The sequence below is a fragment of the Reichenbachiella sp. genome, from assembly GCF_965223055.1.
Classification (GTDB): Bacteria; Bacteroidota; Bacteroidia; order Cytophagales; family Cyclobacteriaceae; genus Reichenbachiella.
Genome location: NZ_CBDCVM010000011.1, coordinates 115,344 through 171,165 on the forward strand (window position 1 = coordinate 115,344; position 55,822 = coordinate 171,165).

64 protein-coding genes and 4 tRNA genes (1 of these 68 running past the window's edge) are annotated in these 55,822 nt (G+C 40.1%); 8 read left to right on the plus strand and 60 right to left on the minus strand.

Translation table 11 applies throughout. The features are described 5' to 3' along the window. A protein-coding gene (locus ACOQO5_RS11460; RefSeq protein WP_420581833.1) for a VRR-NUC domain-containing protein crosses the window boundary here: on the plus strand, positions 1-350 show its 3' end. 1,303 nt of this gene lie to the left of the window's left edge; only the last 350 of its 1,653 coding nucleotides appear in the window; the start codon falls outside the window, past its left edge; it ends in the stop codon at positions 348-350. Here the strand turns inward: ACOQO5_RS11460 and ACOQO5_RS11465 are convergent. Beyond that, positions 347-889 carry a DUF1697 domain-containing protein gene (locus ACOQO5_RS11465; RefSeq protein ID WP_420581834.1) on the minus strand — a complete coding sequence of 181 codons (543 nt, stop codon included), beginning with the start codon at positions 887-889 and terminating at the stop codon, positions 347-349. The genes ACOQO5_RS11460 and ACOQO5_RS11465 overlap by 4 nt on opposite strands. 82 nt (positions 890-971) lie before the next feature. On the opposite strand from ACOQO5_RS11465, the gene ACOQO5_RS11470 reads away from it, so the two are divergent. Then, complete coding sequence (locus tag ACOQO5_RS11470; protein ID WP_420581835.1) at positions 972-1,502, plus strand: DinB family protein; 531 nt, start codon at positions 972-974, stop codon at positions 1,500-1,502. A gap of 35 nt (positions 1,503-1,537) precedes the next feature. Here the strand turns inward: ACOQO5_RS11470 and ACOQO5_RS11475 are convergent, their stop codons facing one another. Further along, a complete protein-coding gene (locus ACOQO5_RS11475; RefSeq protein ID WP_420581836.1) occupies positions 1,538-2,020 on the minus strand; it encodes a DUF962 domain-containing protein in 483 nt (160 codons plus the stop codon). A 112-nt stretch (positions 2,021-2,132) separates the two neighbouring features. Between ACOQO5_RS11475 and lysS the strand changes: the two genes are divergently transcribed. Then, on the plus strand, positions 2,133-3,872 hold the full coding sequence (gene lysS, locus ACOQO5_RS11480) for a lysine--tRNA ligase (protein ID WP_420581837.1): 1,740 nt from the start codon (positions 2,133-2,135) through the stop codon (positions 3,870-3,872). 352 nt (positions 3,873-4,224) lie between these two features. Then, on the plus strand, positions 4,225-5,232 hold the full coding sequence (locus ACOQO5_RS11485) for a lipase/acyltransferase domain-containing protein (RefSeq protein WP_420581838.1): 1,008 nt from the start codon (positions 4,225-4,227) through the stop codon (positions 5,230-5,232). A gap of 123 nt (positions 5,233-5,355) precedes the next feature. Here ACOQO5_RS11485 and ACOQO5_RS11490 read toward each other — a convergent pair whose 3' ends face one another. From ACOQO5_RS11490 to ACOQO5_RS11735, 50 genes are all read right to left on the minus strand, one after another. Then, positions 5,356-5,736, minus strand: coding sequence for a hypothetical protein (locus tag ACOQO5_RS11490; RefSeq protein ID WP_420581839.1), 381 nt, complete (start codon positions 5,734-5,736; stop codon positions 5,356-5,358). 25 nt (positions 5,737-5,761) lie between these two features. Further along, a complete protein-coding gene (locus ACOQO5_RS11495; RefSeq protein ID WP_420581840.1) occupies positions 5,762-6,004 on the minus strand; it encodes a hypothetical protein in 243 nt (80 codons plus the stop codon). Positions 6,005-6,259: 255 nt separating this feature from the next. Next, positions 6,260-7,540: a phosphopyruvate hydratase gene (eno, locus tag ACOQO5_RS11500; protein ID WP_420581841.1), complete on the minus strand. Its 1,281-nt coding sequence runs from the start codon at positions 7,538-7,540 to the stop codon at positions 6,260-6,262. Further along, positions 7,537-8,649, minus strand: a complete 1,113-nt coding sequence (gene carA, locus ACOQO5_RS11505) for a glutamine-hydrolyzing carbamoyl-phosphate synthase small subunit (protein WP_420581842.1) — start codon at positions 8,647-8,649, stop codon at positions 7,537-7,539. Before carA ends, eno begins: the two co-directional genes overlap by 4 nt. Before the next feature lie 118 nt (positions 8,650-8,767). Further along, positions 8,768-9,376 (minus strand): 50S ribosomal protein L17, encoded by a 609-nt coding sequence (gene rplQ / locus ACOQO5_RS11510; protein ID WP_420581843.1) that lies wholly within the window; start codon positions 9,374-9,376, stop codon positions 8,768-8,770. 2 nt (positions 9,377-9,378) lie between these two features. Further along, the gene (locus tag ACOQO5_RS11515) at positions 9,379-10,368 is read right to left on the minus strand and encodes a DNA-directed RNA polymerase subunit alpha (RefSeq protein WP_318172851.1); all 990 of its coding nucleotides are present in this window, start codon (positions 10,366-10,368) and stop codon (positions 9,379-9,381) included. A gap of 35 nt (positions 10,369-10,403) precedes the next feature. Further along, positions 10,404-11,009, minus strand: coding sequence for a 30S ribosomal protein S4 (rpsD, locus tag ACOQO5_RS11520; RefSeq protein ID WP_420581844.1), 606 nt, complete (start codon positions 11,007-11,009; stop codon positions 10,404-10,406). A gap of 23 nt (positions 11,010-11,032) precedes the next feature. Then, entirely contained in the window at positions 11,033-11,425 is a 393-nt protein-coding gene (rpsK, locus tag ACOQO5_RS11525) for a 30S ribosomal protein S11 (protein WP_084373637.1), read from the minus strand. 9 nt (positions 11,426-11,434) lie between these two features. Further along, positions 11,435-11,812, minus strand: a complete 378-nt coding sequence (gene rpsM, locus ACOQO5_RS11530) for a 30S ribosomal protein S13 (RefSeq protein WP_084373636.1) — start codon at positions 11,810-11,812, stop codon at positions 11,435-11,437. 2 nt (positions 11,813-11,814) lie between these two features. After that, the gene (gene ykgO / locus ACOQO5_RS11535) at positions 11,815-11,931 is read right to left on the minus strand and encodes a type B 50S ribosomal protein L36 (protein ID WP_073122828.1); all 117 of its coding nucleotides are present in this window, start codon (positions 11,929-11,931) and stop codon (positions 11,815-11,817) included. 66 nt (positions 11,932-11,997) lie between these two features. Next, positions 11,998-12,216: a translation initiation factor IF-1 gene (gene infA / locus ACOQO5_RS11540; protein ID WP_073122829.1), complete on the minus strand. Its 219-nt coding sequence runs from the start codon at positions 12,214-12,216 to the stop codon at positions 11,998-12,000. A 12-nt stretch (positions 12,217-12,228) separates the two neighbouring features. After that, a complete protein-coding gene (gene secY / locus ACOQO5_RS11545) occupies positions 12,229-13,548 on the minus strand; it encodes a preprotein translocase subunit SecY (RefSeq protein WP_420581845.1) in 1,320 nt (439 codons plus the stop codon). A gap of 3 nt (positions 13,549-13,551) precedes the next feature. Continuing rightward, on the minus strand, positions 13,552-13,998 hold the full coding sequence (rplO, locus tag ACOQO5_RS11550) for a 50S ribosomal protein L15 (RefSeq protein WP_420581846.1): 447 nt from the start codon (positions 13,996-13,998) through the stop codon (positions 13,552-13,554). A gap of 28 nt (positions 13,999-14,026) precedes the next feature. Further along, a complete protein-coding gene (rpmD, locus tag ACOQO5_RS11555; RefSeq protein WP_420581847.1) occupies positions 14,027-14,206 on the minus strand; it encodes a 50S ribosomal protein L30 in 180 nt (59 codons plus the stop codon). A 4-nt stretch (positions 14,207-14,210) separates the two neighbouring features. After that, positions 14,211-14,729 carry a 30S ribosomal protein S5 gene (rpsE, locus tag ACOQO5_RS11560; protein ID WP_318172855.1) on the minus strand — a complete coding sequence of 173 codons (519 nt, stop codon included), beginning with the start codon at positions 14,727-14,729 and terminating at the stop codon, positions 14,211-14,213. 7 nt (positions 14,730-14,736) lie between these two features. After that, positions 14,737-15,084, minus strand: coding sequence for a 50S ribosomal protein L18 (gene rplR, locus ACOQO5_RS11565; RefSeq protein ID WP_420581848.1), 348 nt, complete (start codon positions 15,082-15,084; stop codon positions 14,737-14,739). Between the two features lie 8 nt (positions 15,085-15,092). Then, the gene (gene rplF, locus ACOQO5_RS11570; RefSeq protein ID WP_420581849.1) at positions 15,093-15,644 is read right to left on the minus strand and encodes a 50S ribosomal protein L6; all 552 of its coding nucleotides are present in this window, start codon (positions 15,642-15,644) and stop codon (positions 15,093-15,095) included. Between the two features lie 10 nt (positions 15,645-15,654). Next, positions 15,655-16,050 (minus strand): 30S ribosomal protein S8, encoded by a 396-nt coding sequence (gene rpsH, locus ACOQO5_RS11575; RefSeq protein WP_420581850.1) that lies wholly within the window; start codon positions 16,048-16,050, stop codon positions 15,655-15,657. 75 nt (positions 16,051-16,125) lie between these two features. Next, on the minus strand, positions 16,126-16,395 hold the full coding sequence (gene rpsN / locus ACOQO5_RS11580) for a 30S ribosomal protein S14 (RefSeq protein ID WP_318172859.1): 270 nt from the start codon (positions 16,393-16,395) through the stop codon (positions 16,126-16,128). Position 16,396: 1 nt separating this feature from the next. Continuing rightward, entirely contained in the window at positions 16,397-16,954 is a 558-nt protein-coding gene (gene rplE, locus ACOQO5_RS11585) for a 50S ribosomal protein L5 (RefSeq protein ID WP_420581851.1), read from the minus strand. Beyond that, positions 16,947-17,270 (minus strand): 50S ribosomal protein L24, encoded by a 324-nt coding sequence (gene rplX / locus ACOQO5_RS11590; RefSeq protein WP_420581852.1) that lies wholly within the window; start codon positions 17,268-17,270, stop codon positions 16,947-16,949. Before rplX ends, rplE begins: the two co-directional genes overlap by 8 nt. Before the next feature lie 29 nt (positions 17,271-17,299). Then, entirely contained in the window at positions 17,300-17,668 is a 369-nt protein-coding gene (gene rplN, locus ACOQO5_RS11595; protein ID WP_318172862.1) for a 50S ribosomal protein L14, read from the minus strand. A 3-nt stretch (positions 17,669-17,671) separates the two neighbouring features. Next, complete coding sequence (gene rpsQ, locus ACOQO5_RS11600; RefSeq protein WP_084373624.1) at positions 17,672-17,929, minus strand: 30S ribosomal protein S17; 258 nt, start codon at positions 17,927-17,929, stop codon at positions 17,672-17,674. An 11-nt stretch (positions 17,930-17,940) separates the two neighbouring features. Then, the gene (gene rpmC, locus ACOQO5_RS11605; RefSeq protein WP_084374008.1) at positions 17,941-18,138 is read right to left on the minus strand and encodes a 50S ribosomal protein L29; all 198 of its coding nucleotides are present in this window, start codon (positions 18,136-18,138) and stop codon (positions 17,941-17,943) included. Between the two features lie 21 nt (positions 18,139-18,159). Further along, complete coding sequence (gene rplP / locus ACOQO5_RS11610; RefSeq protein WP_420581853.1) at positions 18,160-18,585, minus strand: 50S ribosomal protein L16; 426 nt, start codon at positions 18,583-18,585, stop codon at positions 18,160-18,162. A gap of 32 nt (positions 18,586-18,617) precedes the next feature. Then, entirely contained in the window at positions 18,618-19,346 is a 729-nt protein-coding gene (gene rpsC / locus ACOQO5_RS11615; RefSeq protein WP_420581854.1) for a 30S ribosomal protein S3, read from the minus strand. Between the two features lies 1 nt (position 19,347). After that, positions 19,348-19,734, minus strand: coding sequence for a 50S ribosomal protein L22 (gene rplV / locus ACOQO5_RS11620; RefSeq protein WP_420581855.1), 387 nt, complete (start codon positions 19,732-19,734; stop codon positions 19,348-19,350). A gap of 11 nt (positions 19,735-19,745) precedes the next feature. Then, on the minus strand, positions 19,746-20,021 hold the full coding sequence (rpsS, locus tag ACOQO5_RS11625) for a 30S ribosomal protein S19 (protein ID WP_084373620.1): 276 nt from the start codon (positions 20,019-20,021) through the stop codon (positions 19,746-19,748). A 3-nt stretch (positions 20,022-20,024) separates the two neighbouring features. After that, positions 20,025-20,846: a 50S ribosomal protein L2 gene (gene rplB / locus ACOQO5_RS11630; protein ID WP_420581856.1), complete on the minus strand. Its 822-nt coding sequence runs from the start codon at positions 20,844-20,846 to the stop codon at positions 20,025-20,027. 11 nt (positions 20,847-20,857) lie between these two features. Continuing rightward, on the minus strand, positions 20,858-21,145 hold the full coding sequence (gene rplW / locus ACOQO5_RS11635) for a 50S ribosomal protein L23 (protein ID WP_084373618.1): 288 nt from the start codon (positions 21,143-21,145) through the stop codon (positions 20,858-20,860). A 4-nt stretch (positions 21,146-21,149) separates the two neighbouring features. Then, the gene (rplD, locus tag ACOQO5_RS11640) at positions 21,150-21,779 is read right to left on the minus strand and encodes a 50S ribosomal protein L4 (RefSeq protein WP_420581857.1); all 630 of its coding nucleotides are present in this window, start codon (positions 21,777-21,779) and stop codon (positions 21,150-21,152) included. Positions 21,780-21,781: 2 nt separating this feature from the next. Then, positions 21,782-22,414: a 50S ribosomal protein L3 gene (rplC, locus tag ACOQO5_RS11645; RefSeq protein WP_420581858.1), complete on the minus strand. Its 633-nt coding sequence runs from the start codon at positions 22,412-22,414 to the stop codon at positions 21,782-21,784. A 181-nt stretch (positions 22,415-22,595) separates the two neighbouring features. Further along, on the minus strand, positions 22,596-22,901 hold the full coding sequence (gene rpsJ, locus ACOQO5_RS11650) for a 30S ribosomal protein S10 (protein ID WP_318172870.1): 306 nt from the start codon (positions 22,899-22,901) through the stop codon (positions 22,596-22,598). Positions 22,902-22,913: 12 nt separating this feature from the next. Next, positions 22,914-25,019, minus strand: a complete 2,106-nt coding sequence (fusA, locus tag ACOQO5_RS11655; RefSeq protein ID WP_420581859.1) for an elongation factor G — start codon at positions 25,017-25,019, stop codon at positions 22,914-22,916. Positions 25,020-25,031: 12 nt separating this feature from the next. Next, a complete protein-coding gene (gene rpsG, locus ACOQO5_RS11660; RefSeq protein WP_420581860.1) occupies positions 25,032-25,499 on the minus strand; it encodes a 30S ribosomal protein S7 in 468 nt (155 codons plus the stop codon). Positions 25,500-25,519: 20 nt separating this feature from the next. After that, positions 25,520-25,900, minus strand: a complete 381-nt coding sequence (rpsL, locus tag ACOQO5_RS11665) for a 30S ribosomal protein S12 (protein ID WP_084373612.1) — start codon at positions 25,898-25,900, stop codon at positions 25,520-25,522. 119 nt (positions 25,901-26,019) lie between these two features. Continuing rightward, complete coding sequence (locus tag ACOQO5_RS11670) at positions 26,020-26,358, minus strand: DUF3467 domain-containing protein (RefSeq protein ID WP_420581861.1); 339 nt, start codon at positions 26,356-26,358, stop codon at positions 26,020-26,022. Continuing rightward, on the minus strand, positions 26,348-30,661 hold the full coding sequence (rpoC, locus tag ACOQO5_RS11675) for a DNA-directed RNA polymerase subunit beta' (RefSeq protein WP_420581862.1): 4,314 nt from the start codon (positions 30,659-30,661) through the stop codon (positions 26,348-26,350). Before rpoC ends, ACOQO5_RS11670 begins: the two co-directional genes overlap by 11 nt. A 47-nt stretch (positions 30,662-30,708) precedes the next feature. After that, the gene (gene rpoB / locus ACOQO5_RS11680) at positions 30,709-34,581 is read right to left on the minus strand and encodes a DNA-directed RNA polymerase subunit beta (protein WP_420581863.1); all 3,873 of its coding nucleotides are present in this window, start codon (positions 34,579-34,581) and stop codon (positions 30,709-30,711) included. 137 nt (positions 34,582-34,718) lie between these two features. Beyond that, positions 34,719-35,096: a 50S ribosomal protein L7/L12 gene (rplL, locus tag ACOQO5_RS11685; protein WP_420581864.1), complete on the minus strand. Its 378-nt coding sequence runs from the start codon at positions 35,094-35,096 to the stop codon at positions 34,719-34,721. Between the two features lie 39 nt (positions 35,097-35,135). Further along, positions 35,136-35,666, minus strand: coding sequence for a 50S ribosomal protein L10 (gene rplJ, locus ACOQO5_RS11690; RefSeq protein WP_420581865.1), 531 nt, complete (start codon positions 35,664-35,666; stop codon positions 35,136-35,138). 54 nt (positions 35,667-35,720) lie between these two features. Continuing rightward, on the minus strand, positions 35,721-36,416 hold the full coding sequence (rplA, locus tag ACOQO5_RS11695; RefSeq protein WP_420581866.1) for a 50S ribosomal protein L1: 696 nt from the start codon (positions 36,414-36,416) through the stop codon (positions 35,721-35,723). Between the two features lie 16 nt (positions 36,417-36,432). Continuing rightward, positions 36,433-36,873, minus strand: a complete 441-nt coding sequence (gene rplK, locus ACOQO5_RS11700) for a 50S ribosomal protein L11 (protein WP_084373605.1) — start codon at positions 36,871-36,873, stop codon at positions 36,433-36,435. Between the two features lie 2 nt (positions 36,874-36,875). After that, positions 36,876-37,433 (minus strand): transcription termination/antitermination protein NusG, encoded by a 558-nt coding sequence (gene nusG, locus ACOQO5_RS11705; RefSeq protein ID WP_420581867.1) that lies wholly within the window; start codon positions 37,431-37,433, stop codon positions 36,876-36,878. Between the two features lie 22 nt (positions 37,434-37,455). Continuing rightward, the gene (gene secE / locus ACOQO5_RS11710) at positions 37,456-37,644 is read right to left on the minus strand and encodes a preprotein translocase subunit SecE (protein WP_420581868.1); all 189 of its coding nucleotides are present in this window, start codon (positions 37,642-37,644) and stop codon (positions 37,456-37,458) included. A 27-nt stretch (positions 37,645-37,671) separates the two neighbouring features. Then, positions 37,672-37,744, minus strand: a tRNA-Trp gene (locus ACOQO5_RS11715). A gap of 113 nt (positions 37,745-37,857) precedes the next feature. Next, a complete protein-coding gene (tuf, locus tag ACOQO5_RS11720; RefSeq protein WP_420581869.1) occupies positions 37,858-39,045 on the minus strand; it encodes an elongation factor Tu in 1,188 nt (395 codons plus the stop codon). A gap of 125 nt (positions 39,046-39,170) precedes the next feature. Beyond that, positions 39,171-39,242 (minus strand) — tRNA-Thr (locus ACOQO5_RS11725). A gap of 13 nt (positions 39,243-39,255) precedes the next feature. After that, positions 39,256-39,328, minus strand: a tRNA-Gly gene (locus ACOQO5_RS11730). Positions 39,329-39,372: 44 nt separating this feature from the next. Next, positions 39,373-39,455 (minus strand) — tRNA-Tyr (locus tag ACOQO5_RS11735). 255 nt (positions 39,456-39,710) lie between these two features. Here ACOQO5_RS11735 and ACOQO5_RS11740 point away from each other — a divergent pair. Further along, a complete protein-coding gene (locus ACOQO5_RS11740; RefSeq protein WP_420581870.1) occupies positions 39,711-41,609 on the plus strand; it encodes a M1 family metallopeptidase in 1,899 nt (632 codons plus the stop codon). 52 nt (positions 41,610-41,661) lie between these two features. On the opposite strand, the gene ACOQO5_RS11745 is transcribed toward ACOQO5_RS11740, so the two are convergent. Continuing rightward, complete coding sequence (locus ACOQO5_RS11745) at positions 41,662-44,160, minus strand: M1 family aminopeptidase (RefSeq protein ID WP_420581871.1); 2,499 nt, start codon at positions 44,158-44,160, stop codon at positions 41,662-41,664. A gap of 105 nt (positions 44,161-44,265) precedes the next feature. Between ACOQO5_RS11745 and ACOQO5_RS11750 the strand changes: the two genes are divergently transcribed. Beyond that, positions 44,266-47,211 (plus strand): DUF2723 domain-containing protein, encoded by a 2,946-nt coding sequence (locus tag ACOQO5_RS11750; protein ID WP_420581872.1) that lies wholly within the window; start codon positions 44,266-44,268, stop codon positions 47,209-47,211. A gap of 76 nt (positions 47,212-47,287) precedes the next feature. Here the strand turns inward: ACOQO5_RS11750 and ACOQO5_RS11755 are convergent, their stop codons facing one another. The 7 genes from ACOQO5_RS11755 to ACOQO5_RS11785 form a co-directional block, all read right to left on the minus strand. Beyond that, the gene (locus ACOQO5_RS11755; protein ID WP_420581873.1) at positions 47,288-47,665 is read right to left on the minus strand and encodes a T9SS type A sorting domain-containing protein; all 378 of its coding nucleotides are present in this window, start codon (positions 47,663-47,665) and stop codon (positions 47,288-47,290) included. A gap of 188 nt (positions 47,666-47,853) precedes the next feature. Next, positions 47,854-49,374 (minus strand): NAD(P)H-hydrate dehydratase, encoded by a 1,521-nt coding sequence (locus tag ACOQO5_RS11760; RefSeq protein ID WP_420581874.1) that lies wholly within the window; start codon positions 49,372-49,374, stop codon positions 47,854-47,856. A gap of 52 nt (positions 49,375-49,426) precedes the next feature. Beyond that, on the minus strand, positions 49,427-50,644 hold the full coding sequence (locus tag ACOQO5_RS11765) for an NADH-quinone oxidoreductase subunit D (RefSeq protein ID WP_420581875.1): 1,218 nt from the start codon (positions 50,642-50,644) through the stop codon (positions 49,427-49,429). Beyond that, positions 50,641-51,144, minus strand: coding sequence for an NADH-quinone oxidoreductase subunit C (locus tag ACOQO5_RS11770; protein ID WP_420581876.1), 504 nt, complete (start codon positions 51,142-51,144; stop codon positions 50,641-50,643). Before ACOQO5_RS11770 ends, ACOQO5_RS11765 begins: the two co-directional genes overlap by 4 nt. Before the next feature lie 2 nt (positions 51,145-51,146). Next, positions 51,147-51,668, minus strand: a complete 522-nt coding sequence (locus ACOQO5_RS11775; protein WP_420581877.1) for an NADH-quinone oxidoreductase subunit B — start codon at positions 51,666-51,668, stop codon at positions 51,147-51,149. 146 nt (positions 51,669-51,814) lie between these two features. Further along, entirely contained in the window at positions 51,815-52,288 is a 474-nt protein-coding gene (locus ACOQO5_RS11780; RefSeq protein WP_420581878.1) for an NADH-quinone oxidoreductase subunit A, read from the minus strand. Between the two features lie 314 nt (positions 52,289-52,602). Further along, positions 52,603-54,825, minus strand: a complete 2,223-nt coding sequence (locus ACOQO5_RS11785; protein ID WP_420581879.1) for an NADP-dependent isocitrate dehydrogenase — start codon at positions 54,823-54,825, stop codon at positions 52,603-52,605. A 258-nt stretch (positions 54,826-55,083) separates the two neighbouring features. Between ACOQO5_RS11785 and ACOQO5_RS11790 the strand changes: the two genes are divergently transcribed. Continuing rightward, positions 55,084-55,227 (plus strand): hypothetical protein, encoded by a 144-nt coding sequence (locus ACOQO5_RS11790; RefSeq protein ID WP_420581880.1) that lies wholly within the window; start codon positions 55,084-55,086, stop codon positions 55,225-55,227. 195 nt (positions 55,228-55,422) lie between these two features. Then, positions 55,423-55,563 (plus strand): hypothetical protein, encoded by a 141-nt coding sequence (locus ACOQO5_RS11795; RefSeq protein ID WP_420581881.1) that lies wholly within the window; start codon positions 55,423-55,425, stop codon positions 55,561-55,563. Positions 55,564-55,822 lie beyond the last annotated feature (259 nt).

The following is a 55,822-nucleotide window of genomic DNA, read 5'->3' on the forward strand; positions in this document are numbered from 1 at the left end:
AAACAAAATCTAAAAAGCATCTTTCAAAGATACTAGAGAGCAGTCTTGAATTGCACCAAGGCATATCTAATCCCTTTGTACACTGGGATGAAAGCATGATTGAAGCGATGTGGCAGTTTTTAGCCTTTGCGAAATTGAAACAAATCAAATCCCTTTTAGCAGAAATGGCCATCGATCCCAAAAACCGATCCACTGGATTTCCTGACCTTTTCATCTGGAAAGAAAATGACTATTCATTCTATGAGGTAAAATCACCGAATGATCATTTGTCCGAGAAGCAATTATTTTGGTTGGAGCGTTTTCAAGAATGGGGTGTGCCTGCTGAGATTGCTTTGGTCGAGTGGACCTAAGCATTCAACATTTCCATAAGCTTTGTTGTAGTTTTCCAGTTTCTTGAGGTCCCCTTTACTTTCAGCTTCCGCTCTATCGTATTGTGATCAAGCTTGGACTTGCCAGCACCATTCGCATAGAACAAATATAGATTCGAGCCTACCATACTAAACTCTTCTGGTCCTGAATGAAAGTCTTCTAATACTTTGAGGTTCTCTTGACTTGGCGCATCAGCAAGAATAGTCACGTAGAGTTTAGTGATTTCTTCGCTGCGATCATTGACGAATGGATTGTTGGAGAAAGTCTCTTTCCACTCTTTTTGAGAACGAACGATCACAGGCACATCAAAGCCAAAAGTACCCTTGATGTTTTCATGAATTTGGCTTTCTATTTTTTTCTGGTTGGACTCAGAGGTTTCAAATACAATATTCCCGCTCTGGATATAGGTTTGAATGTTGTCATAACCGAGCTTACTCAAGGAAGTCCTCAATGCGTCCATCTTGATCAGCTTCTGACCGCTCACGTTTATACCTCTTAATAGTGCAATGTATTTTGTCATGTCTCAAAACTAAAAAAAGATGTCCTATTCCTAACACTAATTGTGTATGGCCGTTTCAACTGCTGAACTAAAAACATATTCCATGAAAAACTTACTTTACATTTTACTCATTGCACCATTCTTAGCTACAGCGCAAGAAACTGCACAACCAACTACCTATCAGCAAGAATTTACAGGCAGCATGAATTACAGTCAGGGCCAGATTGTTAAGCTAATTGAAGCAATTCCACAGGAAAAGTATGCCTGGAGACCTGGAGAAAACGTGCGAAGTACTTCTGAAGTGATTTTGCATATCGCAGCATCCACTTACAATTTATCAAGTGCCTTGGGTACACCTCTTCCAGAAGGGTTAGACACTAAAGCCTTAGAGAAGTCGACCACGGATAAGGCTGAAATTCTGAAGGCTATCAATGATGCTTATGCTTTTTCAAAAGCTGCAGTTGATGCTGTAAATGACGATCAAATGAATGACATGGTGACCTTGCCTTTCGGCACCTTTACCAAGCGCTCTTTGATCATGATCATTGCGACGCATAGCTACGAGCATAAAGGTCAGTTGATCGCTTATGCCAGAGTAAATGATGTGACTCCACCATGGAGTGGCAGCAACTAAACGCCTAAAACACGGTTTATAAATCAGGGTTGACCTTAATAAGGCAACCCTATTTTTTTGTAAATGAAATGCATCAACCAGGCCGGACCAATCAGTAGAAACTGAACATCCTTAAGGAACGAAAGTTTCTTGCCTTCCACATTGTGACCATAAAACTGCCCAATCCAAGCTATAACAAATACCGCGATACTCACTTGCCAAACAGGAGCAATGCCCAACTGCTCAACAAACAAAGTCAGGTACAAAAAGCCCATGATAGCTACAGCCATACCAACAAATAGTGAAAAAGATAAAGTGAAATAATACATCAATACGGCCATCAAGCCAATAGTAGCCCAATTCAAAAAAGGGCTATGTGTCTTTGAAAATATCACCACTAGCCAATCATTTGGTATGGACCAAAACAAACCTACGATACTCCAGAATATGGCTGGCACGCAGATCCAGTGAATCAATTTATTGGTTGGGTTTTGATGGCTCTCGCCGTATTCCGAAAGAAGCTGATCAATTTTTCTCATGGTCATGATGTTTTTCTTATCAATGATAACGATTTCTGAATAAACATCCCTTCTCAATACTTCACCAATCGTCTATTTTACCTTAATTTTGCGGCTTCTAAAAAATTACAAAATGATTCTAAGCGAACAGGAAATTAACAGACGTCAGATCAGAGAAAAGTTGATCGAATCTGGCATCGAGCCGTATCCATCAGACACTTTCGAAGTGAACGTGACCACTAAGGACATTCACGAAAACTACGAAAAACGAAAGACAGACTATAAGGCCATTTCTATCGCAGGACGATTGATGTCCCGAAGAATCATGGGATCTGCTTCATTCGCTGAAATTCAGGACTCTACAGGTAGAATTCAAATCTACCTTAGAAGAGACGATATTTGTCCTGGTGAAGACAAGAGCCATTACAACAATGTCTTCAAAAAAATGATGGACATTGGCGACATCATTGGCATCAAAGGTTATGTATTCACGACAGAAGTTGGAGAGATATCTATCCATGTTACGGATTTGAAATTGTTGACCAAATCGTTAAAGCCACTCCCAATTGTGAAGGAAGCCAAGGACGATGAAGGCAACATGAAAACGTATGATGCTTTCACTGATCCTGAACTGAGATATCGTCAGCGATATGTGGATTTGATAGTAAACCCTGAAGTACGAGATACATTCGTGAAGCGTACCCAGTTGGTGAATTCCATGCGAAACTTCCTTGCAGAAAAAGGTTATTTGGAAGTGGAGACACCGATCCTTCAACCTTTGTATGGAGGCGCAGCCGCTCGTCCATTCAAAACGCACCACAATACGCTCGATATGACGCTGTACTTGCGTATTGCGAATGAGCTGTATCTGAAACGACTAATCGTTGGTGGATATGATGGCGTTTTCGAATTCTCGAAAGACTTTAGAAACGAAGGCATGTCTCGTTTCCACAATCCAGAATTCACGCAAGTAGAATTGTACGTAGCCTATAAAGATTATGAATGGATGATGGACTTGACCGAAGCCATGGTCGAAAAGGTAGCCATGGATCTACACGGCACCACAGAAGTTCAAGTAGGCGAAAATGTGATCAACTTCCAGAGACCTTGGAAACGATACACGATGTTTGAGGCTATTGAGCATTTCACTGGTGTGGATATTTCAGAAATGGGAGAAGATGAACTAAGAGCTACAGCAGAAAAGCTGGAGGTACCTACAGACCCATCAATGGGTAAGGCCAAATTGATAGACGAGATCTTCGGCGAAAAATGTGAGGGGCAATTGATCCAGCCTACGTTCATTACGGACTATCCAGTAGAGATGTCACCATTAGCTAAGAAACACAAAAGCAAGCCAGGGTTGGTAGAGCGATTCGAAGCTGTAGCCAATGGAAAAGAAATCTGTAATGCCTTCTCAGAATTGAACGATCCAATCGATCAAAGAAAAAGGTTTGAAGAACAATTAGAGCTAGGCAAGCGTGGTGACGACGAAGCCATGGTACTTGACGAAGACTTCTTGAGAGCACTAGAATACGGAATGCCACCTACGGCAGGTTTAGGTGTAGGTATCGATCGTCTCACCATGATGATGACTAATTCCAACTCAATTCAGGACGTGTTGTTCTTCCCTCAGATGAAACCTGAGAAGAAAATTGAGGCCTTGACTTCAGGTCAGTACGAAGAGTTGGGCGTTGCCAATGAATTGATTCCAATCTTACAGAAGTTAGGCATGGTAACCAAAGAGCAATTCGCAGAGGCCAAAGACAGCAAACTATTCAATGATGTTTGCGGCACAAGGAAGAAGTTGAAACTGAAAGAAGTAAAAAACCCTTCATTAGAAGATGTACAAGGCTGGATCGAGAAGGCTGGCTAAATAACAGAATCCTTTTCAAGGATATAAAGCCCGGTTTCAATTCACTTGTAATCGGGCTTTTTGTTTAATTGATTCCACTAACGAACTTCTTATCCGTCATTGCGAGCGAAGGCCGGCAATATTGAACATATTATCCCTACATTTAATTAGTAATGAAGAAGACCATGAGAGATCGCCATGTCACTTGATCCACTAAATCGTAGATTAAATTCCTCGAGATAACGTGCATAAGCAATCATTTTTTTGATGCTCATTTATTTATCCAAAACTTTTATTCATCTTATTTTAGCAAAAACGACCATCGAAAGAATATCTTCGTTATCATTCAAAATTAAAGTTCACAGGCATCTTTATGCTCAAAAATATTTTCACAAGAAAACGTAGGACATTAGTCATCGGCATTCATGGTCTGAGCAACAAACCGCCAAAACCTGTCCTTACTCAGTGGTGGAGAAAATCCATCGAAGAAGGTCTTTCCAAAATAGAAGGTGGTCCAACTAAGTTTGACTTTAAAATGATGTACTGGGCGGATCTACTCTACCCTACTCCCCTTAGTCTAAAAGCTAAGGATCCAGACGATCCTTTACACATCGACGAACCCTACATCTCTGAAAAGGAATTGAAAGTCAAGACTAAAAAAGGCCTTATTCAAATCTTCAAAAATTTAATTCAGTATATCAAGGAAATTGTTTTTTTGAGCAGAATCGGATTAAATAAGTTCAGAAAGCCCTTCGATGCAATCGTGAAAATCGGATTCCGAGACCTCGACATCTACTACAATGAAGAAAAGCCTAAAAACGAGCAGATGTTTGAAGATTATTTTAGGAATAAGGTCAGAAGCCGGCTGATTAAACTGCTTTTAAAAAACAAGAGAAAAGACATCCTAATCGTCGCACATTCTATGGGCTCGATAATAACCTATGATGTATTGTTGTCTCTAAAACATAGAGTGAAGGTAAAATGTTTTATAGCTATGGGCTCACCTATGGGTTTACCCCTGATTAGGGAAAATATTATGAAAGACCATCATCTTCCATTCGAAGAAGGTGAGGAAGCCTTTCCTCCTACGCCTGAAGGGGTAGAAAACTGGTATAGCTTCTGCGACAAAGAAGATAATATCGGTGCGCATTACAATCTGGCAGACTACTATACAGAAAATGTACGCGGCGTGAAGCCGGTTGGTAAGTTCGTAGAGAATAACTACAAAGAATGGAAAACTGACAATGCGCACAAGTCATTTGGCTATCTCCGATGTATCGAATTGGCAGAAGTGGTCAATGAATTCCTTTTGGAAGGTCGCTCTTCATTGTTGGCCAAAGGCAAGCAGTTGTTTAAGAGGAAGGGAAGAGAGCAGGCATAGCTTCGTCACTCTGGTGGGCTTCTTGCCTTTGTTGGAGTAGTCTCCAACAAACTGCCATTGCCATTCGCTAGCTGCAGTGGCTTGTTGGTCACAAGACCAACAAGGGCGAAAAAGCATTAGTGATTACTTATTAATTTTATCCCTTATTCTAAATAAAAATGTGAGCTCCTGAGATCTTTCTCTATGAGTTAATCCTATATAAGATTCCGCCACAACAAGTACCATATCATTTTCAAATCTCATAATATATTTATCCTCTTTTTCTTCAATATCGACCAATTTGTAGTCAAATGTTTTCATTGTACCGATATCAACAAATCTCATACTTTCAACGTTGCCTTGTTTATTTTTCAAATAATACCATTTGGCTTTATTTTTAATTGTCGTGGTTTCTCCATATTCCACAATATAATACTGGGAATATGAACTAAATAACTCAAGCCTTTGAGCAATTGATAACTGGGAAAATAAAACAATAGTTATTAGTATTAGTATGCCTTTCATAATTGATGGTTTGAGTTAGTTCGACCTATTCGATTTTATTATTCAGTCCAAATAAATAACCAGCAATAGCTCCTAGAATTCCAAATGCTGCGCTTAACTTGGCTGCTTCTAATTCAGCTATTGAAAGAATTGCTACTAAAGAAGCGACCAAAGTTATTCCAATGGCTCTCAGGTTATATGGGCCTAAGCCATCCTTCATTTTAGAATTAAAAATAAATAACACACTCAATGTTATCAATATTATACATATCAATATCCAGTATTTCATTTCCATGTTATTATTAATTAAATGATTATAGCAATTACACAAGATTTTATGCCTTAAAATAGCGATTAATTTCATCAAGTACTATAATCCCAATGCGAACGACTTAAAAGATGTAAACTTTCAACGCACGCCAATTTCCATTTTGTTTATGGAACAAAAAAACCGCAAGGTAAGTCCATGCGGTTTTTGATGTTTTTCCAAACGGATTACCCGGATTCCGATAGCCTTCGGAACAGGTAATGACGGTTGAAGATATTATTTAGCCTGTGGGAAACGGGCAGTTTCACCTAGCTCTTCTTCTATTCTCAATAATTGGTTGTACTTCGCCATTCTGTCCGAACGAGACAAAGAACCCGTTTTGATCTGACCAGCGTTAGTAGCAACAGCGATATCAGCGATAGTCGAATCTTCTGTTTCACCAGATCTGTGAGAGATCACAGCGGTGAATCCTGCTTTGTGCGCCAATTCGATCGCATCCAAAGTCTCAGACAAAGTACCGATTTGGTTTACTTTGATCAAGATAGAGTTCGCAGACTTTTCTTCGATTCCTCTTTGCAAGAATTTTACGTTAGTAACAAATAGGTCATCTCCTACGAGCTGACACTTGTCACCGATTTTTTCAGTCAATAGCGCCCAAGTAGACCAATCTTCCTCAGCACATCCATCTTCGATCGAATCGATTGGGTATTTATCAACCAACTCAGCCAAATAAGCTACTTGCTCTTCAGCATTTCTTTTCTTACCGTTAGGTCCTTCGAACTTAGAGTAGTCGTACTTACCATCTACAAAGAACTCAGAAGACGCACAGTCTAGAGCAATAGTGATATCCTTGCCTGGCTCGTATCCTGCAGCTTTCACTGCGCTCAATACGCTTTCTAAAGCCTCTTCCGTACCACCTGTGAATGCTGGAGCAAATCCTCCTTCGTCACCTACTGCAGTACTTAAGCCTTTATCGTGTAAAATTTTCTTCAACGCGTGGAAAGTCTCCGCACCCATTCTCATTGCCTCAGAGAAAGTCTCTGCACCTACTGGACGAATCATAAACTCCTGGAATGCGATTGTCGCATCAGAGTGAGATCCACCATTGATGATGTTCATCATTGGTACTGGCAACGTGTGTGCATTGGTACCTCCTATGTATCTGAACAATGGCAAACCAAGCTCCTCAGCTGCTGCTCTGGCTACTGCCAGAGAAACACCCAAAATAGCATTAGCACCCAGCTTTGATTTAGTCTCAGTACCGTCCAATTGAATCATCAACTGATCAATATACTTTTGATCAAAAACAGACAAGCCAATCAATTCTTCTTGAATGATATCGTTAACGTTGTCTACAGCTTTCAACACCCCTTTACCTAGGTATTTGCCTTTATCACCGTCTCTTAATTCTACCGCTTCGTTTACACCAGTAGAAGCTCCTGATGGAACTGCTGCTCTTCCCAATATGCCACTTTCAGTGACTACATCTACCTCAATAGTTGGGTTTCCTCTTGAATCAAGTATTTGTCTAGCAAATACACTTTCTATCAAACTCATTTTTTCTTGTGTTTATTTATTAATTGAATGAAATCATCGAACAAGTATCTCGAATCGTGTGGTCCAGGAGAAGCTTCTGGGTGATGCTGTACTGAAAATACAGGCTTGTCCTTTACACGAATACCAGCTACCGTGTTATCATTCAAGTTAATGTGTGTCAATTCTAAATTATCAGATTGCTCAACAGAGTCTCTGTCTACCGCAAATCCATGGTTTTGTGAAGTCACTTCACTTCTTCCAGTAATCAAGTTCTTAACCGGGTGATTTAGTCCTCTGTGTCCGTGATGCATTTTGAAAGTAGTAGCTCCACTGGCCAAGGCTATCACCTGGTGTCCCAGACAAATACCAAACAAAGGCTTTTCTTCTGCCATAATCTTCTTTGCCGTCTCAATGGCATAACTCATTTCGGCTGGATCACCCGGGCCATTCGATAAGAAGTAGCCATCGGGATTGTACGCCTTTAATTCTTCGAAAGAAGTCTCTGCAGGAAACACCTTGCACTGCACGCCTCGATCAGTCAGATTAGTCAGGATAGATTTTTTAACACCAATATCCAAAACTGCCACCTTCAATTCAGCGCTATCTTCTCCTAACAGGTAAGGTTCTTTGGTAGTCACCTTAGTCGCCAACTCTAAATGGTTCATACTTGGCACCTTGTCCAACTCTCCTTTAAGCTTCTCTATTTCTGAGATATCCGAAGAAATTATGGCATTCATAGCCCCTTCACTTCGCAGGCTCTTCACTACCTTTCTTGTATCCAGATCGGCAATCCCAACAATATTATGCTTTTTCAAGTACTCATCTAAAGAAGCATCCGCCTCGAATCGGCTATGCATTTCAGAAAAGTCGTTGATTACTAATCCTTTGATTTTTGGTCCATCAGATTCTTGCTCTCTGTCTACCGCCCCGTAGTTACCAATATGAGAATTCGTATTCACTACAATCTGACCGTAGTAAGATGGATCTGTATAAACCTCCTGGTAGCCTGTCATACCTGTATTAAAACAGATTTCTCCACCACTTGTGCCCTCACTGCCAATTGATGTACCTTCAAACCATTGGCCGTCCGCCAGTAACAAATAAGCTTTTTTCTTTTCCTGTATTTTCATATTTCGTTGGGTGCAAACTCTGGGCTAAAATCAGCGCAAATTTTATGATTTTTTAGACATAAAAAAAGCCATCCCGAAACTAATCGAGATGGCTAATATTTTAATGGAATAATATCACTTATTCCTTATCTTCTTTCTTTTCAGCATCGTCTGCAGACTCTTCTTTAGCGTCCGCTTCTGGTGCTTCTGGAGCAGCTTCAGTTTTCACTTCTTCAGTAGCCTCAGCAGCTGGTGCTTCTTCCACCTTAGCATCTTCTACAACTGCCTCAGTAGCTTCTACAGCAGGAGCCGCCTTTTCAGCGCTTCCTTTACTTCTTCTACTTCTTCGAGTTTTAGCTTTTGCTGGTGCAGCATCTTTCAACATCAATTCGTTGTAATCAACCAACTCCATGATGCACATTTCTGCGTTGTCACCTAATCTAGCCCCTGTTTTCAAGATTCTAGTATATCCTCCCGGTCTGTTAGCTACTTTTTCCGCTACTTCACCGAAAAGGGTAGTTACAGATTCTTTGTTTTGCAAGTAAGAGAAAGCTACTCTTCGAGAGTGTGTAGTATCATCCTTTGCTCTAGTGATCAAAGGTTCCACATATTTTCTCAAAGCTTTTGCTTTAGCTACAGTAGTAGTAATTCTTTTATGCAAAATCAAAGAAGAAGCCATATTGGACAACATTGCACTTCTGTGCGATGCTGTTCTGCTCAAATGATTAAATTTCTTCCCGTGTCTCATTTTTACTCTTCGTCTAATTTATACTTTGACAAATCCATGCCAAAAGTAAGGTTCTTGTCTGCTACCAATTGCTCCAACTCAGCCAAAGATTTCTTACCGAAGTTTCTAAACTTCATCATGTCAGAAATCTCCAATCTTACCAAGTCACCTAGTGATCTCACGTCTGCAGCTTTCAAACAATTGTAAGCTCTTACAGAAAGATCTAGATCGTTAAGATTAGTCTTAAGCAATTTTCTCATGTGTAGTAATTCCTCATCTACAGCTTCTGGCTCGCCCGCATCGTGCGTATCGAGGATCATCGTCTGATCTGAGAATAACATAAAGTGCTGTATCAAAATGTTAGCGGCACCTTTCAAAGCATTCTCCGGGTGGATAGATCCATCTGTTTCTATGTCCAATATCAATTGCTCATAGTCAGTCTTCTGCTCTACCCTTGTGTTCTCCACAGAATATTTTACATTCTTGATTGGAGTAAAGATCGCATCGATCGGAATAAATCCGAAGATTTGTTCTGCTGGTTTATTGTCCTCAGCAGTTACATAACCTCTACCTTTCTCAATAGTTAATTCTATTTCGAATTTCACTTTTTCATCCAAGTGAGCAATCACGTGATCTGGATTCAATACTTCAAATGCTGAAGTAGCTCCTCCGATATCACTTCCTTTGAATTCTTTTTGTCCTGATACGCTAACAACAATTTTGCTTTCAGCCACATCAGCAATCTTTTTGAATCTCACCATTTTGAGGTTCAAAATGATCTCTGACAAATCTTCTACAATGCCTTCCATCGTAGAAAACTCATGCAATACTCCAGGAACTTTGATGCCAGTGATGGCATATCCTTCCAGTGAAGACAATAAAATTCTTCTCAATGCATTACCGACGGTAACACCGTAGCCTTGCTCTAGTGGTTTGAAAGTAAATAAGCCATGAAAGTCATCAGCCTTCTCCATCACCACCTTTTCAGGCATTTGAAATGCTAGTATTGACATAGTTAATTCTTTAATATAAAAATTATGGAAATTTATTATTTAGAGTACAATTCAACGATCAATTGCTCTTTGATAGTCTCAGGAATCTCATCCCTTGATGGCAAAGTAGCCAATTTTCCCGTTAGTTGGCTAGAATCCCATTCCAACCATGGGTACTTGCTCACAACTCCTCTCGACAAACTCTCAGTAACAGACTGAAGTGATTTTGACTTCTCTCTAACAGCAACCAAATCTCCAGTTTTCAATGAGTAAGAAGGAATGTTTACCAGCTCTCCATTGACAGTTACGTGCTTGTGTAGGACAAGTTGTCTAGCCGCACTTCTTGTAGGAGCAATTCCTAGTCTGAATACTACGTTATCCAATCTTGACTCCAATAGCTGAAGTAATACTTCACCAGTAATACCACCTTTCTTAGAAGCTTTCTCGAACAAGTTAGAGAATTGCTTTTCTAGCAATCCGTAAGTGTACTTTGCTTTTTGCTTCTCAGCAAGCTGGATGGCATATTCAGAAGGCTTTCTTCTTCTACCACGGCCATGCTGTCCCGGAGGATACGCCTTTTTTTGCAAAGTCTTGTCTGGGCCGAAGATAGGGTCGTTAAACCTTCTTGCTATTTTCGTCTTGGGTCCGGTATATCTTGCCATTTTATATTAATTCTATAATATTATTAAACTCTTCTTCTCTTAGGTGGTCGACATCCGTTGTGAGGAAGCGGTGTAACATCTTTGATCATTGTTACTTCGATACCTACATTTTGGATGGTTCTAATGGCAGACTCTCTACCCGCACCTGGTCCTTTTACAAAAACCTCTACTTTTCTCAAGCCCTGATCGTAAGCGGCTTGCGCACAATCTTGAGCTGCTACCTGAGCTGCATATGGAGTATTCTTCTTAGAACCCTTAAATCCCATTTTACCTGCAGATGCCCAAGACACTACCTGACCTGTCAAATTGGTCATAGATATTATTATATTGTTAAACGAAGCTTTGATGTGTGCCTGGCCAATTGGCTCAACCACTACAACTCTTTTTCTTCCTTTATCTTTTCTTTTTTGTGCCATCGTCAATTATTATTTAGTAGCCTTCTTTTTGTTGGCAACAGTCTTTCTCTTTCCTTTTCTAGTTCTAGCGTTGTTTTTAGTATGCTGACCTCTAACTGGAAGACCTTTTCTATGTCTCAATCCTCGGTAACATCCAATGTCTAACAATCGCTTGATGTTCAATTGAACCTCAGACTTTAGTACACCTTCTACTTTGAAGTTTTCACTGATAAGCGTTCTTACTGCACCCGCTTCTTCATCACTCCAATCATCAACTTTCTTGCTCCAGTCTATGCCTGCTTCAGACAATATCTTCTGTGCCGAACTACGGCCCAAACCAAAAATATAGGTAAGAGAAATCTCACCTCTTTTGTTTCCTGGAATATCTACTCCTGCAATTCTAGCCATAATTATCCTTGTCTTTGCTTGAACCTAGGGTTCTTCTTGTTGATTACGTAAACTTTACCGTTTCGGCGGATGACTTTGCAGTCTGCGCTTCTCTTTTTTACGGATGCTTTAACTTTCATTTTTCTACTATTTAAACCTACACATCCCTTTTGAGTAAGTATTCAACCGGGACATATCAGCGATTTTTATTTATAACGATAAACAATTCTTCCTTTAGACAAGTCGTATGGAGACATTTCCATTTTCACTTTATCACCAGGTAAGATCTTGATGTAGTGCATCCTCATCTTTCCTGAGATATGAGCGATTACTTCGTGCCCATTTTCCAATTCAACTCGAAACATTGCGTTAGACAATGCCTCTTTGATTGTACCGTCTTGTTCTATTGAAGCCTGTTTTGCCATTCTTAATTTATATTATGCTACTGCTATATTTTGAGATCTACCCTTCAACTTACCAGACTTCATCATGCCTTCGTAGTGTCTCATTAGTAAGTAACTCTCAATTTGCTGAAGTGTATCTAAAATCACACCAACCATAATCAGTAGTGACGTACCTCCAAAAAACTGAGCAAAGTTTGTATTAACTCCAGCCATCTGAGCAAATGCTGGCATAATGGCCACCACAGCTAAGAATAAAGATCCTGGAAATGTTACTCTTGTTAATACTGTATCAATAAATTCAGAAGTTGCTCTTCCTGGTTTAACCCCTGGAATAAAACCTCCGTTTCTTTTCATGTCATCAGCAATCTGATTTGGATTAACCGAAATCGCTGTATAAAAGAAAGTAAACAACATGATCATAATCGCAAATGTCAAGTTGTATTCCCATGACTGAAAGTTCGAGAATGTAGTTGCTACATACTGAGCAACATCACTTGATTCAGCAAAGTATCCTCCTACCATAGATGGCAAGAACATCAACGACTGAGCAAAAATGATTGGCATTACGCCAGCTGAATTTACTTTCAAAGGAATGTACTGTCTTTGGCCTCCATAAACTTTGTTACCAACTACTTGTTTGGCATACTGTACTGGAATCCTTCTCACTGCTTGAGTCAACAAAACCACAGCCATCACTACGAAGAATAAGGCTAAGATTTCAAGCAAGAAGAACAGCGCTTCGCTCATTCCTCTAGTCACAGCTTCCTGCATTAAACTACCAGGGAATCTAGAAATGATACCAATCATGATCAACATGGAGATACCGTTACCGATTCCTTTGTCGGTAATCCTTTCACCCAACCACATACAGAAGATCGTACCCGCTGTAAGGATGGTTAATGAAGAAAGTGTGAATAAAAATTTATTTTCTAATACAATCGCATCTGCAGGAATTGCTCCTGCTAAATAAGCACTTCCCTGAGCGAACGTAATCGCAATGGTAAGTACTCTAGTAATTTGATTGATTTTCTTTCTACCGCTGTCTCCTTCTTTCTGAAGTTTCTGAAAATAAGGAACAGCCATAGTTAATAGCTGGATAACAATTGAAGCTGAGATATAAGGCATAATACCTAAACCAAAGATAGACGCATTACTAAATGCGCCTCCTAGCATAGTATCTAATATACCTAATATACCTGCAACGTTGTCGTCTAATTTAGAAGGATCTATACCAGGAAGAACAACAAACGAACCCAGTCTAAAGATGATTAAAAAACCGACTGTATTCAGTATTCTGACCCTTAGATCTTCAATGGTAAATATGTTCCGTATGGTACTAAAAAACTTCTTCATAGATTACAATGCTGTTGCTTTGCCTCCTGCTTTTTCAATAGCAGCGATAGCAGATTTAGAGAAATGATGAACTGTTACGTCCAATTTAGCTTTAAGCTCTCCTCTACCCAATACTTTAACTATATCGTTTTTAGCTGCTAAGCCATTCTCTACCAAAGTTTCAACAGTGATAGTAGATGCTTTAGTTTTATCAGCTAGTGCCTGAAGCGTATCCAAGTTTACTGGCTTAGTTTCTACTCTGTTAGGACTAGTAAAACCAAATTTTGGCACACGCTTATATAAAGGCATCTGTCCACCTTCAAAACCAAGTTTTCTAGAATATCCTGATCTAGATTTGGCTCCTTTGTGACCTCTTGTAGATGTTCCACCTCTTCCAGATCCTTGACCTCTACCAATTCTCTTGTTAGATTTTACAGATCCTTCTGCAGGTTGTAATGTATTTAATTTCATCTTTCTATGATTTCAGAAAATTCTAAAATTATTTATTTTCAACAGAAACCAGGTGATTGATCTTCTTGATCATTCCCGCAATCTGTGGCGTCATTTCTTTTTCAACAGATCTGTTAATTTTCCCTAATCCGAGTGCTTTTATAGTAAGCTTCTGATCGTTAGGTCTATTTATGACGCTTCTCTTTTGTGTAATAACTACCTTGGCCATCTTCTTATCCGTTAAAAACTTTTGACAATTCAACACCTCTTTGACGAGCTACCGCATAAGGATCTCTCATTTGGCTCAATGCATCGAAAGTAGCTTTTACCACATTGTGAGGGTTTGAAGAACCTTTAGACTTCGCTAGTACATCATGTACACCAGCACTTTCCAATACCGCACGCATCGCACCACCGGCAATTACTCCTGTACCCGTTGCAGCAGGCTTCAACAATACGTGTCCGCCTCCGAACTTACCAATCGCATCGTGAGGTACAGTTCCTTTGAATACTGGTACTCTTACCAAATTTTTCTTAGCGTCGTCGATACCTTTAGTGATAGAGTCTGTTACTTCATTGGCTTTACCTAAGCCGTAACCAACTACACCATTTCCGTCTCCCACCACTACAATTGCTGAGAAACTAAACCTTCTACCACCTTTTACAACTTTAGCAACTCTTTTGATAGCAACTACTTTCTCAGTTAATTCGATTTCGCTTGCTTTGATTGCTCTTATATTTTGCTTAGACATAACTCAATTAAAATTTAAGGCCTCCTTCTCTAGCTCCGTCAGCTAAAGCTTTAACTTTTCCATGATAAGGATAACCACCTCTATCGAATACTACAGATGAAATACCTGTACCTGTAGCTTTCTCTGCTAGTTTCTTCCCTACTTCTTTAGAAACCTCAATGTTGACATTGTTTTTTCCAATCTCAGCAGATGACGTAGCTGTCAATGTGTGACCACTCACATCATCAATCAATTGAACGTATATGCCTTTATTGCTTTTGAAAACAGACAATCTTGGTCTTTCAGCTGTACCAGTAATCTTATTTCTGATACCTTTTCTGATTCTTAGCCTTCTTTGTTCTTTAGTAATCGCCATGTCTCCTATTATTTAGCAGCAGTTTTACCAGCTTTTCTTCTAATAATTTCACCAACAAATCTGATACCTTTTCCTTTGTAAGGCTCGATTTTTCTAAGGGATCTGATCTTAGCACTCACTTCACCAACCAACTCCTTATCAGGCGATTCCAAAGTAACTATTGGATTCTTACCTTTTTGAGTTTCAGCAGCTACTTTCACTTCTTTAGGAATTTCCATAAAGATGTTGTGAGAGTATCCTAAGTTCAATTCAAGAATTTGACCTTGCGTAGAGGCTTTATAACCTACACCTACAAGTTCTAATTCTTTTTTGTATCCTTCACTAGCACCTACCACCATATTGTTCAACAATGAACGATATAAGCCATGAAGTGCTTTATGTCTTTTTTGATCGGTTGGTCTCTTTACTGTAAGTACACCATCCTCTAAGGCCAATGTGAAATCTGCATCGATCTCTCTAGCCAAAGTTCCTTTTGATCCTTTTACTGTCACAGATCCACCGTTGATCGTAATCTCAACGCCAGATGGCACAGTAATCGGCTTGTTTCCTATTCTTGACATCTTATTCTAATTAATAAACGTAACACAATACTTCGCCGCCCACATTGTGCTGTCTGGCTTCTTTGTCAGTAATAACGCCTTTGGATGTAGACAAAATGGCTACTCCAAGACCGTTCAATACCCTAGGTAATGCGTCAGACTTGGCATATTTTCTTAGACCAGGCTTACTTACCCTTTCTAAGCTTACAATCGCAGACTCTTTAGTCTCTGGATTGTACTTCAATGCAATTCTGATTTTCCCCTGGACACCATCCTCATCGAATTTGTAATTCTTAATGAATCCCTTGTCTTTCAACACTTTAGTGAGCTCCTTCTTCATGTTAGAAGCAGGAACCTCAACGATTCGATGATTTGCCTTGATGGCATTCCTCAATCTTGTTAAATAATCTGCTATCGGATCTGTCATTACAGTATACTTTTAACCCCCATTTCTTTACGGGGGTGCAAAGTTAGTTAATATTTTATATTTTAAAAACTCTTTTTACCAGCTTGCTTTTGTAACACCTGGAATTTTTCCATCGCTAGCCATCTCTCTGAATGTAACCCTAGAAATACCGAATTTTCTCATGTATCCCTTTGGTCTGCCTGTAAGCTTACATCGGTTGTGAAGTCTAACTTTCGAAGAGTTTCGAGGAAGTTTGTCTAAACCTTCGTAGTCGCCAGCTGCTTTCAATTCAGCTCTTTTAGCGGCATACTTAGCTACCAATCTTTCTCTTTTTCTTTCTCTGGCTTTTATTGCTTCTCTTGCCATATCAATTATTATTTTTCTTTACGAAAGGCATTCCGAATGCCTTAAGTAGTTCATAACTTTCTTCGTCTGTCTGGGCAGATGTCACGAAAGTGATATCCATTCCAGAAATCTTATTTACTTTATCGATACTGATTTCAGGAAAGATGATTTGTTCCTTCACACCTAAAGTGTAATTTCCGCGTCCATCAAATCCCTTGTCCTTAATACCTCTAAAGTCTCTTACTCGAGGAAGTGCCACAGTCATCAAACGATCCAAGAATTCGTACATCTTGTCACCTCTCAATGTTACTCTAGCTCCAATTGGCATTCCTTCTCTCAACTTAAAGTTTGAGATTGAAGTTTTCGCCAAGGTTGGTACAGCTTTTTGTCCAGTAATTTGAGTCAATTCCTCAACACCAGCGTCTACCAATTTCTTATCAGATACAGCTGCTCCGATACCTTTGTTGACAGAGATCTTCTCAATCTTAGGTACCATCATTACAGATTTGTACTGAAACTTCTCTTTAAGAGCAGGTACTACGTCCTTCTCGTAAATATCTTTTAGTCTTGGATTAGCCATTTTTGATTACCTCCCCTGTTTTCTTTGAAAATCTTTGCAATTTGCCGTTTTCGTCTAGCTTTCTACCAATCTTGGTTGCTTCGCCAGTCGCAGCATCTACGAGCATTAAGTTGCTCATGTGAATAGAAGCCTCAACTTTCTTGATTCCTCCTTCAGGGCTTTCAGCTGATGGCTTAGTGTGCTTAGTCACCATATTCAAGCCTTCTACGATCGCTCTATATTTTGTAGGAAATACCTCAAGAACAGCTCCTGTTTTTCCTTTCGAGTTTCCTGAAAGTACTTTAACGGTGTCTCCTTTTTTGATGTGAAATTTCATGATCTAAATTTTTCTACGCTATGATAAAATTACAGCACCTCTGGAGCCAATGAAACAATTTTCATAAACTGCTTTTCTCTAAGCTCTCTCGCTACAGGTCCGAAGATACGAGTACCTCTTGGCTCACCACTTTCTGCCAACAATACTGCTGCATTGTCTTCGAATCTGATGTAAGAGCCATCTTTTCTTCTTACCTCTTTCTTAGTTCTTACGACTACTGCTTTTGACACAGTACCTTTTTTAAGATTAGAAGAAGAAAGGGCTGACTTTACTGTTACAACAATTTTGTCACCAACAGAAGCATATCTCTTACCGGTTCCTCCTAATACACGAATACATAGTACCTCTTTAGCACCACTATTATCCGCTACACTTAGTCTTGATTCTTGTTGTACCATCTCTTATTTCGCTCTTTCAATTATTTCAACCAATCTCCACCTTTTGTTCTTAGACAAAGGTCTTGTTTCCATGATCTTTACAGTATCACCGATACCACAATCATTATTCTCATCATGAGCAGCAAATTTCTTTGTCTTGATCATGAATTTTCCGTACATCGGGTGCTTTACTTTACGCAACACCTCAACAGTGATAGTTTTCGACATTTTGTCGCTTACCACTTTTCCGACACGCTCTTTTCTTAAATTTCTGGCTTCCATCTCGAACTAACTTATTGTTGGGCGATTTGTTTAGCCCTGATTTCAGTACTTAACCTTGCTACCAATTTCTTAGCCTCTTTCAATCTCATAGGATTTTCTATTGGCGTGATAGCATGCGCAAATTTCAACTTTGCGTAATTTTCTTTCTCAGCTACAAGCTTGCCTTTCAATTCATCAAGCGATAAGCCTTTGATTTCAGAATTTTTCATAATTTCCTCTATTTATAGGTATTACCCTTGTGCTTGAAAATCTCTTCTAACAGTGAACTTCGTTCTCAACGGCAATTTCTGCTGCGCCAATCTCAAAGCTTCCTGAGCTAACTCTTTGCTTACACCTGCAGCTTCAAATAAGATAGTTCCAGGCTTTACGACTGCTACCCAATATTCTGGTGCACCCTTACCTTTACCCATTCTCACTTCAGCAGGCTTCTTTGTTACTGGTTTGTCTGGAAATATTCTAATCCAAACTTGTCCTTCCCTTTTCATCGCTCTGGTCATGGCAATCCTAGCTGCCTCAATCTGGCGACTAGTAATCCAACCTGGCTCTAGGGACTTAATTCCAAAAGTACCGAAGGCTAAAGTGTGTCCTCGCTGCGCAAGTCCTTTAACTCTACCTTTTTGCTTTTTTCTGAACTTCGTTCTTTTCGGTTGTAACATCTCTTAATATTTTATTCCTCCAGCGAGAGGGATTATTGTCTTCTTTTTCTTCTTGGTCCTTCGTTGCCACCTCTTGGTCCACGGTTACCACCGCCACCTTGGTTGCCCATGCCTACGTTTGGAGATAGATCTCTCTTTCCGTAAACTTCACCTTTGAAGATCCATACTTTGATACCAATTTTACCGTAAATCGTATGCGCTTCAGAAATCGCATAATCAATATCAGCTCTTAAAGTATGCAAAGGAATTCTACCTTCTTTGTACTGCTCAGTTCTCGCCATCTCAGCACCACCTAATCGGCCAGCTACTTTGATTTTGATTCCCTGTGCTCCTACTCGCATAGAAGAAGCGATCGCTTGCTTCATAGCTCTTCTGTAAGAGATTCTTGCTTTCAATTGCTGAGCGATAGACTCACCAACCAATGCAGCATCCAATTCAGGTCTTTTGATTTCGAAGATGTTGATCTGCAAGTCCTTTCCAGTAAATGCTTTCAACTCTTCTTTAATTTTATCAACTTCAGATCCTCCTTTACCAATCACCACACCTGGTCTAGCTGTGTGAATAGTCAAAGTGATTCTTTTGATGGTTCTTTCTACTACAATTTTAGAAATACCTCCTTTAGGAATTCTGGCTTTGATATACTTTCTGATTTTGGTGTCTTCTACCAATTTGTCAGGAAAGGTCTTGCCACCGTACCAGTTGGAATCCCAACCTTTAACAATACCTAATCTTAGTCCCGTAGGGTTTACCTTCTGTCCCATCTTATTTGTTTTCTGAAGTTTCAGTATTCTTTTCTGCGCTATCTGCGTTGTGGCTATCCACAACCAACGTCACGTGGTTAGATCTCTTTCTAATTCTGTGCGCTCTTCCTTGCGGAGCAGGTCTCAGCCTTTTCAAAATTCTTGCACTATCTACAAAAATTTCTTTAACGTATAGGTCCGCTTCTTCAAGCTTCGCGTCCTCGTTTTTAGCTTCCCAATTAGAGATGGCAGATAATAATAATTTATCTAGTCTAGCAGCACCTTGCTTTGCTTCAAACTTCAGTACGTTTAATGCATGGTTTACTCTTTGGCCTCTTACCAAATCAGCAACCACTCTCATCTTACGAGGAGAGGTAGGTACGTTTTTTAGTTTTGCTACAGCTTCCATAGTTCAGCTAATTATTTTCTTTTGTCTTTTTTATTAATATGACCTCTGAAGTTTCTCGTAGGAGAGAATTCGCCAAGCTTGTGCCCAACCATGTTTTCAGTTACAAACACAGGGATAAACTTGTTACCGTTGTGTACTGCAAATGTGTGTCCTACGAAATCCGGAGATATCATTGACCTTCTTGACCAAGTCTTGATCACTGATTTCTTGCCTGAATCATTCATGGCATCGACTTTATTCTCAAGTCTGAAATCTATATAAGGTCCTTTTTTTAAAGATCTTCCCATTACTTATTTCTTTTTACCAATGATCAACTTGTTAGAATATTTCTTAGGCGTTCTGGTCTTCTGACCTTTCGCAAAGATGCCGTTACGAGATCTAGGATGACCTCCAGACGACTTACCTTCTCCACCTCCCATTGGGTGATCGACAGGGTTCATTGCTACACCTCTTACTCTAGGTCTTCTACCTAACCATCTGTTTCGACCGGCTTTACCCAATCTTACATTCATGTGATCACCGTTTGAAACGGTACCAATAGTAGCTAGACAAGTAACAAGTACTAATCTCATTTCACCAGAAGGCAATTTCACTGTTGCGTACTTACCTTCTCTTGCCATCAATTGCACGTATGTTCCAGCACTTCTTGCCATAGATGCTCCTTTACCAGGTTTCAACTCCACGTTGTGGATAATTGTACCTAGAGGAATCTCAGATAACAATAGTGTGTTTCCAACTTCTGGTGCTACACCTGGTCCTGATAACAATGTATCTCCAACCTTCACTCCTTCAGGAGCAACAATGTATCTCTTTTCACCATCTGCGTAGAATAACAAAGCGATTCTTGCAGTTCTCATTGGATCATACTCAATAGTCTTCACTGTAGCCGGAATCCCGAACTTTTCTCTTTTGAAGTCTATTTCTCTATATTTTCTTTTATGACCACCGCCAACGTTTCTGATTGTCATTCTACCAGAATTGTTACGTCCACCGTTTCTATGAACAGCTTTAGTCAAAGACTTTTCCGGAGTAGAGCTAGTGATCTCATCAAATACAGGTGCAACCCTATATCTGGTACCCGGCGTCATCGGTTTTAATTTTCTTACAGCCATTTTCTAACTATTTATACTCCTCCGTAAAAATCAATTATATCTCCTTCAGCCACTTGCACGATCGCTTTCTTGAAAGAAGCAGTTCTTCCAGATACAACTTTCGATTTAGTGTACTTAGTTTTTGCGTTGCCTTGGTAAACCATTGTGTTTACTTTTTCAACCGTCACCCCGTAGGTTTTCTCTACAGCCTTTTTGATCTCAACTTTATTAGCATCTTGATCAACTATAAAGCCATATTTTCCGCTTTCATTAAGCGCAGATACTTTCTCGGTAACTAGTGGTTTTCTTAGTATACTCATCTTCTTATTTCGTTAATAAGTTCTGAATTTTTTCAATAGAACCTTCACAAAGTATCAAGTTGTCCGCATTCAACAAATCATAAGTATTGATTTGATCTGCAGTTGTTACTTTCGTTTTTTGAAGGTTGTTAGACGACAACACAACATTCTTATTGTCTTCAGCTAATACTAGCAACGTCTTTTTATTATTTAAAGAAAGACTTGTCAATAAGCTTTTGTATTCCTTAGTCTTTGGTGCTTCTAAGCTAAAATCCTCAAGAACAGATATGCTTTTACCAGTTGCTTTATAAGTCAAAGCAGATTTTCTAGCCAAAGTTTTCAATTTCTTGTTTAGCTTGAAAGAATAGTCTCTTGGCTCTGGACCAAACACTCTTCCTCCACCTCTGAACAAAGGCGATTTGATACTACCCGCACGTGCGGTACCAGTACCTTTTTGTTTCTTTATTTTTTTAGTCGATCCAGCAATCTCTGCTCTTTCTTTCGACTTGTGAGTACCTTGTCTCTGATTCGCTAGGAATTGCTTTACATCTAAATAGATAGCATGATCATTTGGCTCAATGCCAAATATGTCCTTAGCCAAATCAACTTTTCTCCCGGTATCCTCACCGTTTCTATTTACTACGGATACTTTCATGACTATTTCTCTAGAATTACAGTTCCATTCTTAGGTCCTGGTATAGACCCACTAACCAAAATCAGATTCTTCTCAGGAATAATCTTCATTACCTGAAGATTAGTTACTTTGACTCTGTCGTTACCAGTTTGGCCAGCCATTCTCATTCCTTTGAATACTCTCGCAGGGTAAGAAGCTCCACCAATAGATCCAGGTGCTCTCAGTCTGTTGTGCTGACCGTGAGTAGCTTGTCCAACACCACCGAAGTTGTGTCTTTTTACTACGCCTTGAAAACCTTTACCTTTTGAGTTGGCAATTACATCAACAAAATCTTCCTCTTGGAAAATATCTGCTACACTTAGTTCTTGTCCAAGTTCCACACCTCCATCAAACTCTACTCGGAAATCTCTAAATTCCACTAAGTGTTGCTTAGGAGTAGTTTTCGCTTTCGCGAAATGACCTTTCAAGGCTTTAGTCGTACGCTTTTCTTTACGCTCACCGTAACCAAGCTGTACAGCTGTATACCCGTCAGTGTCTTCGTTCTTAACTTGCGTTACTACGCAAGGACCAGCTTCTATCAATGTGCATGCGACGTTTCGTCCATCGGCCCCAAAGATGCTAGTCATCCCAATTTTTTTTCCTATTATACCTGACATTTCAGTATTAAATTTCTTTAATAATTTTCGCCTTTTCGTCCACTTGTTCGGAAAAGGAGTGCAAAGATAGCAATTAATAAATTGCAGTCAAATAATTCCTAAACAAAAAAGTAACAATTGCGTAAGGCACAAAAAAAGAACCACGCTTACACGTGGTTCTCATATTTTCAAAGTCTAATAATTAGACCTTAATCTCAACATCTACGCCACTTGGCAATTCAAGCTTCATCAATGCATCTACAGTTTTTGCACTGTTAGAGAAGATATCTACCAATCTCTTGTAAGTACAAAGCTGGAATTGCTCACGAGCTTTCTTGTTTACGTGGGGTGACTTCAATACAGTAAATTTTTCTTTTACTGTAGGAAGAGGGATAGGTCCGCTCACTACAGCACCAGTAGTTTTTACTGCTCTTACGATTTTCTCAGAAGACTTGTCTACCAAGTTGTGGTCGTAAGACTTTAGTTTAATTCTAATTTTCTGATTCATAACTAATATGCTTTAAACGGCCTCGCCTTTTACCTTTTTAATAACTCCCTCTGCGATGTTCTTAGGAACTGGATCATAGTGAGAGAATGTCAATGAAGCGGTAGCTCTACCAGAAGTCATTGTTCTAAGGTCAGTGATATAACCGAATAACTCAGACAATGGAACGTCAGCTTTCACCACTTGAGAATTTCCTTTTACGTCCATTCCTTTCATCAACCCTCTACGTCTGTTCAAGTCACCCGTTACGTTACCAGTATATTCATCTGGTGTAACCACTTCAACACCCATAATAGGTTCTAGCAATACTGGACTAGCTTTCTTAGCAGCTTCTTTGAAACCGATCTTAGCAGCTAGTTCAAATGAAAGTGCATCTGAATCCACATCGTGGAAAGAACCGTGATACAATTTCACTTTCATGCTATCCAAAGGATATCCAGCCAAAGGACCATTGTCCATAGCCGCTTTAAATCCTTTCTCAATGGCAGGGATAAATTCTTTTGGAATTACACCACCTACAATCTTGTTATCAAACTGCAAACCAGTCTTTTCGTAATCCTCATCTACTGGAGACAATTCGAATACGATGTCGGCAAATTTACCTTTACCACCCGACTGCTTTTTGTAAACCTCTTTGTGATCCACCAACGACTGGATAGCTTCTTTGTAAGCCACCTCTGGAGCTCCCTGGTTGATTTCAACCTTGAATTCTCTTTTCAATCGATCGATGATAATATCTAAGTGAAGTTCTCCCATACCTCTCAAGATCGTCTGACCAGTTTCGTGGTTAGTTTCTACTTGAAGGGTTGGATCTTCTTCTACCAACTTAGCGATCGCCATTCCTAATTTGTCAACGTCTGCTTGAGTCTTAGGCTCAATAGCGTATCCAATTACTGGATCTGGGAATACCATAGACTCAAGTACAATTTTGTGCTTTTCGTCACAAAGTGTGTCTCCAGTTTTGATATCCTTAAATCCTACTACTGCAGCAATATCTCCAGCGTGGAATTGATCAATTTGGTTTTGCTTATTAGCATGCATTTGGAAGATACGAGAGATTCTCTCTTTCTTTCCAGTTCTTGTATTGAATACATAAGAACCAGAATCCAATGTACCAGAGTAAGATCTTGCAAAACATAGACGACCTACGAATGGGTCAGTTGCGATCTTAAATGCCAAGGCTGCGAATGGTTCGTCAGCAGAAGGCTTTCTCAATTCTGGCTCTTCAGTATCAGGGTTAGTTCCCTCAATACCTTCTCTGTCTAGAGGAGATGGAAGTAATTCCATTACATAATCCAACATAGTCTGAACCCCTTTGTTCTTGAAGGCAGACCCACAGAACATTGGCACAAAATCCATGTTGATTGTTGCTTGTCTAGAAGCAGCAATGATTTCTTCTTTAGTGATCGAATTAGGATCTTCGAAGTATTTCTCCATTAGAGTCTCATCGTATTCAGCTACTGCCTCCAACAATTCTTCTCTGTACTGATCCACGTCGTCAACCATATCGGCAGGAATTTCGATTTCTTCGAAAGTCATACCCATATCAGCTTCGTTCCAGATCATGGCTTTTCTTTCTACCAAATCAACCACACCTCTGAATCCTTCTTCCGCACCGATGGGCAATTGGAAAGGAACAGACTTGGTGCCTAACCTTTCTTTTACCTGGTTGCATACCATCAAGAAGTCAGCGCCAGCTCTGTCCATTTTGTTGACAAAACCTAAACGAGCTACGTTGTAGTTGTCTGCTAGTCTCCAGTTAGTTTCAGATTGTGGCTCTACACCATCCACTGCACTAAACAAGAATACCAAACCATCCAATACTCTCAATGATCTGTTTACCTCAACGGTAAAATCCACGTGACCAGGAGTATCAATGATATTGATATGATATTTGTTGTCTTTATAAGGCCAGAATACAGTAGTAGCAGCAGAAGTAATAGTGATACCTCTTTCTTGCTCTTGCTCCATCCAGTCCATGGTAGCGGCACCATCGTGTACCTCACCAATTTTGTGACTTACGCCTGTGTAATACAGGATACGCTCGGTAGTGGTAGTTTTACCAGCATCAATGTGTGCTGCAATACCGATATTCCGAGTTAAACTAAGATCTCTTGCCATCGTTTCCTGTTATTAAAATCTAAAATGTGAAAATGCCTTGTTCGCTTCAGCCATTCTGTGAACATCATCTTTCTTCTTCACAGCAGCTCCTTCGCCTTTAGCAGCAGCAATAATTTCTCCAGCCAATCTCTCTTTCATCGTCTTCTCTCCTCTGGCTCTTGAGTATGAAATCATCCACTTGATTCCAAGGGAAGTTTTCCTGTTCGGTCTTACTTCGATTGGAACCTGAAAAGTTGCACCACCTACACGTCTACTTTTCACCTCTACTGAAGGCATGATGTTGTTAAGCGCTTTTTTCCAAGTTTCAAGACCATTCTCACTTGTCTTTTCCTCTACTAATGCTACTGCATCGTAAAAGATCGAATAAGCAATACTCTTCTTTCCGTCCACCATTAGGTAGTTCACAAATTTAGATACTAGCGTATCCTGGAACTTCGGATCCGGAAGAATATATCTCTTCTTTGGTTTCGATTTTCTCATTTTTTCTTTAAATCAATTTTTTACTTTTTGTCTTTAGGCTTCTTAGCTCCGTACTTCGATCTTCTCTGAAGACGGCCGCTTACACCGGCGGTATCTAAGGCTCCTCTAATGATGTGGTATCTTACACCTGGTAAATCTTTTACCCTTCCACCTCTGATCAATACAATCGAGTGTTCTTGAAGGTTGTGACCTTCACCTGGAATGTAAGCATTCACTTCCTTGCCATTGGTCAACCTTACCCTAGCAACTTTTCTCATCGCAGAGTTTGGTTTCTTAGGCGTGGTCGTATATACCCTGGTACATACACCTCGTCTTTGCGGGCAAGAATCCAATGCAGGAGACTTTGACTTTGACACCAATGTCTTTCTGCCTTTTCTTACTAATTGTTGTATAGTAGGCATTTACTTATTATTTATAAATTTCAATTCCTCCGAAATTTTTCGGAACGCAAAAATAGGGATTAAGTATTTCTGAACAAAATATCCTAACCCCTAATTATCTTATTAATTAATCTGTACCGCTAAGCCTCGCCCACAGCTCCTCCGAAATTCATTGGAAATTTTGGAGAATCGTCCACGTGTTTTATTGGTCCAAACGTTTGTTCGTACTTGTTGATATTATCCTGCAGAGCTGCAAACAGCCTTTTTGCGTGTTCTGGAGTCACTACAACTCTAGATTTCACTTTGGCTTTTGGTACTCCAGGCATTAATCGAATAAAATCAATTACAAACTCAGAATTCGAGTGGGCAATCATCGCCAGATTGGCATATACACCCTCTGCAATTTCCTCAGACAACTCAATATTGATTTGATTGCCTTGCTGTTGCTTGTCTTGATTCTCTTCTTTCTTATTGCTCATCTGTCTGGTATTCTTTTGACTTTTCGAATTCCTCTTTAGATGAAACTAAAGAATCATATTCCTCCTGAGACCCTACGATCAAATCCTGAAATTCTCTTTGTCCTGTTCCTGCTGGAATCAAATGTCCAACAATTACATTCTCTTTCAATCCATTCAATGTATCTCGCTTACCTCGGATAGAGGCTTCACTTAAAACTTTAGTAGTTTCCTGGAAGGAAGCTGCAGATATGAAACTCTGAGTTCCCAAAGATGCTTGCGTAATCCCTTGAAGTGTAGGTTTAGAAACTGCTGGCTCAGCATTTCTTACCTGCACCAATTTCATATCCTTACGTCTCAAACTAGAATTTTCATCTCTCAATTGTCTTGAGGTAATGATTTGTCCTTGTTTCAAATTACCAGAATCTCCTACCTCAATGACTACTTTCATATCAAGAATAGAATCATTCTCTTCCATAAACATAAGTTTGTCAACTATCTGACCAGGCAAGAAACTAGTATCTCCAGCATCCAAGATGTTGACTTTCTGCATCATCTGTCTTACGATAGTTTCGATGTGCTTATCATTGATCTTCACACCTTGCAGTCTGTATACTTCCTGAATTTCATTCACCAAATATTCTTGAACTGCAGTTGGGCCTTTAATGGCCAATATATCCGCAGGAGTAATCGCTCCATCAGAAAGTGCATATCCGGCTTTCACAAAGTCATTGTCCTGAACCAATATGTGCTTAGAAAGTGATACTAAGTATCTCTTCTTCACGCCATCTTTAGATTCGATGAAAATTTCTCTGTTACCTCTTTTGATACCTCCGTATGTTACTACACCGTCGATCTCAGAAACTACAGCTGGGTTAGATGGGTTTCTTGCTTCGAATAACTCAGTTACTCTTGGAAGACCCCCAGTAATATCTCTAGACTTACCCATTGTTCTTGGGATTTTCACCAAGATCTGACCAGCCTTAATTTTATCACCTTCGTCCACTGCCAAGTGAGCGCCTACCGGAATGTTGAATGTATATTCATCATCCTTTGATTCCACAATAATGGCAGGGTTTTTAGTTTTATCTTTAGTATCGATGATTACTTTCTCTCTGTGACCAGTCTGCTCATCAGATTCTTCTTTGTAAGTAACACCTTCTACAATAGACTCGAAATTAACGGTACCATCAGCAGCAGAAAGAATTACCGCGTTGTATGGATCCCAGTGACAAAGCTTGTCACCCTTCTTCACTTTCTTCTTGTTTTTCACATCCAAGAAAGCACCGTAAGGTACATGGTTAGTAATCAAAGTTTTTCCTGATTCAGGATCAACGATTCTGATTTCACCAGTTCTACCCATTACTACTTCTACAGCATCTCCATCCTGATTAGTTGTTTTGATAGCTCTCAAACCTTCCATCTCGATAACTCCGTCAAATTTCGCTGGAATAGTCGCATCAACAGCAATGTTGGATGCAGTACCCCCAACGTGGAATGTTCTCAAAGTCAACTGTGTACCTGGTTCACCGATAGACTGTGCAGCAATTACACCTACAGCCTCACCACTTTGTGCCATGGCTCCAGTTGCAAGGTTACGTCCGTAACACAATGCACAAACTCCTTTTTTAGACTCACAAGTCAATACCGATCTGATCTCTACAGATTCTATAGCAGTATCATCAACTTTCTCAGCTAGCTCTTCAGTTATCTCAATTCCAGCTGGAATCAATAATTCTTCAGAAATAGGATCATATACATCATGTACAGATACTCTACCTAAGATTCTCTCAGATAATGGCTCAACGATATCCTCGTTGTCTTTCAAGGCTGAAACATCTAGTCCTCTCAAAGTACCACAATCATCTTCGTTTACAACTACATCTTGAGATACGTCAACCAAACGTCTGGTCAAGTAACCCGCATCTGCTGTTTTCAATGCTGTATCGGCCAGACCTTTACGAGCACCGTGAGTAGAAATAAAGTACTCAATTACATCTAGTCCTTCTTTAAAGTTAGATAGAATTGGATTTTCAATAATCTCACCCACAGAACCTTGTAAGTTCTTTTGTGGTTTAGCCATCAAACCTCTCATTCCGCCCAACTGACGAATTTGCTCTCTTGATCCTCTCGCACCAGAGTGCATCATCATGTAGATTGAGTTGAATCCTTGATCTTCTTCTTCAAGCTGAGTCATCAAAGTACCAGTCAACATAGAGTTGATTCTAGTCCAGATATCAATGACCTGGTTGTATCTCTCGTTGTCAGTGATCAGACCCATTTGGTAGTTTTGCCATACCGCATCCACTTCCTCTTTGGCCTGAGCTACTAACTTATCTTTTTCTTCTGGAATATTAATATCTCCAAGTCCCATCGACAATCCACCTTTATAAGCAGACTGGAATCCAAGGTGCTTGATATCATCAAGGAATTGTGCTGTACGAGCCATTCCAGAGATTTTGAAGACATTAGAAATGATTTGTTGTAATTTTTTCTTAGACAACAACTCATCCACAAAACCAACTTCTTCAGGAACCAACTGGTTGAATATCACTCTACCAGCAACAGTTTCGATAATCTTAGACTCCAATTCACCATTTGCAGTTCGAACGTTAGTTCTTACTTTGATGAATGCGTGCTTCGACAATCTACCTTCGTTGATTGCGATTTCTACTTCTTCCGCACTGTAGAAAGTCATGCCTTCTCCAGCTACAACTTCTTTATCAGTACTTCTTTTTCCTTTGGTTACATAATAAAGACCCAACACCATGTCCTGAGAAGGTACCGTAATCGGCGCTCCGTTGGCAGGGTTTAGAATGTTGTGAGAAGCCAACATCAATACAGATGCCTCCAAAATAGCTTCATGCCCTAGAGGCACGTGAACCGCCATCTGGTCACCATCGAAATCGGCGTTGAATGCAGTACAAGCTAATGGGTGCAATTGAATCGCTTTACCTTCAATCATTTTAGGCTGGAAAGCCTGAATACCCAATCTGTGAAGCGTTGGAGCTCTGTTAAGTAGTACAGGGTGTCCTTTCAACACATTCTCAAGAATATCCCAAATCACAGGATCCTTACGGTCAACGATTTTCTTCGCCGACTTTACTGTCTTAACAATTCCTCTTTCAATTAATTTTCTTATAACGAATGGTTTGAAAAGCTCAGCAGCCATTCCTTTAGGAAGTCCACATTCGTGCATTTTCAATTCTGGTCCTACTACAATTACAGAACGACCAGAGTAATCCACCCTTTTACCCAACAAGTTTTGACGGAATCTACCTTGCTTACCCTTAAGCATATCACTCAAAGATTTCAAAGCTCTGTTTCCATCAGATCTTACTGCGTTTACTTTTCTTGAGTTGTCGAATAGTGAATCCACAGCTTCCTGAAGCATACGTTTCTCATTTCTAAGAATTACTTCAGGTGCTTTGATATCGATCAATCGCTTCAAACGATTGTTTCTGATAATCACTCTTCTATAAAGATCATTCAAGTCAGAGGTAGCAAATCTACCACCGTCTAATGGCACCAACGGTCTCAATTCCGGCGGAATAACCGGTACCATTTTGATGATCATCCACTCAGGCTTGTTCTCGATTCGAGTCTTAGCATCTCTAAATGCTTCAACCACTTTCAATCTTTTCAAAGCTTCTGCTTTTCTCTGCTGAGAAGTATCAGTAGCTGCCTGATGTCTTAATTCGTATGATAATTCATCCAATTTGATTCTAGACAAAGACATTTCTAATGCCTCTGCTCCCATCTTCGCGATGAATTTGTTTGGATCGTCGTCATCCAACAATTGGTTTTCTCTTGGCAACTTGTCCAAGATATCCAAGTACTCATCCTCAGTCAAGAAGTCGTGACGAGCAATACCATCTTCTTCTTTTGCTCCTGGCTGAATCACCAAGTAACGCTCGTAGTAGATGATTTGATCCAACTTCTTTGTAGGAATTCCTAGAAGGTAACCAATCTTGTTAGGTAGAGATTTGAAATACCAGATATGAGCTACAGGTACTACCAACTCGATGTGTCCCATGCGCTCACGTCTTACCTTCTTTTCGGTAACTTCAACACCACATCTGTCACAGATAATACCTTTATATCTGATTCTCTTATATTTTCCGCAATGACATTCCCAATCTTTTACCGGGCCGAAAATACGCTCACAGAACAAACCACCCATTTCAGGTTTGTAAGTTCTATAATTGATAGTTTCAGGCTGTGTAACCTCACCATGTGAGCTTTCCAGAATAGATTCGGGAGAAGCTAAACTCACTGTAACTCTCGAGAAGTTGCTGCTTAGCTTTTTGCTTTTTCTGAATGCCATAATTAAATCTTATATGTTAATGACCCGAAGGTCTTATGATCAATTAATTAGTCTAAAGTAATTTCAAGAGCCAAACCTCTCAATTCGTGAACGAGTACGTTGAACGACTCTGGAATATTTGGTTTGTTCATATTTTCGCCTTTTACGATGGCTTCATATGCTTTTGCTCTACCGATGACATCATCAGATTTGATGGTCAGGATTTCCTGAAGTACGTTGGCTGCACCAAACGCCTCCAATGCCCAAACTTCCATCTCACCAAAACGCTGTCCACCAAACTGCGCCTTACCACCCAACGGCTGTTGAGTAATTAATGAGTAAGGCCCAATCGATCTGGCGTGCATCTTATCATCTACCAAGTGACCTAGTTTCAGCATATAAATCACACCTACTGTAACTGGCTGATCAAATCTGTTTCCAGATAATCCATCGTAAAGGTAAGTTCTACCGTACTCTGGCAATCCAGCTTCTTTCAATTCAGAAGCAACTTGATCCATACTCGCTCCATCGAAGATTGGTGTAGCATATTTTCTACCCAACTTCAATCCAGCCCAACCAAGAACGGTTTCGTAGATCTGTCCAATGTTCATCCTTGAAGGTACACCCAATGGGTTCAAGCAGATATCAACTGGTGTTCCATCTTCCAAGAAAGGCATATCTTCCTCTCTTACAATTCTGGCTACAACTCCTTTGTTACCGTGACGACCCGCCATTTTATCACCTACTTTCAATTTACGTTTCTTAGCTACGTAAACTTTAGCGAGCTGAACAATGCCAGCTGGCAATTCATCTCCAACTTCCAAAGTGAATTTTTCACGCTTGAAGATACCACCAATGTCGTGTCTCTTCTTACCAAAGTTTTTGACTAACTCAAAAACCATTTTATTCACTTTTTCATCTGCTGTCCAATTGTCCAACAACAAGTCACCGATAAGGTTCACTTCTTCCTGAACATTGTAATTAGACTCATCTCTATAGATATTCTTTTCTGGGAAAAGATTTTCTTCGATATTTTTAGCGTTGAATTTCACACCTTTAGACATGATTTCATCACCAAACTTGTGCTTAACTCCCTGACAAGTCTTACCTCCGATCAGCTCAACCAACTTTGCAATAACAACACTTCTCAATTCTTTCAACTCTTGAGAGTAGTTGTTTTTCAAAATCTCAACTTCTCTTTTGGTCTTCGCTCTAAGATCTTTATCCTTCTTAGGCCTCGAGAACAATTTAGTATCGATCACCACACCTCTCAGTGATGGAGAAGCTTTCAAAGAAGCATCTTTCACATCTCCAGCTTTGTCTCCAAAAATGGCTCTCAATAACTTTTCTTCCGGAGTTGGGTCTGTTTCTCCTTTAGGAGTAATCTTGCCGATTAGGATATCACCTTCTTTAATTTCGGCTCCAATTCTGATGATACCATTTTCATCAAGATTCTTCACAGCTTCCTCACTTACGTTTGGAATCTCAGAAGTCAGCTCTTCCTCACCTCTTTTTGTATCTCGAACTTCAAGTTCGAATTCGTCGATGTGGATAGATGTAAATACATCATCTCTCACCACTTTCTCAGAAATTACAATCGCATCCTCAAAGTTGTACCCTTGCCAAGGCATGAAGGCCACTGTTAAGTTTCGACCTAGTGCCAATTCGCCATCTTCTGTAGCAAAACCTTCACAAAGTGCCTGACCTTCAGTTACTTTATCACCTTTCAACACAATTGGTCTTAAGTTGATACAAGTATCTTGGTTTGTTCTTCTAAACTTGATTAAATCATAAGTAATATGCTCCTCATCAAATGAAACCAATCTTTCATCATCAGAAACATCATACTTTACAACAATTTTCGTTGCATCAACATCAACCACTTCACCTTTTCCTCTAGCGAGAATCAATGAACGAGAATCCAACGCAACTCTTTTCTCCAGGCCTGTACCTACGATTGGCGCTTGTGGCTTCAACAATGGCACCGCTTGGCGCTGCATGTTGGATCCCATCAAGGCTCTGTTCGCATCATCATGCTCTAGGAAAGGAATCATTGATGCTGCCACAGATACAATCTGGTTAGGCGCCACATCCATATACTTAAGATCTTTCGGCCCTACCACAGGGAAGTCACCTTCAAATCTTGCTTTTACTGTATCATTCACAAAATTTCCATTGTCCTCCAATGGGGCATTTGCCTGTGCAATGTTGTATGTATCTTCTTCTTCAGCTGTTAGATACTTTACATTACTTGTCATATTCACTACACCATTCTCTACTTCTCTATAAGGAGTTTCGATGAATCCCATGCTGTTTACTTTAGCATGCACACAAAGTGAGGAAATCAAACCAATATTTGGCCCTTCAGGTGTTTCAATCGTACAAAGACGACCGTAGTGAGTATAGTGAACATCTCGTACTTCGAAACCAGCTCTTTCTCTAGAAAGACCACCTGGCCCAAGTGCCGACATTCTTCTCTTATGAGTTACTTCTGCCAATGGATTCGTTTGATCCATAAACTGAGATAACTGGTTTGTTCCAAAGAACGAGTTGATAACTGAAGAAAGTGTTCTAGCATTAATCAAGTCGATTGGCTTGAACTCCTCATTGTCACGCACGTTCATTCTTTCTTTAATAGTACGAGCCATTCTAGAAAGACCAACACCGAACTGAGCATAAAGCTGCTCTCCCACTGTTCTTACTCTTCTGTTGCTCAAGTGATCGATATCATCCACCACTGCCTTAGAGTTGATCAAACCGATCAAGTATTTTACGATCAAGATAATATCCTCAGTAGTCAATACTCTTGAATCGTTGCTTAGGTCTAGCTGTAGTTTACGGTTGATTCTGTATCGACCAACTTCACCCAAGTCATATCTCTTATCACTGAAGAACAAGTTGTTGATGATGTCTCTTGCAGTCTGCTCATCAGGAGCCTCAGTGTTTCTTAATTGTCTATAAATTTGCTCTACAGCCTCTTTTTCAGAGTTTGAATTATCCTTTTGAAGCGTATTGTAAATAATAGAGTAGTCTGTAATATTTACATCCTTCTTGTGTAGGATAATTGATTTCGAGCCAGATTCTACAATCGTCTCAATGTCTTCTTCATTGATAACAGAATCTCTTTCTAGCACTACCTCGTTTCTATCGATAGATACTACTTCTCCAGTATCCTCATCCACGAAATCTTCAGTCCAGGTTCTAAGAACTCTAGCGGCTAGTTTTCTTCCAATAACCTTCTTCAATTCTTTGGCATTTGCAGGAATCTCTTCAGATAAACCAAACAAATCCAAAATATCCTTATCAGAACCATATCCGATAGATCTAAGAAGTGTAGTTACTGGGAATTTTTTCTTACGGTCAATGTAGGCGTACATAACGTTGTTTACGTCAGTCGCAAATTCTATCCAAGAACCCTTGAACGGGATAATTCTTGCAGAATATAATTTAGTACCGTTGGTGTGCTTGCTTTGCGCAAAGAATACACCAGGTGATCTGTGTAGCTGAGAAACAATTACTCTCTCTGCTCCATTGATTACGAACGACCCTTTGGCAGTCATGTATGGGATATTACCCAAGAACACTTCCTGCTCGATGGTTTCAAAATCATCATTGTCCTCATCGTTACAAGACAATTTCAATTTTGCCTTCAAAGGAACTGAATATGTTAACCCTCTATCGATACACTCATCCACGTTGTATTTCGGTGGATCTACCAAGTAATCGATAAATTCAAGTACAAAATTCTCTCTTGAATCAGAAATAGGGAAGTTTTCTGAGAAAACTTTGAAAAGTCCTTCCTGAATTCTTTTTTCAGCGGGCGTTTCCAACTGAAAAAAATCTTCAAAAGATTGTAATTGAACCTTCAAGAAATCAGGATAATCAATCACTGATTTTATCGAAGAAAAATTAATTCTTTCGGATTTATTTTTACTAGCCAAGGCCGTACAATTTTATGTGATAATAATGTAAGTAATTGTCTCTGTGAAAAACAGATTCAGCAGAAACAGGAAAAGACCCCGATAAATATCGGGGCCTAATATTCTAGACGTTTTTAAAACTAAAAACAGTCAAATTTTTACTTAAGCTCTACTTCAGCTCCAGCTTCTTCAAGCTGCTTCTTAAGTCCTTCAGCTTCGTCCTTAGCAACACCTTCTTTCAATGCTTTAGGTGCACCGTCAACTAGTTCTTTAGCTTCTTTCAATCCTAATCCAGTCAATTCTTTAACCAACTTCACGATAGCCAATTTAGCTCCTCCTGGAGATTTCAAGATAACGTCGAAAGAATCTTTCTCAGCAGCTTCATCTCCACCACCAGCACCGCCAGCAACCATTACTGGTGCAGCTGCAGCAGCAGGTTCGATACCATGCTCTTCTTTCAAAATTTCAGCTAATTCATTTACTTCCTTTACAGTTAGTCCTACCAACTGATCAGCGAATGCTTTTAAATCTGCCATTGTATTTTAATATTTAATTTTAATAATTTGAAACCAATTTTAACGTTCAGACAAAGTCTTAACCAATCCTGAAAGAGTTTGTCCACTGCTCTGTAGAGCAGAAACAACATTCTTAGCAGGAGATTGCAACAATCCGATAACCTCGCCAATAAGCTCTGTTTTAGACTTAAGTTTAGCAAGTGTATTCAGATGTTCCTCACCAATAAAGAGATCGTAATCGATGGAAGCTCCCTTTAATTTTGGTCTATCTGCACTGTCGTCTTTTTTAAATTCTTTGATGATCTTAGCAGGTACGTTCGCACTGTCCGCACCAGTAAACATCACTCCTGAAAAACCTGTCAATACTTCATCATTCAATGAAGAAAAGTCTGCATCAACAGTTTCCAAAGCTTTTCTGATAAGTGTATTTTTCACCACTTTGTACTCTACACCGTTATCAAAACACTTCTGTCTGAAATTGTTCACTTCTGCCACGGTCAACCCTGAAGCATCTGTGAAATAGAAATTACTAGTTTCTTTGAATTTCTCAGAAAGTTCTTGAATAACGACTGCTTTTTCTGCTTTAGTCATTTTGTTCTTTATTTAGAATCCCACCGCATTAGCGGTATTGATTATAAAAGCTTTTTAAACTCCGGTAGAAGCTTTATCAATTGTAACCCCTGCGCTCATTGTACTAGAAAGACTCACGTTTTTCATATAAGTACCTTTCGCACTTGCAGGTTTCAATTTGTTTACCACATTGATCAACTCCATTGCGTTGTCTTTGATTTGTTCAGCAGTGAAAGATGCTTTCCCAACACTTGCATGAATAATACCAAATTTGTCCACTTTAAAGTCAATCTTACCAGATTTCACTTCTTGTACTGCTTTCGCTACGTCTAATGTCACTGTACCAGACTTAGGGTTTGGCATCAATCCTCTTGGGCCCAATACTCTACCTATTCTACCTACTTTAGCCATTACTGTTGGCATAGTCACAATCACATCGATATCAGTCCAACCGCCTTCGATCTTCTTGATATACTCATCTAATCCTACGTGATCTGCACCAGCATCTTTAGCTTCTTGCTCCTTATCAGGAGTACATAGTACAAGAACTCTTACTTCTTTACCAGTTCCGTGTGGAAGTGTCGCCACTCCTCTTACCATTTGGTCTGCCTTTCTTGGATCAACTCCTAGCCTAATATCAACGTCCACTGAGGCGTCGAATTTAGTTGTAGTGATGTCCTTTACTATCTGCGATGCTTCTTCGATGCTATAAGCCTTCGTTTTGTCATACCTCTCAGCAGCTAGTTTTTGACTTTTCGTTAATTTCGCCATGTTAATTTTTAATTAATTAGGCCCAAGGGGCTTTACCACTTACTTTTATACCCATGCTTCGAGCTGTACCAGCTACCTGCTTCATTGCTGATTCTACTGTAAATGCATTTAAATCAGGCATTTTCGTTTCAGCAATTTCTTTCACTTGATCCCAAGTTACGCTACCCACCTTATCGCGATTAGGCTCCGAAGAAGCCTTTTTCAGCTTTGCTGCATTAAGCAACAATACTGGCGCAGGAGGAGTTTTAATAACAAAATCAAACGACTTATCGGTATATATTGTAACAAGCACAGGCAATACCTGTCCCGCTTTTTCCTGGGTTCTGGCATTAAATTGCTTACAGAAGTCCATAATGTTAAGACCTTTACTACCCAGTGCAGGTCCTACAGGAGGAGAAGGATTGGCTGCGCCACCCTTTATCTGTAATTTTAAGTAACCACTAATTTCCTTAGCCATTTTTACTCTGTTTTTTCTACTTGTATATAATTAAGTTCTACAGGTGTGTTTCGTCCAAAGATTTTCACCATTACATTTAGCTTCTTTCTTTCTTCAAATACCTCTTCTACATTACCTGTAAATCCACTGAACGGACCATCCATTACTTTCACAGTTTCTCCTACAATAAAAGGAGTATCCAACTTCTCTTCGAATTCGTCTACTTCTTCTACCTTACCCAAAATTCGGTTCACCTCATTTTGTCTCAAAGCCACTGGAGTCTTGGCAGGACCGCCATCGTCGGCACCTAAAAAGCCAATTACACCTGGTATTTTGGTGATAGTATGTTGTACTTCGCCATAGTTTAAGTCTGCAGATATTAGAATATAACCTGGAAAGAAATTTCTTTCTCTCACACGCTTTTTCCCATTTCTCATTTCATATACCTTTTCTGCAGGTATCATGACTTGAGGAATGTAATCTTCAAGACCCATTCTTGAGATCTCAGTTTCCAAGTAGGTTTTCACCTTTTTCTCCTGTCCACTCACCGCACGAACTACGTACCACTTATGTTCACTCATAATAGCAGGGCTATTTGACTATTTATAGATTATAAAACCACTTTAATAGATTATCGAAACCGAAATCTATTATACCAATGAATATTGCGAAGATCAGGGAAGCGACCAATACCAAAATTGAACTACTCTGAAGCTCACTGTATTTAGACCATGTAACTTTATGGACCATTTCGTCATAAGACTCTTTAAAAAAGTTGATCAAATTTGTCATTACTCAAACCTTTGCTTTAAACATTTGCACGGGTGGAGAGACTCGAACTCCCAGCCGCTGGTTTTGGAGACCAGTGCTCTACCAATTGAGCTACACCCGTAAAACCTTCAGCCCAAAAGGACTGCAAAATTAGAATTATTTTTGATTATAAACAAATGCGCTTCATTAAAAAATGAAACGCATCTGATAATCTTGTTATATCTGTATTAGACCTTAGTCTAAGATTTCAGTTACCTGACCAGATCCAACTGTTCTACCACCTTCTCTGATCGCAAATCTTAGTCCTTTTTCAAGAGCTACTTTGTTGATCAATTTCACTTCGATAGTAACGTTATCACCAGGCATAACCATCTCTACTCCTTCAGGAAGCATGATTTCGCCAGTAACGTCAGTTGTTCTTAGGTAAAACTGAGGTCTGTATTTGTTGAAGAATGGAGTGTGACGTCCACCTTCTTCTTTAGACAATACATAAACTTCAGCTTTGAAGTGCTGGTGAGGAGTTACCGAACCAGGCTTACAGATGATCATTCCTCTTTTGATATCAGATTTTTCGATACCTCTAAGCAATAGACCAACGTTGTCACCAGCTTCACCTCTATCCAATATTTTTCTGAACATCTCAACACCAGTGATAGTAGACTTCATGTCTTCTGCACCCATACCGATAATGTCAACAGCGTCACCTGTGTTAGTTACACCTCTTTCAATTCTACCAGTTGCAACAGTACCTCTACCAGTAATAGAGAATACATCCTCAACAGGCATCAAGAAATCTTTATCAACAGCTCTTTCTGGAAGTGGAATGTACTCATCCACAGCAGCCATCAATTCTTCGATTTTAGCAACCCACTCAGGCTCACCGTTCAATCCACCAAGAGCAGATCCAGCGATTACAGGAATGTCGTCACCTGGGAAGTCGTACTCAGAAAGCAATTCTCTTACTTCCATTTCAACTAGCTCAAGTAGCTCAGCATCGTCAACCAAATCTACTTTGTTCATGAATACAACCAAAGCAGGAACACCTACCTGACGAGAAAGCAAGATATGCTCTCTAGTTTGTGGCATTGGTCCATCAGTAGCAGCAACCACGATGATCGCACCGTCCATTTGAGCAGCACCAGTAATCATGTTTTTCACATAATCGGCGTGACCAGGACAGTCTACGTGTGCGTAGTGTCTGTTGTCTGTTTGGTATTCGATGTGTGAAGTATTAATTGTAATACCTCTTTCCTTTTCTTCTGGAGCGTTGTCGATAGAAGAGAAGTCTTTTTGCTCTGCCAGACCCTTGTTCGCAAGAACTGAAGAGATCGCAGCAGTCAAAGTTGTCTTTCCGTGATCCACGTGACCAATTGTACCAATATTCACGTGAGGTTTCGAACGGTCAAAGGTTTCTTTAGCCATGTCTGAAAATTCCTATTTTAGTTAAATATTAAATTAAATATAAAAAAAGGCTACACATAAATATATAGCACAATCACTCAAACCAATATCGCCTTTTTTATAACAAAAAGACTTTCAGAGCTATGAGCCAATGACGGGATTTGAACCCGTGACCTCTTCCTTACCAAGGAAGCACTCTACCCCTGAGCTACATCGGCTTGAAAAATTAAGAGCGGGAGACGAGGCTCGAACCCGCGACCTACAGCTTGGAAGGCTGTCGCTCTACCAACTGAGCTACTCCCGCTTAATCTTTTCACTGATTCAACTGGTTATTAAATCAGGCCAATGTGGGGGGAGCAGGATTCGAACCTGCGAAGACATAAGTCAACGGAGTTACAGTCCGTCCCAGTTGGCCGCTTTGGTATCCCCCCGTGTTCAATAAAATTGAGAACAATCCTTATCAAAATTGAAGAGTATTTCTCTCCCGTTTTTCTTAAGGAAGTGCAAAATTATATGCTTTTGATTCTTATTCAAATTTTTACAAACTTATTTTCAGCATAATTTATTTTTTTTAATCCGCACTGCTTTAAGGCCGTTTAAACCTCATTATTAGTCAAAAATCAAACATTAATTTTATTACTTCACGGGATCATTAGATTTGCAAAGATTATAAACAATAGATACCTATGAAGAAAAAGATATTGAATCCTATCCTACTTGCTTGGAGCTGCTGTGCAATTTTGTTCAGCTGTGGAACAAGTCAAGAATCCTCAAACGAAAAAAACACTGAAATGAAAGCCTCTGATGTACACACATTTGCTCAGCCAGAAGAAGCAGTTGTTACACATTTGAATTGGGAGGCCTCGGTGAATTTTGATTTGAAGAAAATTCAGGCGATTGCTAAGCTAACCATCAAAAGCTCTCAAGGAGCAAAGCAACTGGTTTTGGACACTAAAGAACTAACCATTAATTCAGTTAGGAATGGCAACAATGAAGTACTCAATTTTGTGCTTGGCGAGACTCAACCACATTTAGGTGCTCCATTAACTATCGACATTACTCCCAACACTAAAAATGTAGTGATCGCTTATGAAACTTCTGAAAAGGCGGAAGCACTTCAATGGTTAGAACCAAGTCAGACTACAGATAAGGTCTACCCTTTCTTGTTTACTCAATCACAGGCAATTTTGGCTCGATCGTGGATTCCAATTCAAGATTCTCCAGGTATTCGCTTCACTTATAATGCACAAGTGAGTGTTCCATCTGATCTTATGGCTTTGATGAGTGCATCAAATCCAATTGAAAAAAATGAGGATGGAGTCTATAACTTTGAAATGAAGCAAGCTATTCCTGCCTACCTCATGGCATTATCGGTTGGAAATATTGAGTTTAGTTCACTTGGCGCTAGAAGCGGTGTTTATGCTGAACCTTCGGTTTTAGAAAAAGCAGCAGCGGAATTCGAAGACCTCGAAAAAATGATCAGCGCAGCAGAAGAACTCTATGGTCCTTATCGATGGGATCGATACGATATTATTGTTCTACCATCCAGTTTTCCTTTTGGAGGAATGGAAAATCCTAGGTTGACATTTGCAACTCCAACAATTCTAGCAGGCGACAAATCACTGACTTCTTTAGTAGCACATGAGTTAGCACACTCTTGGTCTGGCAACTTGGTAACCAATGCCAATTGGAATGACTTCTGGTTGAATGAAGGATTTACAGTCTACTTCGAGTACAGAATCATGGAAGCTGTTTATGGCCGAGATTATTCAGAAATGCTGGCTTTACTTTCTCTTCAGGATTTGAAAGCAGAAATAGAAGAAATGAAAGCAGCTGGAAACTTCAAAGACACCAGTTTGAAATTGGATTTGACAGGACGGAATCCGGATGATGGGTTGACTGCCATTGCTTATGATAAAGGGTATTTCTTTTTAAGACTTTTGGAAGAAACTGTAGGTAGAGAAAAGTGGGATGCCTTCTTGAAAGATTACTTCACGAATAATTCTTTCAAAACCATGACTACAAAGAAGTTCATTGAAATCCTTCAAACTCAATTGTTCGATGCTTATCAATTGGATATGGAGCCTGCTATTTATGAAGCATGGATTTATACACCTGGCCTCCCGGATAATTGTCCGGTGCCGGTTTCTGACAAATTCGAAAATGTCGACAATGCCTTGGCTGCCTGGACTGCGAATCAAAGTAAAGAAGAGCTACAAACTTCTTACAACAGTGACAGCTGGACTACTCATGAATGGCTGAGGTTTGTTCGAGGCTTGCCTGACTCGCTGTCTACAGAACAAATGGCCAATTTGGATGAGGCCTTTGGATTTACCAATACCGGTAATAGCGAAATATTCGATGTTTGGGGTATTTTGGTAATTGCTAACCAATATGAACCTGCGTACAGTCAATTGGAATCATTCTTAGTAAATACAGGTAGAAGAAAATTCTTGATGCCATTATATAAGGAGTTTGTAAAAACACCTGAAGGAACAGAAATGGCAAAAGAAATTTATGCGAAAGCAAGACCTAATTATCATTTTGTAGCAAGTAGCTCTATTGATGCTTTGCTTGGGATGTAAATGATTTAATTAACAAACTACACAAAGGGGTTGAAGTTTTTCAATCCCTTTTTTATATCCCTTCATATAGTTCAATTAGCCTTTCGTCACTTTCATTTTCTTTAACGTCTTTGATTATGGCATCTACGCCGTCCATATCCGACATCAGCACCAAAGCCTGAAAAGCAGAAAACCTTGCCATATAATTGGTATTGTTTCTAGCCACTTCTTCCAGTTGAGGAATGGCGGCTTTTCTATATTGATCTGGAGCTTCCAGGAGTTTTTCGGCGTAAGCTTGAATAAAATAGAAAAGTGTATTTCCGTCCAATCCCTTCATTCGATTCTGAAACCAATCGTAGGAATCTTTGTGCTCTTGATAGAGGTAATACTCAGCGAGCATGATCACAATATTCAGATTAGTTACCTGTTGCTGGTTAGATAAAAACTGAGCTGGCAGCTTCTCTTTATTTTTTGTAAACTGCGCAATGGTGGATGCCGCCACCAAATAAGAGGAATCATTCAAGGCTTTATTGAATTCTGCTCTATATTTTGCAAATCCACTTTCCCCGATGTAAGCCAGCGCATATGCTCTGACCTGTGAACTAGGATCGTTTAACATTTTTACTATCTCTTCTTCATATTTTTTTAATTTCACTTCCTCATCCATTAGATACTCCAATGCATATTGTCGCACCATGTAGTACGGATCTTCAAATGACTTCTTCAAGACCCGATCAATCAGCTTATTATCTTCGAATGAATAAAGGCTATCCAAAGTTTCGATGCGACTGAACAGGCTGCCGTCTTTCTCAAATTGAGCAACATATTCTTTTTCAGATTTCGGATGATCGATAAGAGCCAGTAGCTGCCGCTCACTATCAAAGATGACAACGTCTGGCTGTGTGTCCATCGGGAACTGATAAGTCTCATAGGCCTCATTGATAACAATAGGAAAGCTAGCCAATTCGTCTCCCTTCCAGATATCCACAAACACGGGCAATTGAAAAACCGGCATTTCGTCTTGACTTTGGATTTGTTCTACAGTCAAGGTCAATGTATCATTGGCAAAAGAGTGTCTAACCTCTAACTCCGGATGCCCAGCAAAGAAAAACCATTGATCAAAGAACCAATTCAAATCCTCCCCGGTCACTTCTTCAAATGCTAATCGAAGTTGCGCCGCCTCCACGGATTGAAATGCATTTGCTTCTAAGTATTTTTTTAATCCCAAGAAGAAGGCCTCATCTCCCAAATAACTTCTGAGCATATGTAGCACAGCAGCCCCTTTATTATAGGTATGTGAATCAAACAAATCCTCTTGATTCTCATAATAGTATCGTATTAGGTTTTTGGGCTCTTCTGATGCTTCTATAAAGTATGCTTCTTGCTCCACTAAAAAAACATAGTCAGCCTCATCCTGGCCATACTTGTACTGATTCCATAAGTATTCGGAGTAGCTTGCAAAGGCCTCGTTTAATGTTAAATTAGACCAGGACTCACAGGTCACCAAGTCGCCGAACCACTGGTGCATCAACTCATGAGCGATGATACCATCCCAGTTGTCATCGATTAGATATCTCCGATCAACGTTCAAATCTTCATAGAACAAGGAGGCGGTTGTATTTTCCATAGCTCCTGAGACATAGTCACGAACGACAATCTGATCATATTTTTTCCAAGGATAAGAGTAACCCAATAAGTCAGAAAAGAATGTCATCATTTCGGGGGTATTGCCAAATATATCTTTGGCATACTTTCCATAGTCTTCCTCCAGCCAATAAGCTATTGGAATACCTTTCCATTCATCTCTAGTTACACTAAACTCACCAACTGTCATCATAAACAAATAAGGAGAGTGCGGCTGATCCATTTCCCATACGTCTGTTCTTTTCCCATTAGCCTCTTTGATCTGCTCTGTCAACAAACCATTGGACAGCGTTTTGAATTTATCCTGGACGGTAATTCTCATTATCTGCGTGCAACGCTCGTTGGGGATATCGATAGTTGGAAACCAACCTGAACTGGCTTCTGTTTCTCCCTGTGTCCATATTTGTTGAGGTTTGTCTAGATCAGATCCATCAGCATTAATAAAATAAAGTCCACGGTTTTCTTCGATCGCTTCACTACCTCCTGCTTCACGTTCATAAGGTTTTGCGGTGTATGCTATAACTACCTGAATGGTATCTCTTCTTGTGAATGCCTTTCCCAACGGAATGGAAATCTCCCATCCATCATATTCAAAATCACTTGATTTACCTGCAACAGATAGGGATTTAATATCCATACCCTTGGCATCCAGCACTAATGATTCTTGTTCATAAAACAAGGGGGTTAATTCGAGTTTTGCTGTTCCGTTCAGATATCTCTTTTCCCAATCGAACGACACAGCCAGTTCCGTATGAATCAAGTCCCATGTTCTGGAAGCCGAAGCTCTATAGGTCAACAGTTCTGATTCCGTTATATCTACCATATCTAAAGAAATAGCATCTCTTTCATTATTGGACTGAGCGGCTATCTGGCTTTTACTAAAAAGTAAAACTCCAAGAATCAGAAAAAGACATTTTGTATACTTCATACGACTAGAATTAAGTGTTCCGTTTTAAGCGCCCCAAGTTAACCTTTATTAACGTTTTGGTTTGATCAAATATGACTATTTTCGCCAGTTAAATTTCCATTTTTTATGAGCGATTACAATAAATTAAACAATATAACCGGTTGGATTATTTTCATTCTAGCCACTACAGTGTATGCCCTTACTGTAGAACCTACTGCTAGTTTTTGGGATTGTGGCGAATTCATAGCTGTGTCCTACAAGCTTGAAGTCCCCCATCCTCCAGGTGCTCCATTTTTCTTATTGCTTGGCAGATTATTTTCATTCCTCGCCATGGGTGATACCACCCAAGTGGCCTATTGGATTAATATGCTAAGCGTATTGAGTAGTGGTTTCACCGTATTGTTCTTGTTTTGGTCGATTACTCATTTAGCTAAAAAACTTGTTACCCCAGATACGAACTACACCAACTTTGTCATCATTGGAAGTGGTTTGATTGGCGCCTTGTCATATACTTTTTCAGATTCATTCTGGTTTTCAGCAGTTGAAGCTGAGGTTTATGGCATGTCTTCCTTTTTTACTGCCTTTGTGGTATGGGCCATGCTTAAATGGGAGAACATCAAAGATCCTTCTGATGAGAATAGATGGATGATTTTGATTGCTTATATGGTAGGACTTTCGATTGGAGTTCACTTGTTGAATTTGGTAACTGTTCCTGCGTTGGGATTAGTTTATTACTTCAAGAAAAGAGAAAAGCTAAGTACACGAGGAATTATTACCACCTTAATTGCCAGTGGTGCAATCGTGCTTATTATCATGGAAGGGGTGATTCCAGGGCTACCAAGTTTTGCTGGCAAAATGGAAATTTTCTTTGTGAATAACCTAGGGCTACCATTTGGATCAGGGATAATATTCTTTGCAGCTTTATTTATCGGTGGCTTAGTTTATGGTATTTATTATTCTATCAAATCCAGCAACGCAACACTCAATACTATTTTAGTGAGTTTTGCTTTTATCGTAATCGGATATTCTTCCTACTCAATTGTACTCATCAGATCCAACTACAACCCACCGATTGATGAAAACAATCCGGAGGATGTTTTGAGTTATGTTTCTTATTTGAAACGAGAGCAGTACGGAAGTAGACCTCTGCTTCATGGTCAACTATTTACTGCTGATATTGTGGATCAGAAAAAAGGTGCTCCAGTCTACACGAAGGGTGAGGAAAAATACGAAATCACGGATTACAAACTGGAATATATTTATAACCCAGAGCACACTACTATATTACCACGAGCCTATAGCAATCAACCTGGTCATGTTCAGCGTTATAGAGAAATTTTAGGATTGAAGAATGGAGAAAAACCAAGTTTCGCAGACAATCTGGCTTACATGTTCAAACACCAGCTGGGCACGATGTACTTCCGATACTTCATGTGGAATTTTGCAGGAAGAGCCTCCGACATCCAGGGCGCAGACTGGGTTGGACTCAATGACGCATTTGAAAAAGTACCTTCCATGCTCGAAGAGAACAAAGGGAGAAATATCTTCTTTATGATCCCTCTGATGCTAGGAATTATTGGACTTACATTTCAGTATTACAAAGACCCAAGAAACTTTGCTTTTGTAGGACTATTATTCTTCTTAACAGGAGCGGCTATCGTCCTTTACCTCAACTCTCCTCCTACGGAGCCAAGAGAAAGAGATTACATCTATGCTGGTTCTTACTATGCTTATGCCTTTTGGATCGGTTTAGGTTTTATTGCCATATTCAAAGGTATAATGGCTGTAATTAAAAAAGGTGTTCCTGCCGCAGCCATTGCATTAGTCATTTGCTTGTCTGCTCCAATCATCATGGCTTCTGAAGGATGGGATGATCATGATCGTTCAAACAGATACTTCTCAGTGGACTCAGCTAAAAACTTCCTCGCTTCTTGTGAGGAAAATGCCATCATCTTTACTGGTGGCGACAACGACACCTTCCCGCTGTGGTATGTACAAGAAGTAGAAGGATTCAGAACCGACGTGCGAGTGATAGTATTGAGTTACTTCAATACGGACTGGTACATTGCCCAGATGATGCGAGATGCCTATGAGTCGAAGCCTCTACCATTTGGCCTGACCCTTGACAATTACAAGCAAGGTGGGTTGAATGACTACTTACCATTAGTCGAAAGGCAAAACATAAAAGGAGGTACAATGAACGCTGCTCAGTTTATCAAACTGATTAAAGAAGAGCATCCTGCACTGGCAGTGCCCACATCTATTAGTAGTTACAATTCCGTTCCGGCTAAAAACTTCTATTTGCCTGTAGATTCAGCCAAAGTAATGGAATTGGGAATTATTCCAGAGCAATTTGCCTCAAGGCTTTCAGATCGAATGACATGGAGTATGAAAGGCCGAGGATTGGAAAAGAAAGATTTGGCTATCCTTGATTTGATTGTAAACAACAATTGGGAAAGACCTATTTATTTCAATAACACTTCCGCTTCAAGCGTGAACTTCAATTTGAAGGATTATATGGTGCAAGAAGGAAATGCTTTCAGGTTGTTGCCTATAAGAAATCAAACCTCTGGCGAAATGTTCGTGAATACGGATATCATGTTTGACAATATGATCAATAATTTCCACTGGAGAGAATTGGACAATCCGACAGTTTATTATTCTGAGGACTATAGAAATTTTGTTTTAAATCACAGAGCAAGTTTCAATACGTTGATTCAGAACTTATTGGCAGAAGGAAAAACCGAAAAAGCCAGAGAAGCAATTTTGAAATGTCTTGAATTCATGCCTGATAATGTCATTAGATATGACCACTTCAGTGTTCAGCAGGTAGGTTATCTTATTCTAGTAGGGGAAGAAGAAAAAGCGACTGAAATGGCCGAGCTAATTTCAACAAGGTCTGACGAGATGCTTACTTATTTATATTCAACGGGCAATTTGGACAGATTTGAATTGCAGAAAAACTTGATTTCACTAAGTGAGTTGGCCCGCACATTTAGAGGGACTGAAAACCTGGAACTAGCAAGCAAGTACGAGGAATTATTCAGAAAGCACTATGAACTGATGCAATAGCAATATCAATTAAACACAAAAAAAGTAAGGCCTCGAATATCGAGGCCTTACTTTTTTACGCTCCTTGCTTCTATTATTATTTTTTTAAAAATTTATACGCTTCTTTAAACTCGGAAAAGTCGTCTTTCACCACCACAAAATAATAGCCGGGATTAAAGTTTTTTATGTTGATACGATATTTATCACTACCAACATTCTCAGCATTCACCTCTACCGTATTGCCAATTATGCTGTGCAATTCAAAAGAGGTTTCTCTTAAAGTTGAATTCTTAATATTTACAACAATGTAATCAATGGAAGGATTTGGGTACACTTCAATTTGATTGGAAAAGTCCAGAGACTCATTTTCGAATATGATAGATTCTGCTGTATAAGTCGTCGCACTGGTGCTATCTTGAGCCCATGCTGTGGTTGCTGTAAACAGCAAGACCACTGATCCGATGACTTTTAACAATTGCATATCGTTCTATTCCCAATTTCACTGCTCTACAAAATACGCAAATAGCGGATTTATAGTTTCTATGAATATAATTATTTTTTTGTTAAGTCTTAGGAAAGAATCTTATTTTTCGACCAGTGATCTATAATTTCTGGATGAATTTGTCTGGATATGACGTCTTTGGCATAAATCGCCTGAATTAATCATTGGCTCACTTTGCGAAAGGCTTTGGGAAGATAATTGATAAGATCTGAAGCAATCAATGACTCTTCTGCATTCTTTTTGGTGAACAAATCTCCTGATAGACCATGTAGATAAGCACCCAACAAGGCGCTTTCAAAACCTGAATATCCTTGCCCCAAAAGTGCTGTAATGATCCCAGTTAACACATCTCCACTTCCGCCTGTTGCCATGCCTGGATTTCCTGTAGAATTGAAAATCACCGTTCCTTCAGAATTACAAATACTCGAATTAGCTCCTTTTAGCAAGACAATGAGTTCGTGCTCTGCGCAGAATCTAATTTGCTTATCCAATCGCTCATAATCATCGTCCCAATTCCCCACCAATCTTTGAAATTCACCCGGATGTGGCGTGAGCACTGAACCCTTAGGTATTTTTTCTATCCATTTTTTGTTCTCCGACAAAATATTCAATGCATCTGCATCTATGACCATGGGTCGGTCAAACTGATCTAGTATTTGACTCAATGCTTCAGCAGTTATTTTTTCCGTCCCTATTCCTGGTCCAACTCCTATTACATCAAACCCCGAAAGGGATTGTATACTGCCAATTATATTATCATTTTCGTCACCAATGACCATGGCTTCTGGTACACTTCCTTGGAGCACATTAATCCCACACGCTGGCAAATGAACGGTAAGCAAACCTGCACCTGATCGTAAACATGCGCTACTGGCCAGTACGGCAGCTCCAATCTTCCCAAGGCTGCCTGCTACAATTAAATTCTTCCCTGCAGTTCCTTTATGTAAAAACTTGCCTCTGGAACGAATGAATGATTTAATAAAACCTTCTGTAGAATAGTAAAAACTGGAAGACAATGACTGCACATATTCTTCAATAAGCCCAATGCTCTTTATTACCAACTGACCACTATGAGTTTCATTATCAGGAAGCAATAAAGACAATTTGGGTACTTGAAAACTGACTGTATGTGTTGCCGTCATTATTGCACCTTTTTCAAACCTTTCATTACATCCTAGCCCGGAAGCAATATCTACTGCCACACGAAATGCGCAGGGTTGCCCATTGAGATGATGGATGAGGTCTGCGATCAATCCAGTAATGGGTCGACTAAGACCAGAACCAAACAAAGCGTCTATTATAATGGTGCCTTTACTCAACTCTGGGAAATTGCCCGAGTCTATGACTGTTTGAGGAATGTCATAGTTTTGAATAAAGTCATAGTTGATCTTAAAATCTCGGGAACCTGTATCTGGATTGCCTACACAAAAAAGTGAAACCATATAACCAGCTTCATTCAGCAGTCTACAAATCACCAGTCCATCTCCCCCATTGTTTCCGGTACCACAAAAAATAACTACGGGAGAATCGACAGAGAATTCAGCTACAAACCATTTTACAAACTCCTCTGAAGCACGCTCCATTAAATCTATGGAGTGTATAGGTTCATTTTTGATCGTAAACTGATCAGCTTGACGGATTTGCTCCGCATCCAATACTTTGAGGCATAAATTGAGATCCATTTCCAAAAACCATTAACAATTAAATTTAATGATTTTTGTACAGGAATTAAGTTTATCTATCCACTTCTCCCATAACAAAGTCTAACGAACCAACAATAGCGATCAAATCAGCTACCATATAACCTTTTGAAATGGCAGGAAGTATAGAAAGATTAGAAAAACTACATCCTCTAGCTTTGCATCGGACTGCAATATCGGATCTACCATCTGTTCGAAAGAAGAATCCTAATTCTCCTTTCGGGTTTTCGGCTCTAACATATAAATCCTGAGCCTTCGGTCTAACCTTTTTAGGTACTACTTCCCGAGGGTCAAAGTCTCTAGTACGCATATGATCGCCAGTAAGTTGAGCCAAGCACTGCTCCACAATCTTTACAGACTGTTTCACTTCTTCCACTCTTACCCAGGTACGGTCCCAGCAATCGCCTGTTTGTCCCATTTGTCCAGAGCCAATAGGCACCTCAAAATCGAGCTCGGGGTATACTGAATAACCATCTACTTTTCGGTAATCTAGACGTAATCCAGATCCTCTCAGTATCGGCCCAGTCACACCGTAATTGATCGCTAGGTTTCTTGGAATGACTCCTATATTGGCCGTACGTTCAATGAAGATTTTATTGTTCATCAAAACTTCATCCAGCTCAACCAGTTTGGGTTTTAGGTAATTGATGAACTCAATACACTTCTCCTCGAACCCTACCGGTATATCATAAAACAACCCGCCAATCCAAATGTAGTTGTATAGCATTCTTGCACCACTCACCCATTCAAGCAATCGCAGAATATGCTCTCGATCTCGCATGACCCATAAAAATGGAGTAAACGCACCAATATCTAAGCCATAAGTACCGATCGCCACAAAATGAGAAGCGATCCTATTTAGCTCAGCCACAAGTACACGGATGTATTCTACGCGTTTAGGAATTTTTTCTTCAATACTAAGCATTCGCTCTACTCCCATGGCGTAGGCATGCTCAGAGTTCATCGCACCTACATAGTCCATCCTATCTACGAACGGAATCACCCCATTCATGGCAACTTGCTCAGCATGCTTTTCAAAGCATCGATGCAAGTACCCTAAATGCGGCACTACATCTACTACGATCTCCCCATCAGTCACAACTTCCAACCTCAACACTCCGTGCGTAGATGGATGCTGCGGCCCTATATTGATGACCATTTCCTCTCGTGTGAGTTTGGACTCATCGTACACGTTTGGTGCAGATTCATTAAGGTTTTCAGGTCTGTATTTATATTCTATGGCTTGGCTCATGCTGGGTCTCCCTCCTCTCTGATCGTTTTCATTCCACGATAAGTGGCCGGTTCTTCATAGTCTTTTCGCATCGGATGCCCGCCCCAATCGGCTGGCATCAGAATTCTGCGCAGGTCTGGATGATTATTGAATATGATTCCAAATAAATCAAAAGCCTCACGCTCATGCCAGTTCGCTGTTTGCCATAAATGGCTGACTGTTGCAATCTCAGGGTTTTCTCTCGGAATCACAGTTTTGATCATGACTGAATGTTCCAATGGAATGGAATACAAATTGTAAATCACCTCCATGGTGTTGACTTCTACACCATTGTCTATGGCCGTGAGGCAAGACAACAGATCGCAAAAAGAAGCTTCGTCGTCCTTGAGCAAAGTCATGACTTCTTCCACTTTCGAGGAATCTATGACTAGCGCCGTAGGTGTGGCATTTTCATCAATAGACAAAACCGCGTCCTCGCCGATTTTTGATGCTATCAGATTTTTAAATTCTTCTGTCGTCATGCTTAGGCTTGTTTGTCTAAAATTTCTCTGAAACCTTCAGGTGCTACCAAGGTTTCGTTTTCAATTTTTTCTCTGAGTTTGATAATGCCACCAATCAGAGCCTCAGGCCTAGGTGGACAGCCCGGCACATAAACATCAACCGGAATGATTTTATCTACTCCTTTCACTACATGATAGCCATGCTCCCAATAGGGGCCACCACAGTTGGCGCAGCTGCCCATAGATATGACGTATCGCGGCTCAGCCATTTGCTCGTAAAGTCTACGAACCCGATCGGCCATTTTGTAGGTTACCGTACCAGCTACGATCATCACGTCAGACATTCTAGGACTAGCTCTGGGCACCACACCAAATCGATCCAAATCATAGCCTGAGGCCATGGATCCCATCATTTCGATCGCACAGCAGGCCAAACCAAAGCCCATGGGCCAGATACTGGACATCCGTGCCCAATTGGTTAGGTCTTCTAAGTTGCTCAGGACGACACCGCCATTGTTAAATTGTTGATCGAGTAGGCCTTTCATGTTTTATTAGATGTTAGATTTTAGATACTAGATTTTAGACTTACTTTTTTTTGTCATTTCGACTGGAAGGAGAAATCTATGTTCCCTTCTTTGTGCCATTAAGATTTCTCCCTATCGGTCGAAATGACAAATTGCTTAGAGATTAGTTAATTATTAGCATATTTCTTATTCAAATCACTATACAACGCATCAGGCACTTTGCTTTTAGTATCTAGTACACTCACTTCTGGTTTTTCCCATTCGAGGTAGCCTTTGCCCCAAACGTAAACTAGACCTAATGCAAGAATGAGAATGAACAGCCCCATTTCTACCATAGCCAGCAGTCCCCAATTTCCTGCGGTTTCGGCGTTGAGTTGTTCGTTGCCAAAAACAATAGCCCAAGGAAAAAGGAACAAAAGCTCCGTTTCGAACAAGACGAAAACTAAAGCCACTACATAGAAGCGGATGTTGAATTTTCCCCAGGCGGTGCCTGTAGGGTCTTCGCCACATTCGTAAGTGGTGAGTTTTTCGTCATTTGGCCGACTAGGTCGCAGCAATCGACTCATCACCAGCGGGCCGATGATGGCGACCAGTCCGCCTACGGCGAAGAGTAATAAGATTTGATAATTGGTTAATTCCATAGTTTAGAATTCAATATAGAATCTGATTCAAAAGGCTCAATGAAGGTGTCAGGCTGAGGTACTCGAAGCCTTGCTGCTATTAGCAGGCGGACATTTCGACGTAGCTCAATGTGACAGGTTTTAGAAACAAGTCTTTTGAATAAGTCTCTTTACATACTAAGTTACCACAAACAAAAAAACCTCGCCATAAGACGAGGTTTATAATTTCTATATCTAGCGTCTTACAATATCACCTATACTCAATCCAACAACAAAAAGAATTTGTTGCATTCATATCAAGGGTTGGGATGTTGTAAGTTCTGTTCATTCGCTAACTACGCAATAGACGTCAAAAGGCCGTTCAATGTTGCGCTTGGTCGCATCGCTTCAGAAGCCAGTTTTTCGTTTGGCTGATAGTAGCCACCGATATTCACTTCTGCACCTTGCGCCGCGATCAGCTCTTCGTTGATCTTCGCTTCATTGTCAGCCAAGGCTTTAGACAAGTCGGTAAACTTCGCTTTCAAATCAGCGTCCTTGTCTTGGTTGGCTAAAGCTTCCGCCCAGTAAGTCATCAAGTAGAAGTGAGAACCTCTGTTGTCAATTTCGTTCACTTTTCTAGAAGGCGATTTGCCTTCATCCAAAAATTTACCGGTCGCTTCATCCAAAGCATCCGCCAATACTTGTGCTTTGGCATTGTCAGAAGACTGGCTCAAATGCTCTAAAGAAACCGCTAAAGCCAAGAACTCACCCAAAGAATCCCATCTCAAGTGACCTTCTTCGTTGAACTGCTGAACGTGTTTAGGCGCAGATCCACCTGCACCGGTTTCGAACAATCCACCGCCATTCATCAACGGAACGATAGAAAGCATTTTCGCACTAGTACCCAATTCCAAAATCGGGAACAAGTCAGTCAAATAATCTCTCAATACATTTCCAGTAACTGAGATAGTATCTTTTCCTTCTTTGATTCTTTCCAATGAGAACTTAGTAGCCTCCACTGGCGATTTGATCAATAGTTCCAATCCAGCAGTGTCATGATCTTTCAAGTAAGTATTCACCTTAGCGATCAGCTGAGCATCATGCGCTCTGTTTTCGTCCAACCAGAATACTGCAGGATTGCCAGTAGCCTTTGCTCTCGACACAGCCAACTTCACCCAATCCTGGATTGGTGCGTCCTTCACTTGACACATTCTGAATAAATCACCTTCGCCAACTGGCTGCTCAATCAATACGTTGCCAGCAGCATCAACTACCTTCACCGTACCTGCAGCCGACATTTGGAATGTCTTGTCGTGCGAACCGTATTCTTCTGCTTTCTGAGCCATCAGACCTACGTTGGGCACGCTACCCATTGCAGTAGGGTCGAAGGCACCATGTTTCTTACAGAAGTCGATGGTCTCTTGGTACACACCTGCATAACTTCTATCTGGAATCACCGCTTTAGTATCTTGCTGTTTACCTGCTGCATTCCACATCTGACCAGAAGTTCTAATCATCGCTGGCATAGAGGCATCGATAATCACGTCACTTGGTACATGTAGGTTGGTAATTCCTTTATCGGAATTTACCATAGCCAAGTCTGGTCTGTTCTTGTAAACTGCCTCGATGGCTGCTTTTACTTCAGACTCCTGCGCATGTCCAGCGATTTTGGTGTATACGTCGCCGATACCGTTCGTGGCTGTTACGCCTAGTTCTGCGAACAAGTCTGCATATTTTTCAAAAACATCAGCATAAAACACTTCAACTGCAGCGCCGAAAATGATAGGGTCAGACACCTTCATCATCGTGGCTTTCATGTGCAATGAGAACAATACGCCGTTCGCTTTTGCATCTTCTATTTCCTTGGCAATGAATGCTTTCAATGCCGCCATGTTCATGACAGAGGCGTCGATGATTTCGCCTGATAGCAACGACACTTTTTCTTTCAACACCTTAGAAGAACCGTCTGCACCTACGAATTCGATTTTTACATCTGTAGCATCAGCTATAGTTACTGATTTTTCACTTCCGTAGAAATCGTCAGCAGGCATGCTCGCTACGTGAGACTTAGAGTCAGCTGACCAAGCGCCCATCGAATGTGGATTTTTCTTGGCAAAGTTCTTCACTGCCTTAGGTGCTCGTCTATCAGAGTTTCCTTCTCTCAATACCGGGTTCACTGCACTACCCAATACTTTGGCATAAGCTGTCTTGATTTTTTCTTCTTCAGCATTTTTTGGACTAGCTGGGTAATCGGGCAACTTATAGCCTTGTGCCTGCAATTCTTTGATGGCGGCTTGAAGCTGCGGGATTGAAGCACTGATGTTAGGCAATTTGATGATATTGGCGTCTGGCGTCTTCGCTAATTCTCCAAGCTCTGCCAAAGCATCGCCGATCTTCTGATCGTCAGTCAAATACTCCGCAAGGTTCGCGATGATTCTTCCTGCCAAAGAGATGTCTCTGGTTTCAACTTCTACTCCTGCAGCTTTGGTGAATGCCTGTACAATAGGCAAAAATGAATAGGTGGCTAGTGCCGGCGCTTCGTCCGTTTTTGTGTAAATGATTTTAGCTTTTTGTGCCATTCGTATTCCAGATTTTAGATTTTAGACGCTAGACTTTAGACTTGATTGAAGCCATATACTGTCGTCAAATTCAACAACTAATTATAAACTCTATTTGGGCTTCAATGTTCGGAATGGCGAATTTAATAAATGTTTGCAGAAAGGGGTATGGATTGGGTGGTTAATAGCTGGAGCGGGTGGTTTTTTATCTAAATATCAAAGTCATTCCGTAGTGCAACGAAGGAATTTTCTTATTGACTGGCAGGCTGCTTCTCGCTGATGAGTTTTCTCCAGTCATTCGACTCACGTCTCATTCCTTGCGAAATGACAGAAAAGGATTATGATGTGGCTACACCTTGGTCACAAGACCAGCGTGAGCGAATCATTTCTTATTTCAAGGTTTTTGAAAATTATACTGTCTGAGCGATAGCGAGTTTATAATTTTCTAGCCATTTTGCTTCCTTTTTTGGCAATGAAAAAAGGAAGAGCCTGCCTGGCTTGAAGGCAAAGCACGATTGATGCACTTCAAAAACGGTTGTAACGCAAGTTAGAATCGTACTCAGGTTAATATGTAATAATATGAAAGAATGCTCTTGACTGCTGGCAGACTCTACATAAATGACAAGATTTCTTCAGTCATCCGACTTTCGTCGAATTCCTTACGAAATGACAGGAGGGGCTAATGATGCAGCTGCACGTTGGTCACAAGACCAACATGGGCGAAAATCGGTGATGACGGTAAAGCATTCTTACTGTTAGTATTTAATTTTCGCTTAAGATAGATTTTAAGCAAACACCCAATAAACCAAAAATCCAACGATAATTATAGAGATAACCATTGCTTTAATTTTTCTTCTGACCTCTTTCTTTCGAGTTATTTTAAGCCTGCGATGTAGCTTCTCCAAATATTCAGGACTGGCTTCTTTGAAAACTAGCGGTTTTCTAGAAATGATATAATTGGTAATGTAAGACTTGTCAAAATTAGTATAACCGGAACCTCTATTTCCTTTCAAGGTCT

Bases quoted from the DNA above. Each gene is read 5' to 3' on its own strand.
- ACOQO5_RS11465 (WP_420581834.1), bottom strand. From the start codon at position 889: ATGACAAAATACATTGCACTATTAAGAGGTATAAACGTGAGCGGTCAG.
- ACOQO5_RS11470 (WP_420581835.1), top strand. From the start codon at position 972: ATGAAAAACTTACTTTACATTTTACTCATTGCACCATTCTTAGCTACA.
- ACOQO5_RS11475 (WP_420581836.1), bottom strand. From the start codon at position 2,020: ATGAGAAAAATTGATCAGCTTCTTTCGGAATACGGCGAGAGCCATCAA.
- lysS (WP_420581837.1), top strand. From the start codon at position 2,133: ATGATTCTAAGCGAACAGGAAATTAACAGACGTCAGATCAGAGAAAAG.
- ACOQO5_RS11485 (WP_420581838.1), top strand. From the start codon at position 4,225: ATGCTCAAAAATATTTTCACAAGAAAACGTAGGACATTAGTCATCGGC.
- ACOQO5_RS11490 (WP_420581839.1), bottom strand. From the start codon at position 5,736: ATGAAAGGCATACTAATACTAATAACTATTGTTTTATTTTCCCAGTTA.
- ACOQO5_RS11495 (WP_420581840.1), bottom strand. From the start codon at position 6,004: ATGAAATACTGGATATTGATATGTATAATATTGATAACATTGAGTGTG.
- eno (WP_420581841.1), bottom strand. From the start codon at position 7,540: ATGAGTTTGATAGAAAGTGTATTTGCTAGACAAATACTTGATTCAAGA.
- carA (WP_420581842.1), bottom strand. From the start codon at position 8,649: ATGAAAATACAGGAAAAGAAAAAAGCTTATTTGTTACTGGCGGACGGC.
- rplQ (WP_420581843.1), bottom strand. From the start codon at position 9,376: ATGAGACACGGGAAGAAATTTAATCATTTGAGCAGAACAGCATCGCAC.
- ACOQO5_RS11515 (WP_318172851.1), bottom strand. From the start codon at position 10,368: ATGTCAATACTAGCATTTCAAATGCCTGAAAAGGTGGTGATGGAGAAG.
- rpsD (WP_420581844.1), bottom strand. From the start codon at position 11,009: ATGGCAAGATATACCGGACCCAAGACGAAAATAGCAAGAAGGTTTAAC.
- rpsK (WP_084373637.1), bottom strand. From the start codon at position 11,425: ATGGCACAAAAAAGAAAAGATAAAGGAAGAAAAAGAGTTGTAGTGGTT.
- rpsM (WP_084373636.1), bottom strand. From the start codon at position 11,812: ATGGCTAGAATTGCAGGAGTAGATATTCCAGGAAACAAAAGAGGTGAG.
- ykgO (WP_073122828.1), bottom strand. From the start codon at position 11,931: ATGAAAGTTAAAGCATCCGTAAAAAAGAGAAGCGCAGACTGCAAAGTC.
- infA (WP_073122829.1), bottom strand. From the start codon at position 12,216: ATGGCAAAACAGGCTTCAATAGAACAAGACGGTACAATCAAAGAGGCA.
- secY (WP_420581845.1), bottom strand. From the start codon at position 13,548: ATGAAGAAGTTTTTTAGTACCATACGGAACATATTTACCATTGAAGAT.
- rplO (WP_420581846.1), bottom strand. From the start codon at position 13,998: ATGAAATTAAATACATTACAACCTGCAGAAGGATCTGTAAAATCTAAC.
- rpmD (WP_420581847.1), bottom strand. From the start codon at position 14,206: ATGGCCAAGGTAGTTATTACACAAAAGAGAAGCGTCATAAATAGACCT.
- rpsE (WP_318172855.1), bottom strand. From the start codon at position 14,729: ATGTCTAAGCAAAATATAAGAGCAATCAAAGCAAGCGAAATCGAATTA.
- rplR (WP_420581848.1), bottom strand. From the start codon at position 15,084: ATGGCGATTACTAAAGAACAAAGAAGGCTAAGAATCAGAAAAGGTATC.
- rplF (WP_420581849.1), bottom strand. From the start codon at position 15,644: ATGTCAAGAATAGGAAACAAGCCGATTACTGTGCCATCTGGCGTTGAG.
- rpsH (WP_420581850.1), bottom strand. From the start codon at position 16,050: ATGACAGATCCGATAGCAGATTATTTAACAAGATTGAGGAATGCCATC.
- rpsN (WP_318172859.1), bottom strand. From the start codon at position 16,395: ATGGCAAGAGAAGCAATAAAAGCCAGAGAAAGAAAAAGAGAAAGATTG.
- rplE (WP_420581851.1), bottom strand. From the start codon at position 16,954: ATGGCTAATCCAAGACTAAAAGATATTTACGAGAAGGACGTAGTACCT.
- rplX (WP_420581852.1), bottom strand. From the start codon at position 17,270: ATGAAATTTCACATCAAAAAAGGAGACACCGTTAAAGTACTTTCAGGA.
- rplN (WP_318172862.1), bottom strand. From the start codon at position 17,668: ATGGTACAACAAGAATCAAGACTAAGTGTAGCGGATAATAGTGGTGCT.
- rpsQ (WP_084373624.1), bottom strand. From the start codon at position 17,929: ATGGAAGCCAGAAATTTAAGAAAAGAGCGTGTCGGAAAAGTGGTAAGC.
- rpmC (WP_084374008.1), bottom strand. From the start codon at position 18,138: ATGAAAAATTCTGAAATCAAAGGCTTATCGCTTGATGAATTGAAAGGC.
- rplP (WP_420581853.1), bottom strand. From the start codon at position 18,585: ATGTTACAACCGAAAAGAACGAAGTTCAGAAAAAAGCAAAAAGGTAGA.
- rpsC (WP_420581854.1), bottom strand. From the start codon at position 19,346: ATGGGACAGAAGGTAAACCCTACGGGACTAAGATTAGGTATTGTTAAA.
- rplV (WP_420581855.1), bottom strand. From the start codon at position 19,734: ATGGAAGCTGTAGCAAAACTAAAAAACGTACCTACCTCTCCTCGTAAG.
- rpsS (WP_084373620.1), bottom strand. From the start codon at position 20,021: ATGGGAAGATCTTTAAAAAAAGGACCTTATATAGATTTCAGACTTGAG.
- rplB (WP_420581856.1), bottom strand. From the start codon at position 20,846: ATGGCTGTAAGAAAATTAAAACCGATGACGCCGGGTACCAGATATAGG.
- rplW (WP_084373618.1), bottom strand. From the start codon at position 21,145: ATGAGTATACTAAGAAAACCACTAGTTACCGAGAAAGTATCTGCGCTT.
- rplD (WP_420581857.1), bottom strand. From the start codon at position 21,779: ATGAAAGTATCCGTAGTAAATAGAAACGGTGAGGATACCGGGAGAAAA.
- rplC (WP_420581858.1), bottom strand. From the start codon at position 22,414: ATGTCAGGTATAATAGGAAAAAAAATTGGGATGACTAGCATCTTTGGG.
- rpsJ (WP_318172870.1), bottom strand. From the start codon at position 22,901: ATGAATCAGAAAATTAGAATTAAACTAAAGTCTTACGACCACAACTTG.
- fusA (WP_420581859.1), bottom strand. From the start codon at position 25,019: ATGGCAAGAGATCTTAGTTTAACTCGGAATATCGGTATTGCAGCACAC.
- rpsG (WP_420581860.1), bottom strand. From the start codon at position 25,499: ATGAGAAAATCGAAACCAAAGAAGAGATATATTCTTCCGGATCCGAAG.
- rpsL (WP_084373612.1), bottom strand. From the start codon at position 25,900: ATGCCTACTATACAACAATTAGTAAGAAAAGGCAGAAAGACATTGGTG.
- ACOQO5_RS11670 (WP_420581861.1), bottom strand. From the start codon at position 26,358: ATGAGCAATAAGAAAGAAGAGAATCAAGACAAGCAACAGCAAGGCAAT.
- rpoC (WP_420581862.1), bottom strand. From the start codon at position 30,661: ATGGCATTCAGAAAAAGCAAAAAGCTAAGCAGCAACTTCTCGAGAGTT.
- rplL (WP_420581864.1), bottom strand. From the start codon at position 35,096: ATGGCAGATTTAAAAGCATTCGCTGATCAGTTGGTAGGACTAACTGTA.
- rplJ (WP_420581865.1), bottom strand. From the start codon at position 35,666: ATGACTAAAGCAGAAAAAGCAGTCGTTATTCAAGAACTTTCTGAGAAA.
- rplA (WP_420581866.1), bottom strand. From the start codon at position 36,416: ATGGCGAAATTAACGAAAAGTCAAAAACTAGCTGCTGAGAGGTATGAC.
- rplK (WP_084373605.1), bottom strand. From the start codon at position 36,873: ATGGCTAAGGAAATTAGTGGTTACTTAAAATTACAGATAAAGGGTGGC.
- nusG (WP_420581867.1), bottom strand. From the start codon at position 37,433: ATGAGTGAACATAAGTGGTACGTAGTTCGTGCGGTGAGTGGACAGGAG.
- secE (WP_420581868.1), bottom strand. From the start codon at position 37,644: ATGACAAATTTGATCAACTTTTTTAAAGAGTCTTATGACGAAATGGTC.
- tuf (WP_420581869.1), bottom strand. From the start codon at position 39,045: ATGGCTAAAGAAACCTTTGACCGTTCGAAACCTCACGTGAATATTGGT.
- ACOQO5_RS11740 (WP_420581870.1), top strand. From the start codon at position 39,711: ATGAAGAAAAAGATATTGAATCCTATCCTACTTGCTTGGAGCTGCTGT.
- ACOQO5_RS11745 (WP_420581871.1), bottom strand. From the start codon at position 44,160: ATGAAGTATACAAAATGTCTTTTTCTGATTCTTGGAGTTTTACTTTTT.
- ACOQO5_RS11750 (WP_420581872.1), top strand. From the start codon at position 44,266: ATGAGCGATTACAATAAATTAAACAATATAACCGGTTGGATTATTTTC.
- ACOQO5_RS11760 (WP_420581874.1), bottom strand. From the start codon at position 49,374: ATGGATCTCAATTTATGCCTCAAAGTATTGGATGCGGAGCAAATCCGT.
- ACOQO5_RS11765 (WP_420581875.1), bottom strand. From the start codon at position 50,644: ATGAGCCAAGCCATAGAATATAAATACAGACCTGAAAACCTTAATGAA.
- ACOQO5_RS11770 (WP_420581876.1), bottom strand. From the start codon at position 51,144: ATGACGACAGAAGAATTTAAAAATCTGATAGCATCAAAAATCGGCGAG.
- ACOQO5_RS11775 (WP_420581877.1), bottom strand. From the start codon at position 51,668: ATGAAAGGCCTACTCGATCAACAATTTAACAATGGCGGTGTCGTCCTG.
- ACOQO5_RS11780 (WP_420581878.1), bottom strand. From the start codon at position 52,288: ATGGAATTAACCAATTATCAAATCTTATTACTCTTCGCCGTAGGCGGA.
- ACOQO5_RS11785 (WP_420581879.1), bottom strand. From the start codon at position 54,825: ATGGCACAAAAAGCTAAAATCATTTACACAAAAACGGACGAAGCGCCG.
- ACOQO5_RS11790 (WP_420581880.1), top strand. From the start codon at position 55,084: ATGAGTTTTCTCCAGTCATTCGACTCACGTCTCATTCCTTGCGAAATG.
- ACOQO5_RS11795 (WP_420581881.1), top strand. From the start codon at position 55,423: ATGACAAGATTTCTTCAGTCATCCGACTTTCGTCGAATTCCTTACGAA.